Origin of the sequence: Kutzneria buriramensis (genome assembly GCF_003387475.1) — a bacterium.
Classification (GTDB): Bacteria; Actinomycetota; Actinomycetes; order Mycobacteriales; family Pseudonocardiaceae; genus Kutzneria; species Kutzneria buriramensis.
Map to the genome: position 1 here is coordinate 1 of NZ_QUNO01000009.1, position 55,756 is coordinate 55,756.

At 71.0% G+C, this 55,756-nt stretch carries 56 protein-coding genes and 1 pseudogene (1 of these 57 cut by a window edge); 22 read left to right on the plus strand and 35 right to left on the minus strand.

The annotated features are described in order from the left end of the window. Positions 1-109: 109 nt before the first annotated feature. Positions 110-793 carry a TetR/AcrR family transcriptional regulator gene (locus BCF44_RS25525; RefSeq protein WP_211353224.1) on the minus strand — a complete coding sequence of 228 codons (684 nt, stop codon included), beginning with the start codon at positions 791-793 and terminating at the stop codon, positions 110-112. A gap of 89 nt (positions 794-882) precedes the next feature. Between BCF44_RS25525 and BCF44_RS25530 the strand changes: the two genes are divergently transcribed. Continuing rightward, a complete protein-coding gene (locus BCF44_RS25530) occupies positions 883-1,443 on the plus strand; it encodes an ester cyclase (RefSeq protein ID WP_116176925.1) in 561 nt (186 codons plus the stop codon). Then, the gene (locus BCF44_RS25535; protein WP_116176926.1) at positions 1,440-2,210 is read left to right on the plus strand and encodes an MBL fold metallo-hydrolase; all 771 of its coding nucleotides are present in this window, start codon (positions 1,440-1,442) and stop codon (positions 2,208-2,210) included. Before BCF44_RS25530 ends, BCF44_RS25535 begins: the two co-directional genes overlap by 4 nt. On the opposite strand, the gene BCF44_RS25540 is transcribed toward BCF44_RS25535, so the two are convergent. Continuing rightward, on the minus strand, positions 2,200-3,381 hold the full coding sequence (locus tag BCF44_RS25540; RefSeq protein ID WP_246015548.1) for a cytochrome P450: 1,182 nt from the start codon (positions 3,379-3,381) through the stop codon (positions 2,200-2,202). The genes BCF44_RS25535 and BCF44_RS25540 overlap by 11 nt on opposite strands. 209 nt (positions 3,382-3,590) lie before the next feature. Between BCF44_RS25540 and BCF44_RS25545 the strand changes: the two genes are divergently transcribed. Further along, positions 3,591-4,217 (plus strand): DUF4360 domain-containing protein, encoded by a 627-nt coding sequence (locus tag BCF44_RS25545; protein WP_116176928.1) that lies wholly within the window; start codon positions 3,591-3,593, stop codon positions 4,215-4,217. Between the two features lie 56 nt (positions 4,218-4,273). Here BCF44_RS25545 and BCF44_RS25550 read toward each other — a convergent pair whose 3' ends face one another. Genes BCF44_RS25550 through BCF44_RS25580 form a run of 7 tightly spaced genes read right to left on the minus strand, consistent with a single transcriptional unit; the run spans position 4,274 to position 12,566 of the window. Continuing rightward, positions 4,274-4,891, minus strand: a complete 618-nt coding sequence (locus BCF44_RS25550; protein WP_116176929.1) for an FHA domain-containing protein — start codon at positions 4,889-4,891, stop codon at positions 4,274-4,276. Next, positions 4,891-6,210 (minus strand): vWA domain-containing protein, encoded by a 1,320-nt coding sequence (locus tag BCF44_RS25555; protein ID WP_116176930.1) that lies wholly within the window; start codon positions 6,208-6,210, stop codon positions 4,891-4,893. Before BCF44_RS25555 ends, BCF44_RS25550 begins: the two co-directional genes overlap by 1 nt. Continuing rightward, a complete protein-coding gene (locus BCF44_RS25560) occupies positions 6,207-7,043 on the minus strand; it encodes a PP2C family protein-serine/threonine phosphatase (protein ID WP_116176931.1) in 837 nt (278 codons plus the stop codon). Before BCF44_RS25560 ends, BCF44_RS25555 begins: the two co-directional genes overlap by 4 nt. Beyond that, a complete protein-coding gene (locus tag BCF44_RS25565; RefSeq protein ID WP_116176932.1) occupies positions 7,034-9,205 on the minus strand; it encodes a serine/threonine-protein kinase in 2,172 nt (723 codons plus the stop codon). Before BCF44_RS25565 ends, BCF44_RS25560 begins: the two co-directional genes overlap by 10 nt. Then, on the minus strand, positions 9,202-10,278 hold the full coding sequence (locus BCF44_RS25570; RefSeq protein WP_170217739.1) for a hypothetical protein: 1,077 nt from the start codon (positions 10,276-10,278) through the stop codon (positions 9,202-9,204). The genes BCF44_RS25565 and BCF44_RS25570 overlap by 4 nt, the downstream gene beginning before the upstream one ends. A 24-nt stretch (positions 10,279-10,302) precedes the next feature. Beyond that, entirely contained in the window at positions 10,303-11,271 is a 969-nt protein-coding gene (locus tag BCF44_RS25575; protein WP_116176934.1) for a glutamate ABC transporter substrate-binding protein, read from the minus strand. Beyond that, on the minus strand, positions 11,268-12,566 hold the full coding sequence (locus BCF44_RS25580) for a hypothetical protein (protein ID WP_116176935.1): 1,299 nt from the start codon (positions 12,564-12,566) through the stop codon (positions 11,268-11,270). The genes BCF44_RS25575 and BCF44_RS25580 overlap by 4 nt, the downstream gene beginning before the upstream one ends. Before the next feature lie 145 nt (positions 12,567-12,711). Between BCF44_RS25580 and BCF44_RS55640 the strand changes: the two genes are divergently transcribed. Further along, the gene (locus tag BCF44_RS55640) at positions 12,712-13,137 is read left to right on the plus strand and encodes a TIGR03667 family PPOX class F420-dependent oxidoreductase (protein ID WP_170217740.1); all 426 of its coding nucleotides are present in this window, start codon (positions 12,712-12,714) and stop codon (positions 13,135-13,137) included. 7 nt (positions 13,138-13,144) lie between these two features. On the opposite strand, the gene BCF44_RS25590 is transcribed toward BCF44_RS55640, so the two are convergent. Together BCF44_RS25590 and BCF44_RS25595 are read right to left on the minus strand one after the other, a co-directional pair. Beyond that, complete coding sequence (locus BCF44_RS25590; RefSeq protein WP_116177299.1) at positions 13,145-14,047, minus strand: NmrA family NAD(P)-binding protein; 903 nt, start codon at positions 14,045-14,047, stop codon at positions 13,145-13,147. Continuing rightward, the gene (locus BCF44_RS25595; RefSeq protein WP_116176937.1) at positions 14,047-14,814 is read right to left on the minus strand and encodes an SDR family oxidoreductase; all 768 of its coding nucleotides are present in this window, start codon (positions 14,812-14,814) and stop codon (positions 14,047-14,049) included. The genes BCF44_RS25590 and BCF44_RS25595 overlap by 1 nt, the downstream gene beginning before the upstream one ends. Positions 14,815-14,901: 87 nt before the next feature. Between BCF44_RS25595 and BCF44_RS25600 the strand changes: the two genes are divergently transcribed. The 5 genes from BCF44_RS25600 to BCF44_RS25620 all read left to right on the plus strand — a co-directional run bounded on the left by BCF44_RS25600 (position 14,902) and on the right by BCF44_RS25620 (position 18,598). Then, a complete protein-coding gene (locus BCF44_RS25600; RefSeq protein ID WP_116176938.1) occupies positions 14,902-15,714 on the plus strand; it encodes a patatin-like phospholipase family protein in 813 nt (270 codons plus the stop codon). 22 nt (positions 15,715-15,736) lie between these two features. Then, the gene (locus BCF44_RS25605) at positions 15,737-16,276 is read left to right on the plus strand and encodes a winged helix-turn-helix transcriptional regulator (protein ID WP_116176939.1); all 540 of its coding nucleotides are present in this window, start codon (positions 15,737-15,739) and stop codon (positions 16,274-16,276) included. Between the two features lie 113 nt (positions 16,277-16,389). Then, a complete protein-coding gene (locus tag BCF44_RS57760; protein ID WP_246015550.1) occupies positions 16,390-16,488 on the plus strand; it encodes a GMC oxidoreductase in 99 nt (32 codons plus the stop codon). 35 nt (positions 16,489-16,523) lie between these two features. After that, the gene (locus tag BCF44_RS25615; protein ID WP_246015553.1) at positions 16,524-17,399 is read left to right on the plus strand and encodes an oxygenase MpaB family protein; all 876 of its coding nucleotides are present in this window, start codon (positions 16,524-16,526) and stop codon (positions 17,397-17,399) included. Positions 17,400-17,455: 56 nt separating this feature from the next. Then, a complete protein-coding gene (locus tag BCF44_RS25620) occupies positions 17,456-18,598 on the plus strand; it encodes a serine/threonine-protein kinase (RefSeq protein WP_116176940.1) in 1,143 nt (380 codons plus the stop codon). Between the two features lies 1 nt (position 18,599). On the opposite strand, the gene BCF44_RS25625 is transcribed toward BCF44_RS25620, so the two are convergent. The 5 genes from BCF44_RS25625 to BCF44_RS25645 form a co-directional block, all read right to left on the minus strand. Continuing rightward, the gene (locus BCF44_RS25625) at positions 18,600-19,400 is read right to left on the minus strand and encodes an Fpg/Nei family DNA glycosylase (protein WP_116176941.1); all 801 of its coding nucleotides are present in this window, start codon (positions 19,398-19,400) and stop codon (positions 18,600-18,602) included. A gap of 13 nt (positions 19,401-19,413) precedes the next feature. Beyond that, the gene (locus tag BCF44_RS25630) at positions 19,414-19,788 is read right to left on the minus strand and encodes a hypothetical protein (protein ID WP_116176942.1); all 375 of its coding nucleotides are present in this window, start codon (positions 19,786-19,788) and stop codon (positions 19,414-19,416) included. 102 nt (positions 19,789-19,890) lie between these two features. Beyond that, a complete protein-coding gene (locus BCF44_RS25635; RefSeq protein ID WP_246015556.1) occupies positions 19,891-20,367 on the minus strand; it encodes a MarR family winged helix-turn-helix transcriptional regulator in 477 nt (158 codons plus the stop codon). 283 nt (positions 20,368-20,650) lie between these two features. Beyond that, complete coding sequence (locus BCF44_RS25640; RefSeq protein ID WP_116176943.1) at positions 20,651-21,409, minus strand: hypothetical protein; 759 nt, start codon at positions 21,407-21,409, stop codon at positions 20,651-20,653. Between the two features lie 4 nt (positions 21,410-21,413). Further along, positions 21,414-22,337: an ABC transporter ATP-binding protein gene (locus BCF44_RS25645; protein ID WP_116176944.1), complete on the minus strand. Its 924-nt coding sequence runs from the start codon at positions 22,335-22,337 to the stop codon at positions 21,414-21,416. Between the two features lie 240 nt (positions 22,338-22,577). Here BCF44_RS25645 and BCF44_RS25650 point away from each other — a divergent pair, with 240 nt between their 5' ends. The 4 genes from BCF44_RS25650 (at position 22,578) to BCF44_RS25665 (ending at position 28,141) form a co-directional block, all read left to right on the plus strand. After that, positions 22,578-23,813, plus strand: coding sequence for an ATP-grasp domain-containing protein (locus tag BCF44_RS25650; protein WP_116176945.1), 1,236 nt, complete (start codon positions 22,578-22,580; stop codon positions 23,811-23,813). 29 nt (positions 23,814-23,842) lie between these two features. Beyond that, complete coding sequence (locus BCF44_RS25655; protein WP_147328626.1) at positions 23,843-24,994, plus strand: MFS transporter; 1,152 nt, start codon at positions 23,843-23,845, stop codon at positions 24,992-24,994. A 16-nt stretch (positions 24,995-25,010) separates the two neighbouring features. Then, the gene (locus tag BCF44_RS25660; protein ID WP_116176947.1) at positions 25,011-26,261 is read left to right on the plus strand and encodes an ATP-grasp domain-containing protein; all 1,251 of its coding nucleotides are present in this window, start codon (positions 25,011-25,013) and stop codon (positions 26,259-26,261) included. Between the two features lie 746 nt (positions 26,262-27,007). Then, entirely contained in the window at positions 27,008-28,141 is a 1,134-nt protein-coding gene (locus tag BCF44_RS25665) for an HNH endonuclease signature motif containing protein (RefSeq protein WP_116176948.1), read from the plus strand. Here BCF44_RS25665 and BCF44_RS25670 read toward each other — a convergent pair. Then, positions 28,138-29,583: a peptide ligase PGM1-related protein gene (locus BCF44_RS25670; protein ID WP_147328627.1), complete on the minus strand. Its 1,446-nt coding sequence runs from the start codon at positions 29,581-29,583 to the stop codon at positions 28,138-28,140. The genes BCF44_RS25665 and BCF44_RS25670 overlap by 4 nt on opposite strands. 36 nt (positions 29,584-29,619) lie before the next feature. After that, complete coding sequence (locus BCF44_RS25675; protein ID WP_211353225.1) at positions 29,620-30,987, minus strand: FAD-binding oxidoreductase; 1,368 nt, start codon at positions 30,985-30,987, stop codon at positions 29,620-29,622. A 134-nt stretch (positions 30,988-31,121) separates the two neighbouring features. Between BCF44_RS25675 and BCF44_RS25680 the strand changes: the two genes are divergently transcribed. Genes BCF44_RS25680 through BCF44_RS25710 form a run of 7 tightly spaced genes read left to right on the plus strand, consistent with a single transcriptional unit; the run spans position 31,122 to position 37,722 of the window. After that, complete coding sequence (locus BCF44_RS25680; protein WP_116176951.1) at positions 31,122-32,138, plus strand: beta-ketoacyl-ACP synthase III; 1,017 nt, start codon at positions 31,122-31,124, stop codon at positions 32,136-32,138. 15 nt (positions 32,139-32,153) lie between these two features. Beyond that, positions 32,154-32,396 carry an acyl carrier protein gene (locus BCF44_RS25685; RefSeq protein WP_116176952.1) on the plus strand — a complete coding sequence of 81 codons (243 nt, stop codon included), beginning with the start codon at positions 32,154-32,156 and terminating at the stop codon, positions 32,394-32,396. Then, the gene (locus BCF44_RS25690) at positions 32,396-33,595 is read left to right on the plus strand and encodes a beta-ketoacyl-[acyl-carrier-protein] synthase family protein (protein WP_116176953.1); all 1,200 of its coding nucleotides are present in this window, start codon (positions 32,396-32,398) and stop codon (positions 33,593-33,595) included. Before BCF44_RS25685 ends, BCF44_RS25690 begins: the two co-directional genes overlap by 1 nt. Positions 33,596-33,621: 26 nt before the next feature. Beyond that, positions 33,622-35,376, plus strand: a complete 1,755-nt coding sequence (locus BCF44_RS25695; protein ID WP_116176954.1) for an acyl-CoA dehydrogenase family protein — start codon at positions 33,622-33,624, stop codon at positions 35,374-35,376. A 2-nt stretch (positions 35,377-35,378) separates the two neighbouring features. Next, a complete protein-coding gene (locus BCF44_RS25700; protein ID WP_211353226.1) occupies positions 35,379-35,789 on the plus strand; it encodes an acyl-CoA thioesterase in 411 nt (136 codons plus the stop codon). Positions 35,790-35,791: 2 nt separating this feature from the next. Next, entirely contained in the window at positions 35,792-36,655 is an 864-nt protein-coding gene (locus BCF44_RS25705; RefSeq protein ID WP_116176955.1) for a fumarylacetoacetate hydrolase family protein, read from the plus strand. After that, on the plus strand, positions 36,652-37,722 hold the full coding sequence (locus tag BCF44_RS25710) for a branched-chain amino acid aminotransferase (protein WP_116176956.1): 1,071 nt from the start codon (positions 36,652-36,654) through the stop codon (positions 37,720-37,722). The genes BCF44_RS25705 and BCF44_RS25710 overlap by 4 nt, the downstream gene beginning before the upstream one ends. On the opposite strand, the gene BCF44_RS25715 is transcribed toward BCF44_RS25710, so the two are convergent. From BCF44_RS25715 to ypfJ, 3 genes and pseudogenes are all read right to left on the minus strand, one after another. After that, entirely contained in the window at positions 37,706-38,320 is a 615-nt protein-coding gene (locus tag BCF44_RS25715; RefSeq protein WP_170217783.1) for a helix-turn-helix domain-containing protein, read from the minus strand. The genes BCF44_RS25710 and BCF44_RS25715 overlap by 17 nt on opposite strands. A 69-nt stretch (positions 38,321-38,389) precedes the next feature. Next, positions 38,390-38,617 (minus strand): annotated as a pseudogene (locus BCF44_RS58620) (LuxR C-terminal-related transcriptional regulator); the annotation flags it as partial. Between the two features lie 175 nt (positions 38,618-38,792). After that, entirely contained in the window at positions 38,793-39,596 is an 804-nt protein-coding gene (ypfJ, locus tag BCF44_RS25720) for a KPN_02809 family neutral zinc metallopeptidase (protein ID WP_211353228.1), read from the minus strand. 81 nt (positions 39,597-39,677) lie between these two features. Here ypfJ and BCF44_RS25725 point away from each other — a divergent pair, with 81 nt between their 5' ends. Beyond that, complete coding sequence (locus BCF44_RS25725) at positions 39,678-40,049, plus strand: glyoxalase superfamily protein (protein ID WP_116177304.1); 372 nt, start codon at positions 39,678-39,680, stop codon at positions 40,047-40,049. On the opposite strand, the gene BCF44_RS25730 is transcribed toward BCF44_RS25725, so the two are convergent. Beyond that, positions 39,952-40,362, minus strand: a complete 411-nt coding sequence (locus tag BCF44_RS25730) for a DUF4383 domain-containing protein (RefSeq protein ID WP_116176959.1) — start codon at positions 40,360-40,362, stop codon at positions 39,952-39,954. The two genes, BCF44_RS25725 and BCF44_RS25730, sit on opposite strands and share 98 nt — an antisense overlap. Before the next feature lie 162 nt (positions 40,363-40,524). Here BCF44_RS25730 and BCF44_RS25735 point away from each other — a divergent pair, with 162 nt between their 5' ends. Next, positions 40,525-40,971, plus strand: a complete 447-nt coding sequence (locus BCF44_RS25735; protein WP_147328628.1) for a hypothetical protein — start codon at positions 40,525-40,527, stop codon at positions 40,969-40,971. Here BCF44_RS25735 and BCF44_RS25740 read toward each other — a convergent pair. The 13 genes from BCF44_RS25740 to BCF44_RS25800 form a co-directional block, all read right to left on the minus strand. Then, positions 40,958-42,325 carry a carboxylesterase/lipase family protein gene (locus BCF44_RS25740; RefSeq protein ID WP_116176961.1) on the minus strand — a complete coding sequence of 456 codons (1,368 nt, stop codon included), beginning with the start codon at positions 42,323-42,325 and terminating at the stop codon, positions 40,958-40,960. The two genes, BCF44_RS25735 and BCF44_RS25740, sit on opposite strands and share 14 nt — an antisense overlap. Further along, complete coding sequence (locus BCF44_RS25745) at positions 42,322-42,885, minus strand: TetR/AcrR family transcriptional regulator (protein WP_170217741.1); 564 nt, start codon at positions 42,883-42,885, stop codon at positions 42,322-42,324. Before BCF44_RS25745 ends, BCF44_RS25740 begins: the two co-directional genes overlap by 4 nt. A gap of 41 nt (positions 42,886-42,926) precedes the next feature. After that, positions 42,927-43,670, minus strand: a complete 744-nt coding sequence (locus BCF44_RS25750; protein ID WP_116176963.1) for a DUF899 family protein — start codon at positions 43,668-43,670, stop codon at positions 42,927-42,929. A gap of 66 nt (positions 43,671-43,736) precedes the next feature. Continuing rightward, positions 43,737-44,960: a multiple monosaccharide ABC transporter permease gene (gene mmsB / locus BCF44_RS25755; protein WP_116176964.1), complete on the minus strand. Its 1,224-nt coding sequence runs from the start codon at positions 44,958-44,960 to the stop codon at positions 43,737-43,739. Beyond that, complete coding sequence (gene mmsA, locus BCF44_RS25760; RefSeq protein WP_425460084.1) at positions 44,957-46,483, minus strand: multiple monosaccharide ABC transporter ATP-binding protein; 1,527 nt, start codon at positions 46,481-46,483, stop codon at positions 44,957-44,959. Before mmsA ends, mmsB begins: the two co-directional genes overlap by 4 nt. A 17-nt stretch (positions 46,484-46,500) precedes the next feature. Continuing rightward, positions 46,501-47,631, minus strand: coding sequence for a multiple monosaccharide ABC transporter substrate-binding protein (chvE, locus tag BCF44_RS25765; RefSeq protein ID WP_116176966.1), 1,131 nt, complete (start codon positions 47,629-47,631; stop codon positions 46,501-46,503). 17 nt (positions 47,632-47,648) lie between these two features. Beyond that, positions 47,649-49,151, minus strand: coding sequence for an L-arabinose isomerase (araA, locus tag BCF44_RS25770; protein ID WP_116176967.1), 1,503 nt, complete (start codon positions 49,149-49,151; stop codon positions 47,649-47,651). Beyond that, entirely contained in the window at positions 49,148-49,858 is a 711-nt protein-coding gene (locus BCF44_RS25775) for an L-ribulose-5-phosphate 4-epimerase (protein ID WP_116176968.1), read from the minus strand. The genes araA and BCF44_RS25775 overlap by 4 nt, the downstream gene beginning before the upstream one ends. Continuing rightward, a complete protein-coding gene (gene araB / locus BCF44_RS25780; RefSeq protein WP_116176969.1) occupies positions 49,855-51,525 on the minus strand; it encodes a ribulokinase in 1,671 nt (556 codons plus the stop codon). The genes BCF44_RS25775 and araB overlap by 4 nt, the downstream gene beginning before the upstream one ends. Positions 51,526-51,563: 38 nt before the next feature. Continuing rightward, positions 51,564-52,550, minus strand: coding sequence for a galactofuranose ABC transporter, permease protein YjfF (gene yjfF, locus BCF44_RS25785; RefSeq protein ID WP_116176970.1), 987 nt, complete (start codon positions 52,548-52,550; stop codon positions 51,564-51,566). After that, positions 52,547-53,611 (minus strand): ABC transporter permease, encoded by a 1,065-nt coding sequence (locus BCF44_RS25790; RefSeq protein ID WP_246015558.1) that lies wholly within the window; start codon positions 53,609-53,611, stop codon positions 52,547-52,549. The genes yjfF and BCF44_RS25790 overlap by 4 nt, the downstream gene beginning before the upstream one ends. Beyond that, complete coding sequence (locus tag BCF44_RS25795; protein WP_246015560.1) at positions 53,608-55,113, minus strand: sugar ABC transporter ATP-binding protein; 1,506 nt, start codon at positions 55,111-55,113, stop codon at positions 53,608-53,610. The genes BCF44_RS25790 and BCF44_RS25795 overlap by 4 nt, the downstream gene beginning before the upstream one ends. 37 nt (positions 55,114-55,150) lie before the next feature. Beyond that, positions 55,151-55,756, minus strand: partial view of an ABC transporter substrate-binding protein gene (locus BCF44_RS25800; protein WP_379801590.1) — the 3' portion only. Its footprint extends 375 nt past the window's final position; only the last 606 of its 981 coding nucleotides appear in the window; the start codon falls outside the window, past its right edge; the stop codon is at positions 55,151-55,153.

Consider the following 55,756-nt stretch of genomic DNA (forward strand, 5'->3'; position numbering starts at 1 on the left):
GCCAACACCGACCTGCTGATCACCGGGGCGGAGGTGGGGGCGAGCAAGCTGGCCAAGGCGGACAAGCTCGGCGTCGAGACGGCCGACCAGGGCGTCATCTGGCAGCAGCTCATCGACGCGGGGATCGCCTGACGTCGATCCGCGCGACGAGCGCGTCGAGTGCGAGGTCCACGGCGAACTCGTACTCGGCGGCGCCGTCGAACCGGGCCAGGTACGGCGCGGCCGAGGCCACCGCTGGCAGGCCGCTGCCCGCAAGAACCGCCCGGCGCTGAGCGATGCCGGCGAGGTCGGTGGTGCCGTACGTCGGCCCGGCGTTGACCTCGCGCAGCAGCGCCCCGACGAGGGTGGCGACGAGCATCCGCAGCAGGTGCACGGACTCCTCGGCGGGGCAGCCGGCGTCGCGCAGCACGGCCAGCACCGCCTCGACGGGGGCCAGCGCCTCAAGGGAGCCGAGCTGGCGGGTCAGCACCAGCGCGGCGGCCTCGGGATGGGCCAGGGCCGGCTCACGGAACGCGTACGCGATGGCCCGCAGGTCGGCGCGCACGTCGCCGGTCCGCCCAGGTAGCACCATCCCGCCCAGCACGTGCTCGGTGACGGCGTCGAGCAGCCCGTCCTTGCCATCGACGTGGTTGTACAGGCTCTTGGCGTCCACGCCGAGCACCCGCCCGACCGCCCGCATGCTCACGGCGGCGACCCCGTCGGCGTCGATGACCCGCAGGGTCGCCCGGACGATGGCGTCGCGGGACAGCTGGGACTCCCCCTTGGGCGGCCGGCCCCGGCGTGCGGTGGTCATGGGCCCCATCGTGCCGGACACCCTTGAAGAAATCCACGGTGTGGGTATAACGTGCAGTGAAACCCACACCGTGGATTAAAGGGGTCGCCATGTCCCGCTTCGCCCTGCCGCCCGACGACGTGCTGCGCGCCCGCGAGAAGCTGGTGCTGGACCACTTCCACGACGAGGTGCGCCAGGACTGGGACGCCACGCTGGCGACGTTCCCGCACCCCCGCTACGAGCTGATCGCCCAGATGACCGTGCACGACGGCGACGGCGAGGTCCGCGGCTACTACCACGACACGCGAGTGGCCTTCCCCGACCAGAACCACGAGATCATCGCCCTGCGCCACGCGCACGACGCCGTGATCGTCGAGTTCTGGCTGACCGGCACGCACCGCGGCCCGCTCGGCAAGATCCCGCCGACCGGCTCGAAGCACCGCACCCGGATGACCGCCTACTTCGTCTTCGACGAGCACGAGAACCTGGTCGCCGAGCGCATCTACTTCGACCAGCTGACCATCCTCAAGCAGCTGGTCGCGGGCCTGGACAAGCGCAATCCGGCCGACCTGCTCACGCTCGGCCGGGTCGTCGCGGGGGCGCTGGGCATGGCCGGCGGCGAGCCCGACCGGCGGCTGACCGACACGACAGCGCCGGAGCTCGGCCGATGAAGATCCACCACCTCAACTGCGGCACCATGCGGCCCTGGGCGACGCCCGAGGGGCTGGTCTGCCACGTCATGCTGGTCGAGGCCCCGGACGGTCTCGTCCTCGTCGACAGCGGCCTCGGCCTGCGGGACGCCACCGACCCGGCCGGCCGCTTCGGTCCCGGGCGGCGCTACGTCCGGCCCGCCTTCGACCGGGACGAAGCGGCGATCGCCCAGGTCAAGGAACTCGGCTTCGACCCACGCGACGTCCGGCACATCGTGCTCACCCACTTCGACTCCGACCACACCGGCGGCCTCGCGGACTTCCCGTGGGCCCAGGTGCACCTCACCGCGGCCGAGAGCCTCGCCGTCCACAGCCCGGCGGGGTTCGTCGAGAGTCGGCGATACCTTTCTTCCCAACGGGATCACGGCCCGATCATGGTCGAGCACTCCCCCGAGGCCGGCGAGCCGTGGCGGGGCTTCGCCGGGGCCGAGGAGCTCTGGCCGGGCATCGTGCTCATCGCCCTGCCCGGGCACACGCGGGGCCACGCCGCCGTCGCGGTGGACGCCGGCGACCGCTGGGTGTTCCACGCCGGCGACGCCTTCTTCCACCGCAACCAGCTCGTCGGCGGCAAGGCGCCGCTCGCCGTCGCCGCGCTGGAACGCGGCGTCGCCCATGACTGGGCCAAGGTCCGTGCCAACCACCGGCGGCTGGCCGAGCTGCGTCAGACCCCGGACCTGCTGCTCGTCAACGCGCACGATCCGGAGTTGCTTCGCATGGCTACCAGGTGACGGGCAACGCCAGCACGCCCCGCATCAGCCGGCCGGTGCGCCACTTGACGTCGCCGGCCGGCACCGCGAGGCGCAGGCCGGGCAGCCGGCGGACGAGCGTGTCCAGCACGACGCGCAGCTCCAGCCGGGCCAGCGGCGCGCCGAGGCAGTGGTGCACCCCGAACCCGAACGACAGGTGGTGGTTGGCTTCGCGCCCGAAGTCGAGGTCCTCGGCGTCGGCGAACATGGTCCGGTCGCGGTTGGCGGAGTCCAGCTGCACGAGCACGGCCTCGCCGGCCCGGATGACCTGACCGCCGAGCTCAAGGTCCTCCTTGGCGATGCGCGGCAGGTCGGCGACGGAGGCCAGCGGGGTGAGGCGCAGTAGCTCCTCGACCGCCGACGGGATCAGCGCCGGCTCGCGCACGAGCGCTTCCCAGCGGTCTCGGGCCGACAGCAGCTGGAACACGAAGCTGCCGATCTGGTTGGCGGTGGTCTCGTGGCCGCCGGCCAGCAGTGCGATGCCGAGCATCAGCAGCTCGTTGTCCGAGAGCCTGTCGCCCTCGTCGCGGGCGGCGACCAGCGCGGTCAGCAGGTCGTCGGCCGGCTCCACCCGACGCTGGGCGATCAACGTGTTCAGCAGCCCGGCCAGCTGGTTGCGCGCCGCCGCGACGTCCTCCGGCGTGACGCCGTTGCCCACCGACACGATCGCCTCGGTGCCGCTGCGCACCAGCCGCCGCTGGTCGATCGAGACGCCGAGCAGCTCGCAGATCACCTGCACCGGCAGCTCCCACGCCACGGTCTCGGCGAGGTCGATCGGCGGCGTCAGCCCGTCCAGGAGCGTGTCCACGATCTGCTGGACGCGTGGCTGCAACAGCTCGACGCGGCGGGCCGTGAAGGCCTTCGCCACGAGGGTCCGGATCCGGCCGTGCGCCGGCGGGTCCATGGCCAGCAGGTTGCCCGGCGGTTCGAAGCCCGGCCGCGAGCGCGGCACGTCCGCGCCGGCCGCCGCGGCCCGCGAGAACCGAGGGTCGGACAGCACGAACTTCGCCTGCTCGTAACGGGTGACCAGCCAGGCGTCGCCGCCGAACGGCATCGTCACCCGCAGCGGCGGCTCGCTCTCGCGCAGCTCGGCGAACCGCGGATGCGGCTCCAGGGCCACGGCCTCGCCGAACGGGTACCGGACAGCCTCCATCTGCACCCCTCTCGCCGCGCCCAACATCCCACCCGGCCCGGCCGACGCGCATCCGCTGACCGGGCGGCAATCGGCCGCGCAAAGAAACACCTAACGTCGGATGATCCCGGAATGAATGCGTTTACGCCGTTCAGTCGGTGGCGGGAAAGCGTTGTCAAGATAAGGTGAGATCCGCTCGCCATTCTATCTCGCGTCGGGGGAAGGAATTCATGCTCACCACAATTGCCGCTGTCGGCGCGCTGTTGTCCGCGCTCACCATGGCGCCGCACGACTGGAGTTCGCCGCCGCCGCCGGACAAGATCGTCATCGATGTGGCCACGGTGAACGGATCGGGTTGTCCCGCCCATACGGCGGCGGTGGCCGTGTCGGACGACAACACCTCGTTCACGGTGACCTACAGCAACTTCATGGCCAAGGTCGGACCGGGCGCGTCGCCGACCGACTTCATCAAGAACTGCCAGCTCAACCTGCGTGTGCACGTGCCGCAGGGCTTCACCTACGCGATCGCCGAGGCCGATTACCGGGGATTCGCCCATCTGGAGCCCGGCGCCACCGGACAGGAGAAGGCGAACTACTACTTCCAGGGCATGCCGCAGACCGCGGCGGTGACCCATAAGTTGACGACGCCGCTCGATGACGATTGGCAGACGACCGACACGACCGATGTCGCGAGCCTTGTCTACGCCCCGTGCGGAGAGGAGCGCAATTTCAACATTAACACCGAACTGAGGGCCGGCCTGGGAACGTCCGATCCGACGAAGACGAGTTTTGTCGCCATGTTCTCGACCGACGGCGGCATCACCACGACATATCACTTCGCCTGGAAGACGTGCTGAATCGACGCAGGAATCCCGGACGCCCGGCGGGGGCGTCCGGGATCAGCCGCCCCGGATCAATCGCCCCGGACGGTGAGGGTCGTCCACGCGCCGACGTGCACGCGGTCGCCGTCGCGCAGCGGATGCGGCACGCCGGACTTCAGGCCGTCGCGCGAGTAGTTCAGGTACGTCCCGTTGGCCGACTCCATGTCCACCACGGACCAGCCGCTCTCGCCGGGGACCAGCAGCGCGTGCAGGCGCGACACGCCCGGGTCCTCGGGCGGCCCGATCAGGTCGATGTCGGGCTCGATCCCCCGGCTGCGGCTGCGCCGCCCGATGGACATCTGCTGTCCCCGCAGCGAGAACCGCCGCTCCGGGCAGAACGGCGGGAAGCCGACGGTGTCGGCGTCCGGACCGCCCTCGGCCCGCACGTCCTCGAAGTACCGGCGATCGGCGCTGACCACCACCGACCAGGTCGTCGTCACCGGGGCCGCCGGGGACGACGTGGGCACGGCAAGGGAATCGGCGCCGCACTCCTCGCAGAACCGCCCGTCCAGCGGCGCCCCGCAGGACGGGCAGTCACCGGCGACCGGCGCGGGAGCCGGCGCCGGCGCCGCGGCGGAGGAGAACGCCAGGCCGCAGACCTCGCAGAACTCGTCGTCGGCCGAGTCGTGGCCGTTCGCGCACACCGGCATCAGTCGGCCTCCTCGGAGGAGCCGGCAGCCCGGCCGACGCGCTTGGTCACCTGGGACCGGCTCTCCAGGGTCATCGCGTCCACGGCGCTCACCCCGCGCTTGAGCCGGATCGTGCCGTGCACCGGGTCGACCACGTCGACGACGTTGGCCAGCAGCTTCGCAGTGTCCTCGTGCCCCGACTCGTGCGCGAGCGCCACCGCCCGGCCGAGCTTGGCGGTGGCGGTCTCGACGTCGCCGCTGCGCTGCGCCTGGAGGCCCTCCTCGATGGCGGCGGCGAGTTCGGCCTGCCCGGTGTAGTGCGCCACCTCGGGGCTGATCTTGGTCGACAGCACGGTGTCGTCGGTCCAGACGGCCAGCACCTGCCCGCGCGAGCCCAGCTGATCGCCGCCGGCCGACACCAGGCTGACCCGCCCGGCCAGCATCTTGTCGCCGACCGCGGCCGGCGCGACCTGGATGCACACGTGGTAGTCCCGGCTCTCCGAACCCCACGAGCCGGTCGGGTAGTCGCCGCTGCGCGGCCCGGACTCGGTGCGCCGCGCTGTGAGGTCGAGCAGCGTCGGCTCCACCTGTTTGACGAACTTCACGGTCGCGCCCTGCGGAGTCCACAGCCGCAGCGCCACGTCCGCCAGCTTCTTGCCCATCGACGCCGCGGTCATCGCCTTGAAGTCGGCCTCCAGCCCCGCCGGCTCGGCCACGATGTCCACCGAGCCGAGCATCGTCTCGGAGATCCGCCGCAGCTCGCCGACCTCCCAGTCGGTGCCCACGCCCCGGCAGTCGCACACGAACTCGCCGGTCACCTTCTCCAGGATCCGGGCCAGCTTCTCGGGCGGCTCGTGCTCGTTGCGGCCGTCGGTCAGCAGGATCGCGTGCCGCAGCCCGCTCGCCCTGCCGGCGAACAGCCTGGACGCCAGCCGCAGCCACTCCCCCATCGCCGTGCCGCCGTCCGCGACAAGCCGTTTCAGCGCGAACTTGGCCGCCTTCCGCGACTCCGCGTCGGCGCGGGCCAGGCCGCCCTCGTACGGGAAGACGACGGACGCGGTGTGCGTGCCGGCGATGACCGCGAACAGCACGCCGTCGCGCAGCGCGTCGATGGCGGCGGCGGTCGCCTGCTTGGCCGCCGCCAGCTTGGTCGACGGCCAGTCCATCGAGCCAGAGCAGTCGACGATGATCACCTCTGCGGCGGGTTCGTCCGTCACCTGCCCGGAAGAGGTCGGCCCAGCGTCGCCGCCGGTCGCGGTGACCGTTACGATCGCGTTGACCTCGGCCGCCCCCTGGGGCAGGTACTCGTTCTGGTAGACCTCGACCTGGAACTCGTTCATGCGCGCTCCTCGAACGGATACGGCAGCACCACAACGGTGATGTTGTCGTGGCCACCGCGGCGCAGGGCGACCGCGGTCAGCTCGGCGGCGACCGTCAGCGGCGGACCGCCGGACACCTCGGCGGCCAGTTCCTCCGCGGTGGGCAGGTAGTTCCACAACCCGTCGCTGCACACCACGAGCCGGCCGGGCTCCTCGGCGGGCACCACCACGACGCTCGGCGGGCCCTGTATCGCGTCCGCGCCCACCCAGCGGGTCAGCGCGCCGGCGACGGGGTCGGCGTCGTCTTTCGTCAGCAACCGGCTGCCGGACTCGGCGACCCAGTACGCGCGGCTGTCGCCGATCCAGCCGACGGTGATGGCGTTCTTCGTAGCCACCGCGGAGACGAAGGTGCAGGACGGCGCGCTCGTCAACGGATCGCCCATGCCTCGCACGGCCGCGTACGCCTCGGCGGCAGCGCGGTGCGTCGCGGCGGCGGCGTCCGATCCGTCGTCGACACCGTCGACCAGCGCGGCGACGGCCGCATCGGCGGCCGCTTGTGCTGCGGCGTCGGCATGTTCGGTGGATCCGACGCCGTCACAGACCACCGCGACGACGGCCTCCGGCGCCTCCTGCGGGCCGACCACCGCGAACGCCATCGCGTCCTCGTTGCGGGCACGGAGCGAGCCGCGATCGCTCACACCGGCGACGAGGCCGAGTTCGTACTCGGCGCGATCCCGCCCGGCCACGGCGTCCGGCGGGGTCCGGCGCAGCCGGATGCCCGCGCCGCAGCCCTCGCAGTAGCGGTCCGCCGGCCCGATCTCGTCGCCACATGCCGGGCAGTGCGTCAGAACCATGTTCTCGGCCTAATCTGGTTGGCCCGGTCCACCCAGGCGATGCGGTCGAGCCGGGTGGACGACTGCCGGGCCAGCGCCAGGTAGCAGCCCTCCATCCCCCGCCTCAGGTCTTCCGTCACGAGCCGCCGGCCCAGCACGGTGCCGCTGCCCGTGCCGGTGCGCGACCACTCGTAGGCGGCCTCCAGCAGCTCACGTTCGGCGTTCGTCCGCCGCACGTCGTCCAGTTCCAGCCCCGACAAACGGTTTCCGGCCAGCACCAGGTCCACTTCGGACAGTTTGTCCGTCGCGATGCGCCCGCGAACGGCCGCCAGCTGCGCCACCAGGTAGTGGCTGGACGTCTCCGGCACCGACTCCAGCACGTCCACCGCCTCGGCCCGGCGGCCGTCGGCCATCAGCACCCGTGCGAGGCCGAAGGCCGCGCTGAGGAAGCTGCGATCGGTGCGCCAGGCGAGCCGGTAGTAGCGGTCCGCGGCGGCGTTGTCGCCGGCGAGTTCGGCACAGGCGCCGATGGCCAGCTTCGGCGCGATCTCGCCGGGAACCAGGCCGTAGACCGCCTCGAACGACGCGCGGGCCAACGCCGGCTGGTTGCCGGCGAGTGACGCCAGGCCCCGATGCCATTCCACGCGCCAGTCGCCGGGCTCGATCTCGATGGCGTCGAGGGCCTTCCTGGCACCGTCGATGTCGCCGAGTTCGACACGGGCCCGCGCCAGCCGCAGTCCGACCTCGACACCCTTCACCTCGGCGTCGGCCAGCTCCTCGGCCAGCGCCGCCGGGTCGGTGAGGGTGATTCCCGCCAGGAACACCGTTCCAGGATCGTCGGCGTCCACTTTGGACACCGGCAGCGCCGCGGCGATCTCGGCGGCGGACGGCGGCCCGGACACGCCGAAGCTGCGCCGTTCGGCCGTGAACTCCACGGACAACCCGGGTCGCGGCTCGCCGTCCTCGGACGCCGCCACCTCGCGGAACACGCCCTCCAGCTGCTCACGCATCTCGCCGGCGGAGGCGAACCGCAGCGCCGGATCGCGATGCGTGGCCCGCAACAGCAGGCGGTGGAACGACTCCTGCTCGGCCAGCAGCGGAACGGTGCCCGCGCTCGGCAGGGACTCCTGGTAGGCGTTGTGGAAGTCGAACGGGAAGGTCATCACGGCCAGCGAGCGGCCGACGGTGTAGAGGTCCGAGGACGGCGAGGGCAGCTCCTTGCCGACCTCCGGCGCCTGGTAGCCGACCGTGCCGTAGATCGGGCTCACCTGGTCGTCCACGTGCCGCACCGCGCCGAGGTCGATCAGCTTGAGCTGGTCGCCGCCGTGGATCGCGTTGTCCGGCTTGAAATCGCAGTACACCAGGCCGCTGTCGTGCAGGTGCCCCAATGCCGGCAGCACCTTCAGCGTGTAGGCGATGGCCTGGGTGAGCGGCAGGCACGCGGTCGGGTCGCCGGCCTCGCGCAGCTGCTTGATCACGTCCTTGATCGAGGTGCCGCCGACGTACTCCATCACGATGTAGCCGGTGCCGCTGTGCTCCACGAAGTTGAAGATCCGCACGATGGTCGGGTGCTCCACCTCGGCCAGGAACCGCGTCTCGGCGACCGCCGCGGCCATCGCGTCCGCGTCGCCGGAGTCGAGCAGGCCCTTGAGCACCACCCAGCGGTCGGCGACCGCGTGGTCCAACGCCAGGTAGATCCAGCCCAGGCCGCCGTGCGCGAGGCAGCCGAGCACCTCGTACTGGCCCTGCACCAGCTCGCCCTGCGCGAGCTTCGGCACGAACGAGAACTGGTGCCCGCATTTGGGGCAGAAGCCCTCGGTGCGGCCGGGCCGATCGTCCCTGCCCCGCCCCACCTTCTCCCCGCAGCTGCTGCAGAACCGTTTGCTCTCCGGCACGGTGGGGTCGACCAGCACGGCGTCGCGGGGATCGCGGCGAGGCACGCTCGGGATCTCCACCACGCCCTCGCCGAGGCGTTCCCGTGTGCGCGACCGGGTCGAGCTGTGCGTGGATCGCGACGACGTGGTGGCGCCCGTCGGCGTGCTCCACGAGGTCAACGTCCCTGTCGCCGTGGACCGCGTCGACACCGGCGTCGGGGCCGAGGTTGTCGCGGCCAGGCCGCACGTGTCGCAGAAGCCGTCTTCGTCGATCGTGCCGCCACAGCCGGCGCGTGCGCAGGACGTCATCGCCCCTCCCGTCGAGCCTGGAGCGCTTCCTGGTACCGCTTGACCGCCCGGGTGGCGGCCGCCAGGTCGCACGGGATCGTGTACAGCAGGACGCGGGCTTCCCGGTGCACCGCAAGGAGATCCAGGTCCTCGGCGTACCCGAGGGTCCTGGCCTTGGCGTGGTAGGCGTCGAGCCGGCCCCGCAGTTCGAGCCGCCGGTCGAGCAGCCCGGTGGCCGAGGCCAGCCGGTCCCGGGAGTCGGCCAGGGCCTCGCCGGCGTCGCCGCGGAGGTCGTCCAGGGCGGTCGCGAGTTCCCGCAGCTGCCCGGAAAGCGTTGGCAGGCCGGCGAGCCGGGACCGCAGCGCCGGCACCGGATCCGTCAGCGGGGCCAGCCCCGGCGAGGCGATCTTCTCCAGCACCGTCACGTGCGCGGCCCGGATCTTCGTGCCCACCTCGGCGATCTCGTCGATCAGGGCGCCGAGCCGTTCCAGCTGCTCCGTCAGGGAATCCCGGGCCGCGGCCAGCGCCGTCAGGTCCGTCTGCACGGCGGCGATCCGCTCCGTGAGCTCGCGTCCCGGGGCGGGGGCGGCCAGTGGATCGGCGGCGAGACGGTTGCGGACCCTGGTGAGCTCGTCGGCGATCCGGTCGAGGTCGGGCTCCTCGACGCCGAGCGACTCCGCGAACGTCCGGGCGGCACGGAGGTCGGTGTCGAGCGGGTCGAGCTCGTCGATCCCCTTGCGCCAGGCCGCCTCTACGGCGTCGAGCAGCTCCGTCACCATGGTGCAGGCCGTGTCCATCAGCGCCGACAGGCTCGAGAGCTTGCCGATCTGCGCGGTCAGCTCCGTCAGTTCGGCGTCGCCGGGCCGGGACCGGCGGGCTCGCACCGCACGGGCCTGTTCGAGCAGCGTGCGGTGCGTCGAGAAGTCGTCCCACAGCCCACCGAGCGCGAGGCCGGCCACACCCCAGCGCTGCTCGGTGACGCCGGTCAGCGCGCCGCCGGCCAGCAGCTGATGGCCGGGGCGATCCTCCATGGCCACCAGCGCCTGGGCGATCCGGTCGCTGTCCGCGCCGAGCCGTTCTAGCGCGTGATCCACGTCGTCGACGGTGAGCATGGGCCATCAGTCCCGGTACTGCGGCGTCGGCGGCGCGGGCGTGGCGCCGGGCAGCAGGCTGCCCAGCCAGCGCTGGTAGGACGCGGTCCACGTGCCGTTGGACTCGACGTTCTGCAGCACCCCGTTGACGAACCGGACGAAGTCCTGGTTCTGCAAGGGAATCGCCATGCCGTAGGGCTCGTCGGCCAGCGGCGCGCCGACGACCTTCGTGTACTGGTCCTGCGCCGCCATGCCCGCGAGGATCACGTCGTCGGTCGACACGGCGTCCACCTGACCCTGCTGGAGCATGACCAGGCAGTCGGTCCAGTCCGACACCGACACGGGCACCGGCTTGGCCGGCAGCGCCGCGACGGCCGCCAGCGAGGTGGATCCCTTGGTGGCGCACACCTTCTTGCCGCCGAGCGCGGCCGGGCCGTCGATCGTCGAGTTCTGCTTGACCAGGATCCGCTGCTTGGCGTCGTAGTAGACGGCGGAGAAGCCGACCTGCTTGAGCCGGTCGCAGGTGATGGTCATGGTCCGCACCACGATGTCCACGTCGCCGTTCTGGAGCGCCGGGATCCGCTGGTCGGACGTGAGGACCTTGAGCTGGACCGCGTTCGGGTCACCGAGCAGGGCCTGCGCGACGGCCCGCGCCATGTCGATGTCGAAGCCCTGGATCTGGCCCGTGGCCGGGTCACGGAAGCCCATGTGGAACGTGTTCTGGTCGACGCCGACGATCAGCCGGCCGCGCTGGGCGATCTTCGCCATCGTCGACCCGGCCGGCATCTGACCGGGCGCCGGCAACGGGTTGGGCGGCCGCAGGCTGGCCACCGGATCGGTGCACTGCTCGGCGGCCGCGGCGGGCGGCGCGGCCCCCACGCTCGCGTTGCCCGGCAACGGCTCCTGCGCCGGCACGGTCGGGATCACGGTGGTGGAGACCGAGGCGCAGCCGGACAACGTCAGTGCGGCGGCGAGTACCACGAGCGCGCGTTTCATCGGTAGTCCCTGAGTCGTCGCCAGATGCCGGCCCCCGCGCCGGCGGCCGTCAGCACCGACAGCACCGCCACCACCACGACGACCCCGTTGAGCGCGCCGCCGGCGTCGGCCACCTTCTGGTTGAAGGCCGCCCTGGTCTGGTCGATGGCGTCCCGCAGGTCGCCGTCGAGCTTGTCGAAGGCCGTCGCGGCACTGTCCGTGCCGGTGCCGATCGCGACCGTCACCGCGCCGCCGTAGTCGCCGGAATCGTCGGCCTTGCGCAGCTTTGCGTGCGCGGCGGTCCACGCCGCGTGGTCGCTCCTGGCCGCGTCGATCTTCGCCCGGACCTTGTCGTCGGTGGCCTGTGTGCCGGCCTTGGCGAGCAGGTCGCCGAGATGCTTGTCCACCTGCGTGTAGTCCGTCTGGTACGCCTGGCCGGCGCCGCGGGCGACCAGCGTCAGCGTCTCGTCCGACCGTGCGGCCAGCGTGGCGATCCTGGCCGCCGCCAACGTGTCCACCTGTGCCGAGCCGTCGCGCTGGCTCGCGCTGATGTCCCCCATCACCGCGATGCCGGCGACCATCACCCACAGCAGGGCCACCAACGCCGCCGCCGTCGCGCCCAGCAGGCCCACGTTGAACACGCGATTCGTCCGGCGGTACAAGGTGATCTGCGCCGCGACGAGCAGGCCCAGAACCGCCAGCCCCAGCAGAAGTTCGAGGATCGGGAAGGAGCCCGCGCCGTCCTGGTCGTCGGTGACCTGCCCGGTTTCGGTGCGGTACAGGTCCTGCGCCGCGGGTAACAGGCGCGTCCGCATCAGCGTGGACGCCTCCCGCTGATAGGCCGCGCCGAGCGGCAGCCCCTGCTGGTTGTCCGCCCGCGCCGTCTCCACGAGGCCCGCGTACACCGGCAGCTGCTCGGACAACGTCGCCAGCGTGCTGCCGGAAGCCGTGACATCGCCCGGATCCCGCGCCGCCACGGCGACCGCCAGCGTTCCGGACGCCTGCGCGATGTCCGCTTCGTACCGTCGACGGGTCGCGGTCGGTTCCAGGCCGCCGGACAGGAAGGCGCCGGTCGCCGTGGCGTCCGCGTCCGACAGCGATCGGTAGATCTGCTCCGCCGCCACGCTCAGTGGCCCCGTGCGTGCGGCGAGGTCATCCACCGCCTGCACGCGACTCTGCACGCCGAGGCCCGTCAGCGCGCCGGCCAGCAACGCCACCAGGATCAGGACCAGCGCGAACCCGCCCAGGACGCCGGGCGTCGTCCCGGCCAGCCCCGCGAGCCCGCGCCCCCGTCTGTCCGCCTCGACGAGCGTCATCGCGCCACCCCCTGCCTCCCTTCCAGACTGCCACGAGTACGGGGGCGGCTGTGTGTCGTTTGACCTTGACTTAGTGTTCGGCCGGAACTGTCAGACCCACCGGTTAGGGTCGGCAGGACCGATCGACACCACCAGGACGGACGCCGTGGAACTCACCTCGCACCTCTCGCCCGCCGACCGCGAGCGGGTCGATGCCCGGCTGCGCAGCAACCTGATCGCCTGGCTGACCACCGTCCGGCCGGACGGGCAGCCGACCAGCGTCCCGGTGTGGTTCCTGGTCCGCGAGGACGGCACCGTCCTGGTCTACAGCCGCGCCGGCAACCCGAAGCTGCGCAACATCGCGGCCAACCCCAGGGTCAGCCTCACCCTCGACGTCACCGACATCGGCCGCAACGTCGTCCGCATCGAGGGCACCGCGGCACAGGTCCACGACCAGCCCGCCCCGGACAAGGAGCCCGCCTACCTCGCGAAGTACACCGAGCGCATGGCGGCCATGTTCGAGACCCCCGAGCAGTTCGCCGCGATCTTCACCACCGCGATCGTCATCACGCCGACCAAGCTGCGGGTCTGACGGCGCCTCAGGCCGGGACGAAGTACGGGCCGCTGGCGTCGAACGCGGAGCGGTTGGCCGCGACGAACTGCTCCACCGACTGCGGGATCCGGTCGCCGACCTTCTCCACGACGTCGTTGGTGCCGGCGAACACGCCGTGCTGGTAGTCGACGGCGACGTTGCCGAGGTGCTGCACCAGGTGCGTGGGGAGGCCGCGGCGGGTCATGGCCGCGGCGAACTCCTCGACGCTGATCGGCTCGTAGTGCACCGGGATGCCCAGCGTGGCGGACATCGTCCGGGCGATGTCGTGATGATCCGATTCCACCGGGCCGTGCAGGGTGTAGGCGGCGCGGTCGTGCGGCGCGGGGTCGGTCAGCACCGAAGCGATCACGTACGCCTGGTCGACGGAGGCGATCGGCGCGTGCCGGCCGTCGCCGAACGGCAGCCGGAGGTAGCCCTCGCCGTCCCGCAGCTCCCACCAGGTCGTCAGCCACTCGGCGAAGAACGTCGGCCGCACGTGGGTGACGAGCAGGTCGGTGCGGTCGAGGAGCCGCTCGCACAGCCAGTGCTGCCGCGCGGCCTTGCTGCCGGCCTCCCGGCGGGCGGAGATCTGCGACATGTTGACCACTGACCGGACGCCGGCCTCGGTCGCCGCCTGGGCGAAGATCATCGTGGCATCGGCCAGGCCCGGCCGGATCGGGTAGCACAGGTAGGCGCCGGACACCCCGCGCATCGCGGCGCTGACGCCGTCGAGGTCGAGCAGGTCCGTGTAGACCACCTCGGCGCCGGCGGCGGTCAGCCGCTGGGACCGCTCGTCCTCCCGATGCGCCACCGCCCGTACGCGATACCCGCGCTCCAGCAGGACGTCGACCGTCGCACCGCCGGTCTTGCCGGTCGCGCCGGTCACCAGGAACAGCCTGTCGTCGCTCATCACCACTCCAGTTCCACGGGCAGGTAGGGGACGGAATCCGGGGCTTCCTTGCGGGCCTTCAACGCCCGCTCCGCCGGGGCGCCGGCCGGCACCCGCAGCGGCGGTTCGGGATGTTCGACCGTGTCCGCCACGACGGCCGCCACCTCCTCCGGCGTCACGGCCTCGCCGCGCAGCGCGCCGAGCTGCCGGTACAGCGGCAGGTAGGGATCGTCATCGGCGAAGAACGACTGGGCCTCGGCGGCACCGTCAGTGGCGACGGCCCCGGGTTGAACGATGCTCACCTTCACGCCGAAGTGTCCGGCCTCCAACGCCAGTCCCTCGGCGATCGCCTCCAGCGCCCACTTGCTCGCGCCGTACGGGGCGATGATCGGCAACACCATCCGCCCCTGGATGCTGGATACGAACACCAGCCGCCCGGAACCCCGCTGGCGCATCGCCGGCAGCAGGCCCTGGACTACACGCAGCGCGCCGAAGGTGTTGAGCCGGAACAGTTCCTCGACGGCCGCCAGCGGCACGCTCTCCAGCGGCGCGCGGACGGTGGCGCCGGCGTTGCTGACCAGCACGTCGATCTCACCGGCGGCCCGGACGGCGGCGTCGACGCCGGCCTGGTCGGTCACGTCGAGCGCCAGCCGCTGATCGACGGGCAGGTCGGCCAGCGCCTCCGGGCGGCGGGCGGTGGCCACGACGCGATGACCCCGGTCGGCCAACTCGACGGCGATGGCGCGGCCGATGCCCCGGGACGCCCCGGTGACGAGCACGGACGTCATGCCGAACCTCCTCGTCTCAGTTCAGTGATTGAACCAACCGTAGCACAAGTGGTTCAATGACCGAACTATTCGAGGTGAGGCAGGAACATGAACGCTCTGGTACTGGGCGGCGGCGGGCCCGTCGGCGCCGCGTGGACGGCGGCGCTGCTGCACGGGCTGGTGTCCGCCGGCCTCCCGCTGGCCGAATCCGACGTGGTGCTGGGCACCTCCGCCGGCTCCCTGGTGGGCGCCTGGCTGACCATGCGCCCCGGCGATCTGGCGACCGTGCCTGACCGGATGCGCCGACGCGCCGCATGGCACGCCGGCAACGCCAAGTCCGGCCACGGCGACCGAAGCCTGATGGGCCGCGCACTGGCGAAGACCGAGCCCGCGGTGAGCATCGCCAAGGCGGCGGCCCAGGCGTTCCCGCCGATCTCCGCCGAGCAAGCACAGGCGATGTGGCAGGCCGACCTGCCCGACGACCCCTGGCCGCCGAGTCTGCGGGTGGCGTCGGTGAACGGCGGCACCGGTCTCGCGCATCTCTGGTCGGCGGCCGACGGCATCCCGCTCGCCGTCGCGGTGGCGTCCTCGACGGCCGCGCCCGGCGTCGCCCCGCCGGTCGCCCTGGGCGACGAGTTCTGGGTGGACGGCGGTGTGCGTTCCGGCACCAACGCCGACCTGATCGACGTACCCGGCAACGTGCTCGTCGCGACGGCACTGGCCGGCGATGATCTCGCCCGCGAGGAGGCGGTCCTCGTCGAGCGCGGGCACAGCGTGCGGATCGTCACCCCGACGCCGTTCTTCCGGGTCGTCACCGATCTCCTCGATCCCGGCCTCATCGACGCCGCCGCGGCCGTCGGCGCGAGCCAGGCCGCGGACATCGCCGCCGACATGGGGAAATGGTGGCAGTACAGTGACTGAACTGTTCGGGTAGGCTGGGAACATGGTGCTGCCGAACACGTACGCGGAGCGCAACTGCTCGCTGACCCGGGCGTTGGAGGTGGTCGGCGAGCGCTGGACGCTGCTGATCGTCCGCGACGCGTTCCACGGCGTCCGCCGGTTCGGCGACTTCGCCACCCAGCTCGGGATTCCGCGCGCCGTGCTGACGGCCCGGCTCAAGACCCTGGTACGGGAGGGAGTGCTGGTACGGGAGGAGGACGCCGCCGGCCTCGTCGAGTACAAGCTCACCGATCGCGGCATCGCGCTGTGGCCGGTCGTGCGGGCGATGATGCACTGGGGCGACGAGTCGTACTCGCCGGCCGGCGTCAAGCGCGCCCTGCGGCACGACGCCGACAACGGCCTGATCGGCGCGGACAACAAGTGCCAGATCTGCGGCGAACTCGTTCCCGTGCCGGACATCCGCATCGAGGCCGGCCCCGGCTTCGCGCCGTCGGCCGCCGAGCTGGACCCGGTTTCCGAGGCGATGATCCAGCCGCGCCGGCTGCTCGAACCGATCGTGACCGGCCGGGCGGCGCAGGCGTAGGCGTCGGTCCACGGTGTCCGGATCGGCATGAGGATCCCTCGCCGATCGGGCACGAGCCGTCGGCACGAATTGCCGGCTCCTGTTCCGTACCGCCGGATGGCGTCGACCTCACGGTGGCCGACGCGTCCGTGATGCCGTCGGTCATCGGAGCCAACACCAACGCGACCGTGATGGCCATCGCGGAGCGGGCGGCGGAACTCGTCGCAGGGTGAGCAAATCCGGCCGGATCGGCGGACAATGACCGGTTGTGGAGGTTCTCGACAGGGAGTTGACGAAGGTCCGGCTCTGGCTCGCCGCCGGGCTGTCGGGCAAGGTCGCCGGGCCCAACGCCGCCGAGATGCACCACCGGATCATGGACACGCCCGGGCCGCGCTGGTTCGCGCCGGACCGGCCGATCCGGGTCGTGCACGGCGACGCGGCGGTGTTCATCGGCGGCCTGCGGGCGTTGCTGCTGCAATCACTTCATCCGCTGGCCATGGCCGCCGTCGCCGCGCACTCCGACTACCGCGGCGACCCGTGGGGACGGCTGCAACGGACCAGCGCCTTCATGGCCACCACCACCTACGGCACCGCCGACGACGCCGAGCGGGCGGTGGCCATCGTGAAGGCCGTGCACCGGCGCGTACGGGGCACCGCGCCCGACGGCCGCCCTTACGCCGCCGGGGATCCGCACCTGCTGGAGTGGGTGCACGTCGCCGAGGTGGACAGCTTCCTGCGCTGCCACCAGCGTTACGGCGCGGAGCCGCTGGACGAGGCCGGCGCCGACGGCTACGTCGCCGACATGGCGCGAATCGGGACGGAGCTCGGCGTGCCGGACCCGCCGCGGACCCGGGCCGAGCTGACGTCCAGGCTGGCCGGTTTCCGGCCCGAGCTGGCGGGAACCCCGCAGGCCCGCGCCGCGGCCAGGTTCCTGCTGCTCAACGCTCCCCTGCCGCTGCCGGCGCGACCGGCGTACGCGGTGCTGGCGGCGTCGTCGGTGGCGATGCTGCCCGCCTGGGCCCGCTGGCCGCTGCGCCTGCCCTACCTGCCGCTGACCGAGGCGACCGCGGTCCGCGCCGCCGGACACACGCTGGTCACCGCTTTGCGCTGGATCCTTGACACTCGGTCACGGCCGGACGTGTAGATTCTCGCGGGATTCGGGTACCCAGTGGCGTTCCCGAGCACGGGGGAGGCCGATACGTGGACGGTGACCCGTTCGACGCGACCAGCGAGCGACCACTGCTGTCCCACCGCTACCGCATCGGCGCGCTGCTCGGCTGCGGCGGCATGGCCGAGGTGTACCGGGCGTACGACCTGCGGCTGGAGCGGCCGGTGGCGATCAAGCGGTTCACCGGGACGTCCAACGCGCTCGACCGCCGGCGGTTCGACGACGAGGCCCGGCTGCTCGCCGGCCTGTCGCACCCGGGCCTGGTCGTGGTGTACGACGCGGGTCAGTTCCGGGACAGCCGGTACCTGGTGATGCGGCTGGTGGACGGCCCGACCCTGCACGCGGCGCTGGACCGCGAGCGGCTCACCGTGGACAGGATGGCGGCGCTGGCCGGCCGGCTGCTGCCGACGCTGGCGTACGTGCACGCGCGCGGCATCGTGCACCGGGACATCAAGCCGTCGAACATCCTGATCGGCCTGGACGGCGAGCCCTATCTGGCGGATTTCGGGCTGGCCCGGCTGATCGGCGGGGACAGCATCACCCGCTCCGGCGAGATCGTCGGCACCGCCGCCTACCTGGCGCCGGAGCAGGTCCGCGGCCAGCCGGCGACGCCGGCCTCCGACGTGTACTCCCTGGGCCTGGTGCTGCTCCAGTGCCTCACCGGTCGGCAGGAGTACCAGGGCAGCCAGGCCGAGGCGGCGCTGGCCCGGCTCACGCGTGATCCGGAGATCCCGGACGGGCTGCCGGGCCCCGTGGCGCTGCTGCTGGCCGACATGACCCACAAGGACCCCGCGCGGCGGCCGTCGGCGGTGGAGTGCGCGGAGCGCTTCGCCCGGCTCGACGCCGTCGAACTGGCGACGATCCCGCTGCCGCAGCCTCGTCGGCGCCCCATGGGCGCGGTGCTGATCGGGGCGGTCCTCGCGGCCGGCGGCGCGTTCGCTTTGGCGCTGTGGCCCGTGGAACCGACCGCGGAGACCACCGCCCCTCCCCCGGCTTCGACCTCCACCACGTCGCCTCCGACGACGACCACTTCCACCAGCACGACGACCACCCCCGCCACGGTCGTCGTACAGCCTCAGGATCCGACGGACCAGGTTCCGCCCAGTCAGGTTCCGCCCGGTCAGGCCAAGAACAACGACCACGGGCCGCCCCCGGGCAAGGGCAAGCACCACTGAGTCAGCGCACCTGCTCGCCGCTGCACCACCACGTCGTGCGGCCGCCGACGGTGCCGCGGGCCATCGGCGCACGGTCGCGAGGACACAGCGCGCCCGCCCGCCGGAACGGGATGACGGTGAGCGTGTGCACCCCGCCGCCGGCCAGCGCCGCCTTCACCGCGGCACGGGTGGCGCGCAGGACCTTGCCCACCTCATCGGGCTCGAGCTCGTCCACCGGCTTGGCCGGATGGACCCGGGCCCGCCACAGGATCTCGTCCGCGAGCAGGTTGCCGATGCCGGCGACGGCGTGCTGGTCGAGGAGCCGGGCCTTGACCGGCGCGGTGCCCGTGGCCAGGGCCGCCCGGAACGCGCCGGGCGTGATGGTGGCGGCGTCCGGCCCGAGGCGGTCCACCGGCGGGTCCAGGGTGATCCGCCCGAGCCGCCGGGGGTCGACCAGCATCATCCGGCCGCCGTCGTCGAACGTGAGGGAGAACCGCGACCACCGGTAGTCGCCGGCGACGCGGCGCCCCTCCCAGTAGTCACCGCCGTCGATCTCGCCGCCGTCGGCGTCGGCGATGACGATCTTCCCCGACATGCCCAGGTGGATGCCCAGCGCCGGCCCGTCCGAGGTGTCGCACCACAGGCTCTTGCCCCGGCGGTGCGCGGCCACCAGGCGACGCCCGATGACCGCGGCACGGATCTCGCCGGGGCTGTGCGGGCGCGTCACATAGCCGTCGGAGTCGTCGACCTCGACGATCAACCGCCCGAGCGCCGCCCGCTCGATGACCGACCGGGCCGACTCGACCTCGGGAAGTTCAGGCACCGCCCGAGTCTAGTCAGCGCGCGGCGGACCCCACGGCCGCGCGGTTGCGCATGGCCAGCAGCGCGATGCCGCCGATGATGCACACCGCCTCGGTGATCACGCCCCAGTACTCGGGCTGGCTGTTGAACTGGTCGTGCTGGCCGAGGAAGCCGACGGTCGCGGCCAGCGTGTACGAGCCCAGGGTCAGCACGCCGAAGCCGAGCGCGCCCAGCGCCGGCAGCCAGTGCCGCCAGGCCAGCACGGCGATCGCCAGCACCAGCCCGCCGATGGCGTTGAGCAGGAAAAGCGGGGTCACGATGCCCGGGTATCCCTGCCTGAAGAGGAAGAAGTGGATGGCGGCCGAACCCAGCAGCGCCACCGCGACGACGATCCGCAGCACCAATCCCATGACGGTCCTCCACTACGCGTGTTCCGGCCCCGCTTGACACACGAGCAGAACCCCGGGCGGGTTCACGTGGCGACTGTAGATCCGAGCCCCGGCCGCCGCAGGTCAGCGGGCGGGTGAATCGGTGCGCTGGAGGATCCGCTCGGCTTCCCGGCAGAGCAGGCGCAGGTGTTCGGCGGTGAGGTCGTCGACCACGAGCCGCCGGACGTAGGCGGCGCGACCGGGCGCGGCCGACTCCAGCTTGCGCAGGCCGGCGGGCAGCAGGATGGCGTTGGTGAAGCGGCCGGCGGCGGGGTCGGGCTCGCGCCGGGCGTGGCCCCGCGACTCCAACCGCGTGACCAGGTGGGACAGCGAGGTGCCGGTGTTCTCGGCCAGCCGGCTCGTCCGCAGCGTCCAGTGCGGCGCCTCGGCCAGCATGGCCATCGCCATGTACTCGACCATGCTGACGTCGGCGTCCCGCCGGAGCTGGGTGTCGATCGCCCACGGCAGCCGCGTGATCAGCCGGACCACGCCGGTCGTCGACTTCCACGACCAGGTCGCGCTGGTGAAGGCGCTGAGCGACCCCGACGGGGCCGTGCACACCGCGAGCCCCGCCGAAGCGACGAGCGCGGAGCTGGACGAGGCGGCGGCGGACGCGGTCGGCGCAGCCGGCGCGGTCGCCGGTTCCGACGCGCAGGCGCGGGCGCGGCTCGGCGACTACTTCGCCGAGGTCCTGCTCCTCGACCAGGCCGCCGCCACCGGGCGCAGACCGAACTGCACTGGCGCCCGAGCCGGCCGACGCTGGTCGAGGAGTTTCGGCGCGGCGGGTACCGTTCGTCCAAATAGGACCGTTCGTCGGGGCGCCGCACGCGATGCCCCGACGACGTCAGGCGTCCCGGACGTTCGCCGCCACGATCCCGGCCGCCAGCAGCGCGACCGCGACGCCGGCGAAGTACAGCATCGAGACCCACACGCCCATCTGGTAGTGGATGCCGGACGCCCCCTGCCCGCCGGCGACGAGCTGCTGATCGCCGTGCAGGAAATGGCTCGCGACGTTGAACGGCAGCCAGGCCTGGATCTTCACGCCCACTGTCGGGATCAGCCCGACCAGGCTCTCCACCAGCAGCGACCACACCAGGATCACGGCCACCGCGCCGGCGGTCTGCCGGATCAGCAGCCCGACGCCCAGCGCCAGGATGGCACCGACCACGTAGACCAGGCCCACGCCGGCGACGTTGCGCCAGTCGTCGGCGGTCTGGATGGCCAGGCTCGCGTCCGGCTTGATCAGCCGCGACAGGCCCCAACAGCCGAAGGCGATGATCTCGCCGACGACGCCGGCCAGCAGCGCGACCACCACGGTCTTGCTGACCAGCACGGCGGTGCGTTTCGGCACGGCCTGGAAGGTCGCGCGGATGGTGCCGAACCGGTACTCGGTGGTGATGGCCAGGGCGGCCATCACCATGATCACCATCAGGCCGAAGTTGTAGGCGACCTGCGTGGTGGCGACCGAGAGCACGAACACGCCCCCGGCGTTGGCCACGATCAGGCCGGTGAAGCCCAGGGTCAGCCCCAGCGCCAGCAGCATGCACCACCAGGGCGACCGGGTGGAGAACAGCTTGATGCGCTCCACGGCGAGCAGCGCCATCGGGTCACGCCCCTTCGGTGACGACGTCGTGGCCGGTCTGGTACTCCACCGCGTCCTCGGTCAGCGCCATGAAGGCCTGTTCGAGCGACGCGCGCTTGGCGGTCAGCTCGTGCACCACGGCGCCCACGGCCGCGGCGACGTCGCCGACCTCCTCGGTGCTGGCCCCGCTGACCTTCAGGCCCTCGCCGTCGGTCTCGACGGTGAACCCCTTCTCCGCCAGGGCCGGTTCCAGCTTCGACAGCTGCGGGCTGCGGACGAACACGGTGGCGGCCGAGGACCGCTCGATGAACTCGGCGGTGGTGCACTGCGTGATCAGGCGGCCCCGGCCGATCACCACGAGTTCCTCGGCGGTGACGGCCATCTCGGACAGCAGGTGGCTGGACACCAGCACCGTGCGACCCTGCGCGGCCAGGCTCTGCATGAACGTCCGGATCCAGACGATGCCCTCGGGGTCCAGGCCGTTCACCGGCTCGTCGAACAGCAGCACCTGCGGGTCGCCCAGCAGCGCCGAGGCGATGCCCAGCCGCTGCGACATGCCCAGCGAGTACGCGCCGGCCCGCCGCTTCGCGGCCGCGGTGAGGCCGACCAGGTCCAGCACCTCCTGGACACGGCGCTTGGGCAGCCCGTTGGACCGGGCCATCCAGAGCAGATGCGCGTAGGCGGACCGGTTGGGGTGCACCCACTTCGCGTCCAGCAGCGCGCCGACCGTCCGCAGTGGACGGTCCAGCTCGTGGTAGGTCTTGCCGTCGATGCGCACGACGCCGCTGGTCGGCCGGTCCAAACCGAGGATCAGTCGCATCGTGGTCGACTTGCCCGCGCCGTTCGGCCCGAGAAAGCCGGTGACCACGCCCGGTCGCACGGTGAACGACAGGTCGTCCACCGCCAGCGTCGGGCCGTAGCGTTTGGTCAGGCCCACGGCTTCGATCACAGCCACTCCCCTCCCGAAGCAGTACGTCCGTGACGCTACGACCACGCCGCCGGTTTCGCTGGCGAACCGCGCCGCCGTTGCCGATCCGACACCGGGTCGGACGGGGGCTTACGCCGTTCGGCGTCGTTCGTTCTGCACTACTGGTCGTTCGGCTTGACAAACGATTCCGGACGCGTTCACTATACGCGTCGCCGCGTTCGATCTGATGGACGCTGCCGTGCCGAGACGGGGGAACATCCGGTGGCCCAGGACAAGCCGCTGCTGCTCATGGTGGGCAGCGCCGGGGCGGACTTTCGCGCCTACATCTTCGAATCGGTGTCCCGGCGGTACCGGTTGTGGCTGCTCAACGCGACGCCGCCCACCTGGGAGACGCCGTTCATCGAGTCGCACACGCTGGTCGACTGCGCGCAGCGGGACAGGCTGGCGGCCACCGCCCACGAGGTCGCCCTCGACCACGAGGTCGCGGGCGTTTTCTGTTACGACGAGCGATTCGTGGAATCCGCGGCTTCCATCAGTGTGGAACTCGGGTTCAAGACCTGGGATCCGGACGCCGTGGCCCGCTGCCGTGACAAGAGCGCCACCCGCGCGGCGATCCGGGACGCCGGGCTGCCGCAGCCGCTGTCGACGGCCGTGTCCACGCTGCCGGAGGCACTGAGCGTGGCCGCCGCCATTGGCTATCCGGTGGTGGTCAAGCCGCGCAACCTCGCCGGCAGCGTCGGCGTGCGCAAGGCGTCGAATGCCGACGAGCTCGCCGCGGCCTATGTGCTCACCGCCGGCGCGTCGCTGCCCGGTGTGGAGCGGTTCGAGCGGCACGTGATCGTCGAGGAGTTCCTCGACGGGCCCGAGATCGCCGTGGACTGCGTGTTCTACGACGGCAGGTGCCAGCCGATCGTCGTCGCGCACAAGCTGCTGGGCGGGAAGCCGCCGTTCGAGTTCGACGAGCAGGGCCACGACGTCGACGCCGCCGACCCGCTGCTGTCCGATCCGGTGCTGCTGGACGCGCTGACGCGCAGCCACGCCGCCGTCGGATTCCGTTACGGCGTGACCCACACGGAACTGAAGCTGACGCCTCGCGGGTTCTGCGTGGTCGAGATCAACCCGCGGATGGGCGGCGACCTGATTCCCCGCCTGGGGCACCTCGCCTCCGGCTACGACGAGTCGCTGGCCGCCGCGGACGTCGCCGCCGGCGTGATGCCGGCTGAGGTCACACGTGATCGTGCCGGCGCGGCGTCGATCCGGTTCGCCGTGCCCGACCACGACATGGAGGTCACCTCTTGTCGTGTGCGGCGGGAGCTGGTGACCGGACCGGTGCACACCGCGCACCTCGCCGTACGGCCCGGCCGCGTGCTTCGGCTGCCGCCCAAGGAGATCGCCCGCTTGGGCTGCGTGATCGCCGTCGCGGACACGGTGTCGGAGGCACGGGCGGCCGTGGCGGATCCGGGGCGGTTCTTCGACGTGACGGGCGTGCCGCTGTGAGCGCCACCGTCACCGGCACGCTCCGGTCGATGACCGGCACCGCTCGGCTGCTCGTCGTCGGCGTGTTCGTGAACAACCTGACGTCCTTCCTGAACGCCTTCCTGGTGCTGTTCCTCGTGCATCGCGGGGTTTCCCCGTGGCAGGCCAGCCTTGCGCTCGCGGCGTTGATGATCGGTCGGGTGATCGGCAGCGCCATGGGCGGCACGGTCTGCGCCCGGTTCGGCCGCCGCGCGACCATCGCCGGCTCGCTCGGCGCGGCGGCGGTGCTGACGGTGGCGTTGGTCTTCCTGCCCGTTGCAGCATTGGCGATCGCCGCCGCCATCGGGTTCGCGACCCGGGTCGGACTGCCGGCCGCGACCGCGTGGCTGGTCGAGCTGACCCCGGCCAACCAGCAGGTGATGGTGTTCGCCGTGCAACGCCTGGCGTTCAACCTCGGCGTGACCCTCGGTTCGCTGCTGGCGGCGGTGATCGTGCAGTACTCGTACGACCTGCTCTTCTATGCCGACGCCGTGACGACGCTGGCGTTCTGTCTGATCGCCGTTGTGTTCCTGCCGGCGGCGGGGCCTTCTGTGGCTCCTGTGCGTGCGTCGCGTGGCGGTGGCCGGCGGGTGTGGGGCGACACCCGGTTCATGGTGGTGGCTGCCGCGTTGTTCCTGGTTGCCGTCGCCTACGTGCAGGCGTCCGCAGCCCTGCCACTCTTCGTGACCGGCATCGGGCAGCCGGCGTCGGTGTACGCGCTTCTGTTGGCCGTCAACGGTTTTGTCGTGATCACGCTGGAAGTACTGGTGTCGCGGTGGACGCAGTCGCTGCCGACCTGGTTGCCGATGGCTTTGGGTATGGCGCTGCTGGGCGTCGGCGAGATGCTGTACCTCGTGCCCGGCGGCGTGCCGATGCTGGTGGTGGCGACGTTGGCCTGGACGCTCGGCGAAACGGTTGCCGCGCCGTCGATGCTGGCCTATCCCGGCCTCGTCGCGCCGGCCGATCTCCGTACGCACTACATCTCCTTCGCCACCGCCGCCCAGCAGCTCGGCTGCGCCGTCGGGCCGGTCGTGGGCACCGTGCTGTGGCAGGTGTCAAGCTCGGCCGTGTGGCTGGTGACCGGCGGATGCGCGGTTCTTGCCGCCGTACCGGTCATCGCCGGTGGTCGGGTGCGTCGCGTTGAAGACCTCGTTTCCTTCTGATCAGAGGATTTTCGTCATGGGCAAGCCCGTCGTCGCCGTTCTTGAGCCGTACAGTTCGGCCGCTCTGCTTGGCCCCGCCCTGCGCTCGGCCGGGTTCAGTCCCGTTGCCGTCACCTATCCCCCCGGCCGGGAGCACGCCGCCGCGCGTCCCACCCTGCACCTCGACGACTACGACGCCGTCGTCAACCATCTCGGCGACTTCGACGGCACCGTCGACCGTCTCGCCGCGCTCGGCCCCATCGCGGTGATTCCCGGCGCCGAGCGATCGCTGCACATCGCCGAGCAGCTCACCGGGGCGCTGGGCCTGGATGCCGCGAATGTGCCCGAACTGCTGCCCGCCCGTCAGAACAAGTACCTGATGCACCAGGCGCTCGCTGCTGCCGGCTTGCCGGTCATCCGCCAGATCTGCACCCGTGACGCCGACGAGGTCGCCGCGTGGATTCTGCGCGAGGGGCTCACCGGTCGGGACCTGGTCATCAAGCCCCCGGCCAGCGGTGGCACCGTCGGCGTGAGCCTGGCGGCGGGCGGGGTCGGCTGGCGGGAGCAGTTCGCCGCGCTGCTGGATCGTCGGGACAAGCTCGGGGTGTTCAACGATCAGGTGCTGGTGCAGGAGTACGTCACCGGCACGGAATTCGTGGTGGACACCGTCAGCGTGAACGGTCGGCATTCCGTCACGAACATGTTGGAGTACCGCAAGGTTCGGCGCGGCGAGGGCATGGCCGTGTACGAGAGCATGGAGTGGCTGCCTTACGACACCGCTGCGTATGGATCGTTGATCGAGTACGCCTTGGCCGCGTTGGACGCCGTCGGTTTGCGGAACTGGGCCGCTCACACCGAGATCATGATGACCGAGGACGGGCCCCGGTTGGTGGAGATCAACCCTCGGCTGTCCGGGGTCGGGAGTCCGGCGATCACGTTGATGGCGACCGGGGAAAGTCAGGTCACCCGCATCGTGGACGTCTGCGCCGGACGGGGTGATCGGCTGCCCGCCGGTTTCGATCTGCGTCAACACTACCTGGCGGTGTTCCTGATCGCGCATTCGTCGGGGGTGGTGCGGAACGCCGAGATCTTCGACCGGGCTAAATCGCTGGAGAGCTACCACTCGCCGGTGCAGGTGGTTCGGAGCGGCGACCGGGTGGAGGCGAGTACGGACCTGTGGACGAGCATGACCATGGGGTACATCGTGCTGGCGCATGAGAGTGCTGAGCAGACCCGAGCCGACCGGGAGGCGATCCGGGAGCTGGAGAAGGAGCTCGTGATCGAATGACTGTCCCCGCCTCCAACATCACCCCCGGCGCACCATGCCACTCTTCACCGGCCGCCGTCCGCGTCTCCACGGGTTCGGCCATGGTGCGTGGGCTTCCCACCCATCCGCCCTAACCCCCATTGCCAACCGTCCGCGCCGCCATCCCCTACGGGCCGTAGTGCGTGGACTCCCCCGCCCGCCTCACGAATCTTCACCACCGACCGGCCGCGCCACCACCCCCTCAGGCCGCAGCGCGCGAACTCCCCACCCGCCCCACGAATCTCCACCACCGACCGCCCGCGCCACCACCCCCTCAGACCCCAGCGCGCGAGCTCCCCACCCGCCCCACGAATCTCCACCCCCGACCGCCCGCGCCACCGCCCCCTCAGGCCGCAGCGCGCGAACTCCCCACCCGCCCCACGAATCTCCACCACCGACCGCCCGCGCCACCACCCCCTCAGGCCGTAGTGCGTGGGCTTCCCGCCCACCCGCCCCATCCCTCACCACCAACCATGTTCCCCACCGCCACCCCGGACCGTGGTTGCGGGCCTGCGTGATAGTTGCCCAGTTCGCTCATTTCAGGCGGGGCGCACGCCAGGTGGTTTGCGGCCTGCTCCGTAGGTGGTTGCTTCTACAGAGGGCTTTGGACGGGTGAGGAAGTCAGGGACGCCGACAGGTTGGGGAAAGCGCTTTCCATTGCCTCACTCGAACGGGTATTCCTCGGGACGGCAAGGCAAAACTGCTGGTCAGAGCGGTAGAATAGGAGCATGGAAGCGACCTGGGATCCCACCGCCGCATGGCGGATGGACGACACGTCGCTCTGGCACGCCTGTAGTGAAGCCCAAGACCTCCGCCGCGCCGCCTACACGCGCTTGGTCGAGATGGTCGCGGAGCTGTGGAACCGCACCGGGCGCTCCAAGGAAGACCGGGTGTCGTTGGTCGCGCAGGTCCAGACTCAGTTGCGCGTCACCAAGAAAGACGCGTTACAGATCGTCGCCCACGCACAACTCTTCGGCAGGGACGCAGTCCGGGACGCTGCCCGCGCCGGCAAAATCGACGCCGACCAGCTCACCGTTCTGAACGAAACCCTAGCCCAAGCACCGATCCTGGACCGCGACAAAGTCGAAGCCGAACTGCTCCACAACACCCACCTCCCGATCCACCAGTTCCGCCTAGCCGCCAAACGAATCCTCGTCCTGCTCGACCAGGACGGACCAGAACCCAAAGACGACCTCGCACAGCCGAAACGCGAGTTCCACTACGGCAGCCGCCCTGACGGATCCGTCGCCTTCCGAGGCACCATCGACCAGGAGAGCGGCGCACTCCTCGCCGCACTGATCAGTCCGCTGGCCAAGCCCACGGCCGACGACACCCGCACCACCCCGCAGCGACAGGGCGACGCCTTCACCGAGATCATCGAGCTCGCGGCCGGTAGCGACAAGCTGCCCGACGAAGGCGGCGAACGCCCCCACCTCGCCATCACCATGAACGCGACAGAATTCCTCCAGCACATCGGCATGGCCGAGATCCAAGGCGGCGACCCCATCGACGCCGAATCAGCCCGCCGCATCGCCTGCGACAGCACCACCTACCGCATGATCATCGACAACAACTCCGCACCCATCAACATCGGACGCAGCACCCGCACCATCCCCAACACCATCCGGCGAGCACTCATCATCAGGGACAAAGGCTGCGCCTTCCCGGGATGTCATCGCAGACCTAGGCAATGCCACGCACACCACGTAACCCACTGGGCCGACGGCGGATGGACCAGCCTCGACAACCTCGTACTGCTCTGCAGCACGCACCACCGCATGATCCACCACTCGAAATGGACCGTGAAGATCATCGACCGACAACCGGTCTTCACGCCACCTGCCGAACTCAGATCGGGTTAGCAGGCGCCCTGCCGTCGGTCGGCGGTGGGCTGGGCCAGGTCGGCGGCCAGGGAACGCAGGGCGTCCTGCATGGCCTCGGCCTCCGGCACGGACTCGGCGATGCAGACGGCGCCGAACTTGCCGTAGGCGGGGAGGGTGCTGAGCAGGTGCAGGGCGACGCCGCGTTTGCGGACGGGGTCGAAGTGGAGCGGGGAACGTTCGACGGCGTCGATGAGTGTGTGGGGACGGAGGCCGATGTAGCGGTCTGAGGCGATGCTGTCGGAGGCTAGGTAGACGCGGCGGGAGGGGCCGACGCGGAAGTCGCCGGAGGGGTCGGGGGTGACGCCGAGGAGATGACTGACCATGTCGAAGCCGTGGCGGGTGCCGGTGGCGCGGAGATTGATCTCGCAGCCGAAAAGGTGCCAGCTGCCGGAACGAAGGACCGCTATGAAGTCGACGCCGTAGTCGCCGCGGTGGATGCCCTGGGCGGCCAAGGCGGTGCCTACGCGGAGGCCCAGGTCCATGACGGTGGATCGGTACGAAGCGTCCGCCGGGAAGCGAGAGCCGGTGTAGGTCTGGCCGTTGGGGGCCAGGACCTGTTCGTGGGTGGAGACGGCGACGGGACCGTCGGCGGTGAAACGGCCCTGGAAGCTGGGGCTGGCGAAGTCGTCGCCGGTCAGGAACTCCTCGGCGAGGATGCCGGCCTCGGCCACCAGGTCGGCGAAGGCGGGCCAGGCGAGAGTGGTGTCGATGACCTGGGCGCTGGGTAGGAGGGCCTCGACGTCGGCGGCCGAAGCGACGTCCGGAAGGTCGAGGAGGGCGTTGCCCATGCCGGCGGCGTAGGCGGTGGAGTCCAGCTTCAAGACGAAACGGTGGATGCCGGACTGCACCAGAGGAACGAGGGCGGCGGCCAGGTCGGGGAGGGAGCGGACGAGAGGGGTGGCCCGAGCGACGGGGACGCCCAGCGACGAGAACAATGAGCGGCTGGCGGCCTTGGTGCCCAAAGGGATGGACCAGGAAGGGGCCTGTTCCGGGATGACGCCCAGCGAGGAAGCCAGGCGTTCCAAGGGCTCGGACGGTTCGAAGTACGACAGGAGCACTTCGCGGCCGGCGGCGCGTTCGCGGGCGACGGCGTCGTGCAGGAAAGAACGGGCGGCGATGGCGTCGGGATGGGTCGCGTCCAGGAGCTTCTCGCTGAGCCAGCGGGGAGAACGGTCCGCAATGGACAACACGGTGACGCGGTCGCCGACAGACGGGTGGCCGGCGAGACGGCCGAAGTACGCGATCTGGGCGGCCATGTCCTCCATGGCGGGCGCGGAAACGCAGATCACGGAACCGCCGGGGCGGTGCAGGGCGGCGAGGATCGCGGCGCCGATGGGACGCTCCGGATACAACGTCGAACCGGCCAGGCGCTCCAGCACCGCGGGGCTGCATTCCCGGCTCTGCACCGATATCCACATCATGGCCATGATCCTTCCTGCGGACGCCCGGCATCACCATCACCGGTTCGGGCGAAAGACCTTGCCGGGGTTGAAGATGCCGGCCGGGTCGAGGGCGTCCTTGACCCGGCGGTGCATGTCCAGCACGGCCGGGCTGACCTCGTCGGCCAGGCCGCGCATCTTCAACAGGCCGACGCCGTGCTCGCCGGTGACGGTGCCGCCGAGAGCGAGAGCGGCATCGACGATACGCTCCATGGCGGCGTGACCGCGGCGGGCGGTGTCGGTGTCGCCCGGCGGGAGGACAATCATGGGGTGAAGGTTGCCGTCACCGGCGTGGGCGAGACTGGCGATGCGAACACCACATGACTCAGCAATACCCTCGATGGCCTCGAACATGCGCGGCACGAGGGTGCGCGGCACGCAGACGTCCTCAGTGAGCACTGGGCCGAGCCGCTCCAGGGCCGGATACACCAGCCGCCGGGCGGCGAACAGGGCGTCGGCCTCGGCCTCGTCGGTGGAGCGGGCTTGCCAGGTGGCGCCGGCGGAGGCGAAGCACTCGAGCAGGGTGTCGGCCTCGCCGGGAACGTCGGAACGGGCGAGCAGCAGCACGTTGCCGGTGTCCGAAAGACCCATGTTCTTCCACTCGTCGACGGCGCGCAGGCAGAAGCGGTCGACGAGCTCCAGCGCACTGGGCACGACGCCGGACGCGGTGACGGCGGCAACGGCCCGGCCGGCGATGGGCAGGTCATCGAAGTACCCGACGATGGTGCTCTCCGGCGGTCGAGCGCCGCGGAGGCGAAGCGTGATCTCGGTGACCAGGCCCAGGGTGCCCTCCGAGCCGACCATCAGGCCGGACAGGTCGTAGCCGGCGACGCCCTTGGCGGTACGGCGACCGAGGCGCACAACCTCGCCGCGACCGGAGACGACCTCCATGCCGAGCACGTAATCGCGCGTGACGCCGTACTTCACGCAGCACACGCCGCCGGCGTTGGTGGCGACGTTGCCGCCGATGGTGGACCACGGGGCGCTGGCCGGATCGGGCGGATACCACAGGCCCTGCACCGCACAGGCCGCGCGCAGATCGGCGTTGACGACACCGGGCTGCACGACGGCGAGGCGTTCCAAGGGATCGATGTCGACGATCTGGTTCATCGACTCGAACGACACGACCAAGCAACCGGAAACGGCGTTGGCCCCGCCGGACAGGCCAGTTCCCGCGCCGCGAGCGACGATCGGGATGCCCCGGACGGCGCAGAACTCTACCAGCGCGGCAACTTCGGCGGTGCAGCGCGGCCGAACGACGGCGGCCGGCGTGGCATACGGGGCAGCGGCGGCCTCGTCGCGCGCATAGCGGACGATCACGTCCGGGTCGGTGACCACGCGGCCGGCGGGGAGGATTCGGTCGAGCTCCGGAAACGTCACGCCCATGCGTCCGACCCTATTTCGCCGCGGCGTGAGCATCAATCATGGCCGTTGGCCGTTGCCCTTAGGGCCAATTGAACCGGCCGGGCCGGCGCTGGTGTGATCGAACCCAAGCAGCGAGGACGTGGAGAGGACCGACAATGCTGGGGGTGCTCACCGGTATCGGCGGCTATCTGCCGCCGACGGTCGTCACCAACGACGACCTGTGCTCCACATTGGACACTTCGGACGAGTGGATCGTGGCTCGCACGGGCATCCGCGAGCGGCGCAAGGTGGCCGATGGAGCGTCCACAAGGGACCTCGCGGTGGAGGCCGGCAAGCGGGCGCTGCGGTCGGCCGAAAGGACGACGGTCGACGCGGTGGTGCTGGCGACGACGTCGTTCGACCGGCTCTGTCCGGCGGTCGCGCCGGAGGTGGCGCACCTGCTGGGCCTGGACACCGTGGCGGCCTTCGACCTGACGTCCGCGTGCAGCGGCTTCCTGTACGGTCTGGCCACCTGCAACGGCCTGATCGCCACCGGCGTCGCCGACAGCGTGTTGTTCATCGGCGCGGAGGCGTTCACCACCCTCGTCGACCCGGACGACCGCAACACCGCGCCGATCTTCGGCGACGGGGCGGGGGCGGTGGTGCTCCGAAGGGGCGAGCCGGAGGAACCCGGTGCGCTGGGCGGATTCGACCTCGGCAGCGACGGCGCCCGCGCCGACCTGCTGGCGATTCCGGCCGGCGGGTCGCGGCAGCGGTCGGCGGTCGGGCTGGGCTTCGCCGAGGTGCCGACCAACGAGTGGTACCTCCAGATGGCGGGTCGACCGTTGTACACGCAAGCCGTCGAGCGGATGAGCGCCTCGTCGCGGCGGGCGCTCAAGGACGCCGACTGGGCGGTGGCGGACGTCGATCTGTTCGTCGGCCACCAGGCCAACGTGCGGATCGTGCAAGCCGTCGCCGAGGAGCTGGGGCTGCCGCAGGAGAAGGTCGCGGTCAACATCGACCGGGTCGGCAACACGCTGGCGGCCTCGATCCCCCTGCTGCTCAACGACTGCGTCGACCGGGGTCAGCTGCGGGCCGGCGATCGCGTGCTGCTGTCGGCGTTCGGCGCCGGCCTGTCCTGGGGGTCGACGACGCTGGTCTGGCCGGACGTCCCGGTCGAGACCGTGCACTGAGGAGGAGACAACGCTGTGGGTACCACCTTCGAATCCGTCGTCGCGGTGCTGGCCAAGCGGTTCGACATCGATCCGGCCGAGGTCAGCCGGGAGTCGTCCTTCGACGACATCAACCTCGACTCGCTGTCCCAGATCGAGTTCGGCACCGCGCTGAACAAGGCGTTCGCCGTGGACATCTCCGACGACGAGATGGCGGAGCTGTCGGTGATCGGCGAGGTCGTGGACAAGCTCGACGAGAAGCTGGCGGAGAAGGTCTGATGACGGGTTTCGCGGCGGCGATCACCGGGATCGGGCTCGTCACCTCCGCCGGCGTCGGCGTGCCGGCGAACTGGGACCGGGTGGTGGCGGGACAGGGCACCGCGGCGGTCGACCCCGAGCTCGACGGTCTGCCGGTGCGGATCTCGTGTCGGGTGCCGGATTTCGCCGCCGACAACGCCTGGAAGTTCGACCGCTACACGCGTTTCGCCCTCGCGGCGGCGCAGGAGGCATTGCGGCAGGCCGGCCTCGACCCGTCGGGCTGGGAAGGCTCCCGGGTGGCGGTGGTGATCGGCTCGGGGGCGGGCGGCACGGCCTCTCTCGAGCAGCAGCACCGCGAGCTGTTGGAGGGCGGACCGTCGACGGTGTCGCCGCTGACGCTGCCGATGGGGCTGCTCAACATGGCCGCCGGCCAGGTGGCGATCGAGTTCGGCGCCACGGGCCCCTGCCTGGCGCCGTGCACCGCGTGCGCGTCCGGCGCGACGGCGATCGGCATCGGGCGGGACATGTTGCGCCTGGGCACCGCCGACATCGTGATCGCCGGCGGCGCCGAGGCCCCGGTGACGCCGTTCTACTCGGCCGCCTTCGCCCGGATGCGGGCGCTGTCGCGGAACGCCGATCCGGAGACGGCATCGCGCCCGTTCGACGTGGCGCGGGACGGCTTCGTGCTGGGCGAAGGCGCCGGCGTGGTGGTGCTGGAGTCCGAGGAACACGCCCGGGCACGCGGTGCGGACACGCTGGCGCGGGTGATCGGCTACGGCGCGTCGGCCGACGCCCACCACGCGACCGCGCCGCATCCGGAGGGGCGTGGGGCCCGGCTGGCGGTCCAGGCGGCGCTGGCCGATGCCGGGCTGACCGGCCGCGACGTCGGCTACGTCAATGCGCACGGCACCTCTACCCCGATGAACGACCGGGTGGAATCGGCGGTGATCCGCGACCTGATCGGCGCCGACGTGCCGGTGAGCTCGACCAAGGGCGTCACGGGGCACCCACTCGGCGCCGCCGGCGCCATCGAGGCCGCATTCGCGGCGCTGGCCGTGCGGCACGGGGTCGTGCCGCCGACGGCGAACCTCACCGACCCCGACCCGGTGGCCGACATCGACCTCGTGTTCAAGGCGGCCCGAACCGGCCGGATCGACGTGGCGCTGAGCAATTCCTTCGGTTTCGGCGGCCAGAACACCGCCCTGCTGCTCGCCGCGTGAACCACCCCATCGACCAAGGAGAACCGATGACCCCGGCCGCCGAGCTCCTCCGGCTGGTCCACGACGGCACGTACGACGAGGCGCACCAGGACGTCCGCGCTGCGCTGCTGGACGAGATCTTCGACCCGCGCGAGGGCCTGAGCCTGCCCGAGGCCGGCCGGCTGGCCTACGAGCGCTGCCGGCACCTGCACGGCAAGCTGGCCCGGCCGCTGGACATCCTGCGCGACCCGCGCCGGCTGTTCGCGCTCGCGGAGTGGCCGTCGCTGCTGGACGTGTCGACGTTCTCGCTGCTGATGGTGCACTACAACCTGTGTCTGGGCACGGTGTTCGACCACGGCCTGGACCGCCCGGACCTCCAGGACATGATCGCCGAGCTGGACGGTCTCTCCTCCTTCGGGCCGTACATGGCGACCGAGCTCGGCTACGGCAACAACGTGGCGGCGCTGCGCACCGAGGCGGTGTACGACCGCGAGACGGAGACGTTCGTGCTGAACACCCCGGACGCGGCGGCGCAGAAGTACATGTCCTACAGCGGTTTCCGGGACATCCCGAAGATCGCCGTGGTGATGGCGCGGCTGCGGGCCGACGGCGAGGAGCAGGGCGTCTTCCCGTTCCTGGTCCGGATCAGCGACCACAATGGACTGTGTGAGGGCATCCGGGCGGTGCCGTGCCCGGAGAAGCCGGTGCAGGGCCTGGACAACGGCCTCACCTGGTTCGACCACGTCCGGATCCCTCGCAAGAACCTGCTGCTCGGCGATATGGCGACATTCGACGAGGACGGCACCTTCCGCGCGACCGGCGGCAATCGGCGCAAGCGCTTCCTGAGGGCGATGAGCCGCATCCTGCCGGGCCGGCTGTGCGTGTCCAGCGCCGCGGTCGGCGCGGGCAAGGCCAGCGTGTACATCGCCCTGCGCTACGCGGCGAATCGCCTCACCAACGCGCCCGGCCGCGACGACGTTCCCATCCTCGCCTACCGCAGCCACCAGCTCGCGCTGTTCACGGCGCTGGCCAAGGTGTACGCGATGACGTTCCTGCTCAACCACGCCAAGCGGGAGTTCCTCGCCGGCGAGAACCCCGAGCTGAACGACCTGATCTCCATCACCAAGGCGCTGTCCACCTGGGAGATGACGGACGTCGTCGCGGTGTGCCGCGAACGCTGTGGGGCGCAGGGGATATTCAGCGTCAACCGGATCGCGGACTACGGCTCGCTGTTGCAGGGCCTGGTCACCGCCGAGGGCGACAGCCAGGTGCTGCTGGCCACCACGGCCGGCCAGATGCTCGCCCGCAGGGACGACGCCCCGGAGCCGGCAGTGCCCTGGCCGCACGACCGGGACATCGCGGATCCCGTCCGGCACGTGGAACTCCTGCGCTACCGCGAACACACCCTGCGCGCCGCCGCACGGACGGCGATGGCCGCCGAGACCGGCTACTTCGCCGGCTGGAACAACGCCATCAACCCGGCGCTGGCGATGGCCCGAGTCCGCGGCGTCCGGATCGCGTTGGAGCAGCTCCTCAAGACGGGATCGGAGATCCTGCGTCCGCTGGCGGCGTTGTACGGGCTCACCGAGATCCAGCGCGACGCCGGGCTGTACCTGGCCCGTGGCGCGATGACCGCCGAACAGGTCGAGCGCCTGCCGGCCGTGATCGACGCGCAGTGCGCTCAGATCCTGCCGCACGTGAACACCCTGATCGACGGCTTCGGGCTGACGCCGGAACTGCTGCGGGCGCCGATCGCCGCCGACGACTACCTCGCGGCGTTCCAGCAGACGGTCGGGACCTGATCGTGGCGCGACACGTGTACCGGTGCCCGCTGCGGTGGGCCGACATGGACGTCTACGGCATCGTCAACAACGTCGTCTTCCTCCGCTACCTGGAGGAAGCGCGGGTGGACTTCATCTACCTGATGGCCCCGGCCGACGGCGACGCCTTCTTCCGCGACGGGTCGGTGGTGGTGCGGCACGAGATCGACTACAAGTGGCGGCTGGTGCACCGGCTGGCGCCGGTGGACATCGAGATGTGGGTGACCCGGCTGGAGACGGCGACCGTCTCCATCGGTTACACCGTCCGCGACGACGACCACGTCTACGCCACCGCCAGGACCGTGATGGCGCCGTTCGACTACGTGAAGAACCGCCCCCGGCGGCTGACGGACGCCGAGACGGCGTTCTTCGAGAAGTATCTCGAGGAAGGCTGAGCATGCGACTGCTGCGGATGGGCCGTCCCGGCGAGGAACGGCCCTGTGTCGAGGATCGGGACGGCGTGGTGCGGGACGTGTCGGCGTGGGTGCCGGACTGGACCGGCGCCGCGCTGGACCCGGACTTCCTGCGCGAGCTCGGGCCGACCGACGGCCTGCCCGTGGTGGATCCCCGCACCACCCGGGTCGGGCCACCGGTGCGGCCGGGCGGGCACCTGGTGTCCATCGGCCTGAACTACCGGTCGCACGCCGCGGATGCCGGCATGGCGCTGCCGGACGAGCCTATCGTGGCCAGCAAGGCACCGTCCACAATGGTCGGTCCGTACGACGATCTGGTGATCCCGCCCGGCGGCGACAAGACCGACTGGGAGGTCGAGCTGGCGGTGGTGATCGGCCGGAAGGCCAAGTACCTCCCCGACAGCACCCGAGCCGCCGAGCACATCGCGGGGTTCTGCACCGCAAACGACGTCTCCGAGCGCGGCTGGCTGCTGGAGCGCGGCGGGCAGTGGTTGAAGGGCAAGTCCTTCGAGTCGTTCACCCCGCTCGGGCCGTACCTGGTGACGCCGGACGAGGCCGGCGATTCCGGTTCGCTGGCGCTGACGTGCCGGGTGAACGGCCGGCTGATGCAGCAGGCCAGCACCGCGGACATGGTCTTCGACGTGCACCACCTGATCTGGTACCTCAGCCAGTTCATGGTGCTCAATCCCGGCGACGTGGTGCTGACGGGCTCCCCTGGCGGCGTCGCACTGGGCCGCCCGGACGAGCCGTACCTGCGGCCCGGCGATCTGGTCGAGGCCGAGGTCGGTGGGCTGGGCGCGCAGGCCCAGCGATGCCGGGCGGCGCGGGTCGTGGAGGCGATCGGATGATCACTTTCAGCACGATCCCGGCCGAGCGACGGCCGGCGCGGGAACGTGAGCGCCTGTTGGCGGATCCGGTGTTCGGGCAGGTGTTCACCGACCACATGGTGACCGTCAAATGGTCGAGCGGTTGGCACGACGCCCGGCTGGAACCCTACGGCCCCTTGGCCTTGGAGCCGTCGGCGCAGGTCTTCCACTACGGCCAGGAGATCTTCGAGGGCATGAAGGCGTTCCGGCGGGCCGACGGCTCGATCGTGACGTTCCGCCCGCGGGCCAACGCCGAGCGCCTCAACCGGTCGGCGGCGCGGATGGCCATGCCGGAACTGCCGGTGGACGTCTTCATGCAGGCGGTGGACCTGCTGGTCGGCGCCGATCGGGACTGGGTCCCGCACGGCGAGGGCCGCAGCCTCTACCTGCGGCCGTTCATGATCGCCACCCAGCCGTCGCTGGGCCTGCACGGGCCGTCGAACGCCTACCTGTTCGTGCTGATCGCCTCGCCGGTCGGCAGCTACTTCGGCGGCAAGCCGGTGTCGGTGTGGGTGTCGACGGAGCACTGCCGGGCCGCGCCCGGCGGCACGGGCGCGGCCAAGTGCGGCGGCAACTACGCCGGCACGATCCTCGTGCAGCAGCAGGCCCGCGAGCACGGCTGCGACCAGGTCGTGTGGCTGGACCCGGTGGAGCGCCGCTGGATCGAGGAAATGGGCACCAGCAACATGTTCTTCGTCTACGGCTCGAAGCTGGTCACGCCGAGGCTGACCGGCACGCTGCTCGCCGGCGTCACCCGCGACTCGCTGCTCACGCTCGCCGCCGACCTCGGACACCCAGCCGCCGAAGAGGGCGTGAGCGTCGAACAATGGCGCAAGGACGCGGAATCCGGCGCGCTCACCGAGACGTTCTCCTGCGGCACGTCATCGATGATCACGCCGGTCGACCGCGCCGTCGGCGTCGACGGCGAATTCCGCATCCCCGCGCCGGGACCGGTGACGGTGAGGCTGCGCGAGGAGCTTCAAGGAATCCAGGCCGGCACGCGGCCCGATCGGCACGGCTGGATGCACGAGATCACGTGTGCTCGGTGACCAGGACGGCCCAGGTCTTCGGCTCCAGCGCGCGGAACACGTGCGGGCGGTCGCCCGGGTACGAGATGCAGTCCCCCGGCCCCAGCTCCACCGGGTCCTCGCTGAGCCCCACCAGCGCGCGACCGGCGCTGATCACGACGTGCTCCACCACGCCCGGCATGTGCGGGTCGGAGGCGCGCGGCGCGCCGGGCTCGGCGGCGATGCGGTAGATGTCGCGGCGGGCGTTCGGCGGGCACGTCGCGAGCAGCGTCGCCTGGTAGTCGGCCTCGCCGGACGACACGCGGGGCCCCTCACCGGCGCGGATCACCTGCACCACCGGCCGCGGCGGCTCCAGCAGCCGGGAGAACGGCACGTTCAGCGCGACGCACAGCGCCCACAGGGTCTCCAGGCTCGGGTTGCCCGTGCCCGACTCCAGCTGGGACAGCGTGGACTTGGCGATGCCGGCCCGGCGGGCGACCTCGGCCAGCGACAGGCCCGCGCGGGTGCGCTCCCGGCGCAGCGCGACCGACACCAGGTCAAGCGGCGCCTTCGCCGCGTGGTCCTCGGGCTCGGCCACGTTCGCTCCACTGGTCGACTGTTCGCTTCGATGAACAGTCATCATAGGCAGCCGGGGCGCGGGCACGTCCAGCGTCGTGGCCAGGGACAGCGCGATCAGGCCCGCCTGCAGCCGCGACTCCAGCCCCAGTTTCAGCAGGATCCGGGCCACGTGGGCCTTGGCCGTCCGCTCGGTGACGCCCAGGCGCTGCGCCAGCGTCCGGTTCGACAACCCCTCGGCCAGCAGGTCGAACACCTCCAGTTCACGGTCGGACAGGGTGTCGACCCGGGTCAGCGCGGCGCGCCACCCGTCACCCTGCTCCGCGAAGTCCGCACTTCGAGTCACTGCGGCAGCCCGCACGCTCAACGATCCCCCAACCGGTTCGGCGTCGCGTCGGGTTGAATCCTGGGCGCACCCCCACCCCTCACAACATCGGGGAAATCCCGTTCACCGGGTAGACCGGCGGCCGGCGACCTCCCCTCTGGGCCACCGGCCGCGGCTCACACAGCTAGTTGCCGACTTCGCGGCGGCCGCGTTACACGCCCTTGGCGAAGGTGTCGCAGGAGCCGGGCTGGCCGGACTGGTAGCCGGCGGTCAGCCACTGCTGGCGCTGCGCCGACGAGCCGTGCGTCCACTCCTCTGGTCGCACGGATCCGGTGGCGGCCTTCTGCTGGAAGTCGTCGCCGATGGCGGCCGCGGTCTTGAGGGCCTCCTCGATGTCGCCGGGTTCGAGCAGCCCCCGGCGGTACGTGGAGTGCGCCCACACGCCGGCATAGCAGTCGGCCTGGAGCTCGGTCATCACCGACAGGGTGTTGGCGGCGGACGGCTGGGCCCGCTCGGCCTTGGCGACGGCGGCGTTCACGCCGGTGACGTTCTGGATGTGGTGGCCCACCTCGTGGGCGACCACATAGGCCATCGCGAAGTCGCCCGAAACGCCGAACCGCTTGCTCATCTCGTCGAAGAACGTGACGTCCAGGTACACGGTGTCGTCGGCCGGGCAGTAGAACGGCCCGACCGCGGAGGTCTGCGGCCCGCAGCCGCTCCGCACGGCCGAGGTGAACAGCACCATCCTGGCCGGCCGGTAGCCGACGCCCGCCGCCGCGAACACCTTGGTCCACTGGGCCTGCGCGTCGGTGAACACGCCGCCGACGAACTGCTGGACCTGGTCGACGGTCTGCGGCGGCGTCACCGGGGGCGTGGCCGGGGCGTCGGGGAAGCCGGGCAGCCGGTCGCTCGGGCCGTTGGAAACCGACGGTGTCTCGGATGTCTGCGGCACACCGCCGCAGGCTGCCAGCATCAGCGCGGCCAGCAGCCAGGCGGCACTCCGCACGCGAATCACGAGGCTCGATCGTAAACAGGCCGATATCGCCGCGCACATCGAGGACCGAATCTGTCCGCAATGACGCCTAGCATGGTCGCCATGGACATCAAGCTCGAACTGGTCATCATCCCGGTCACCGACGTCGACCGGGCGCGCGACTTCTACGTGGACAAGATCGGCTTCAACCTCGACCACGACCACACCGTCAGCGAGGAGATCCGCTTCGTCCAGCTGACCCCGCCCGGCTCGGCCTGCTCGATCGCCTTCGGCAAGGGCCTCACGACCGCCGAGCCCGGCACGGTCAAGGGCCTCCAGGCCGTCGTCGCCGACGCCGACGAGGTGCACGCCGAGCTGGTGAAACGCGGCGCGCCGGTCAGCGAGGTCGAGGACCAGGCCTGGGGTCGCTTCGTGTTCTTCGACGATCCGGACGGGAACCACTGGGCGCTCCAGCAGATCGTCCGCCCGTCCTGACCGCCGCCACCTCGATGGCGACGCCGGAGGCGATCATCCGGACCGGCAGCCAGGCGCCGAACGACGTGGCGGTCTCCAGGTCCCACGCCAGCATTGCGCCGTAGCCGACCACGAGCAGCATCCCGAACAGCCGGGCCCGGTCCGGACTGCGGGCCATCAGCAGACCGGCGGCGCCGGTCGCCAGCTGGGCCCAGTGCTGGACCGGGCTGAGCGGCAGCACGTGCAGCGCGGCCGCGGCGAGATTGAGCACGCCGACCACCAGCGTGACCTTCTGCGAGGCCGCGAGTTGGAAGCCGCCGTGGTCCGTGCTCATGCCCGAGCATTCCCGGATCGCCGGCGGCCAAACGGTTCCATTGCACCCTGTCCGCCGATCGGTGATCTCCCTTGCGCCGCGCGTTCGTTGGTCGTGACGGCGGTTGTCCGTGCTGGCGTCGCCGCGCCATCCTGACCGCCGGCCGACCTGAGGAGGATCACGGTGCGACTGGTGGCAGGCATGGTTCTCGCGGCGCTCGCACTGGTGGCCGCGCCGGCCAACGCCCTGGCGGCGGGGCCGGTTCCGCCGACGTGCACGCAAATCGTCCGGATCACCGGGTTGGCGTTCACGCCGCCGACGGTCGCGCCGGGCGGCGCGTCCGCGGCGAACCTCTCCCTCCAGAACTGCACGCCCGGCCCCGAAGTGGTGACGGCAACGTGGACGGGCCGGTTCGTTGGGGCGGACGGCGGCATCCCGGTCGGCTGCCCGGTCCTCGATCCGCTGCTCCAGAAGGCGACCCTCGGCCCGTATGGCGACTTCCACTCCGCCGTCACCTACACGGTGCCGGGCAGTTGCGCCGCGACGCAGCTCCAGGTCACCGTGCGGATCCAGCAGGACACCAGGATCCTGGACCAGCGGACGGCGGCGCTGAGGATCACTCAGCCCTGAACCGGATCCGGCGGGAGGCGGCGAGCGGGTCGGGCACGTCGCGCACCGGGACGTCCCAGATCCGGGTCCGGCGGTCGGCGACGTCGTAGGCCGGCCAGCCGGGATCGCCGGAGGCGGCGAATCCCGTCCAGGCGCGGCGGATCCGCGCCGACAGGTCGTCGAAGCCGGGTGGCGTCGGCGTGCCGAGGACCCGTGCGGCGAAACGGGTCCCGGGGTCGCCGAAGACGAGCGGGACGTCGACGCCGTGACCGGCCGGTCCGGGCCAGGCGAGGTCGTACAGCCAGGTCCGTCCGCCGGCGGCGGCGTGCGCCTCGGCGACCTCGAGGGTCGGGACGCGGACGAGGGCGTCGGAAAGCATGGTGGTGACGAGGTCGGCGTCGGGATAGGCGCGCCGGTAGTCGTCGGCGGCTTGCGGTGTCAGGCCGATGGCTTGGGCGACTACGGCCAGGTCGACGTCCGGCGGTAGTGGCGGGCCCTGGTTGAGGTACTCGTCGTGGGTGTAGCCGCAGACGAGGTCGACGTCGGGGTTGGCGGTGATCGTCGGCCCCGTGACCAGGTCGCCGTCGATGACGGGTGCGAAGGCGGTGAGCCCGGCGTCGCGGCCGCGCAGCGGCATGTCCTGCACTTGGAGGATCGCTTCCGGCGGCAGGGCGGCGAGTGCGTCGCGGGTGGGCTGGACGCCGGCGGCGGCGGCGATCGTCGTCGTGACGGCGGCGGCCTCGGCCTGGGTACGGATGCCGGCGGGGATGCTCTGGGCGATCGCACGATGGAACAGGCCCGTGGCGGTCAGCAGCGCGACGGAGGCGGCGCCGGCGGACTGGCCGAAGGCCGTCACGTTGGCGGGATCGCCGCCGAAGGACGCGATGTTCGCCCGCACCCAGTCCAGGGCGGCGATCTGGTCGCGGAGGCCGCGGTTGTCGGGTGTGTCGGGCAGGTGGCCGAAGCCCTCGAAGCCGACGCGGTAGTTGACGGTGACGACCACGACGCCGGATCGGGCGAGCGTCGTCGCCTCGTACTGCGGCATACGGGTCCCGCCGAGTTTCCACAGCCCGCCGTGGATCCAGACCATGACCGGCGATCTGCCGGCGAGGTCGGGGGTCCAGACGTTGAGCGTGAGGCAGTCCAGGCCGTCGGCGGGCTGCCAGATCGGCGGCACGCCCGGGGCCGCCGGGAGTTGCGGTGCGGCGGAGGCGAATTCCGTGCAGTCCCGGATGCCGTCCCAGGGGCTCGGCGGCACCGGCAGCTGGAAGCGCAGTTCGCCTTGGGGCGGTTGGGCGTACGGAATGCCCTTGAAGACGGCGATTCCGTTGTCCTGGCGGCCTCGGACACGGCCGGAGGTGGTCGTCGTGATCATCGGAGGGCCGCCTCGACCAGTCGGAAGAACAGGGCTCGGCGGTCACGCCAGGTCCGCGCGTCCGGGATGGCCCGTTTCAGGCCTTCGGCGGCGGCGACGAGCACCTGGGCCAGCTCGATGCCGGGCACGTCCAGCTGGATTTCGCCGGCGGCCGCGGCGGTGTCCAGGGCGGTGGCCAGCCTGTCGAGCAGGGCGTGGTTGGACTCGGCGACGATGTCGGCGGTGACGGACAGGCCGGCGTCGAGGAGTTCGCCGCTGTGCGGGCTGGCGGCAGTGGGGGCCGTCAGCTCTGTGATGTAGGCGGACATCGCCCGATCGACGCGGGTGATCACGTGTCGCGGGGTGGCGAGGGCGGCGTCCGCCGCGGCCAGAGCCTGGGCGTGGGCGCGGCGGGAGCCGGCGCGGAAGAGCTCCTCCTTGGTGGAGAAGTGCAGGTAGAGGGCGGCCCGGGAGATGCCGGCGGCCCGGGCGACGTCGCTCATCGTCGTCTTGGCGTAGCCGTACTGGCAGAAGACGGCGAGAGCGGCGTCGAGCACCGGCCCGCTGCGGTCGTGGGTCACGGCGAGCAGGCTGACACCTTGGACAAATTTCGTCAAGATGTCTAACGGCCCAGGGACTCCTCGGGAGTAGCCCCGGGCCGGGTCCACTGCGGCACCGGACGGCTGGTCGGGCCCCACGTGGCGGTCCCGTCCGCGGCCGAGCGCCAGAACCAGCCCGGGGCCTGCCCCTCGGGCCAGCCCTCAGGGGTGTCCTGCCACGCCTCGCCGCGGCCGTAGGGCGTCATGTCGAGCAGCCCGAGGGACGAGTAGACGCCCTCGACGCCGCGTCCCGTCGTGGAGTACGTGAGGAACACTCGGTCACCGTCGCGCAGGTAGACCGTCAGCGCGCCCATGGCGCCGCCGGCAGGGCCGTCCAGGCCGCGCACCGAGTACCAGGGCTCGGTATAGCCCATGAACTCCACGAACGCCGCCACCTCGGCCCAGCGGCCCGTGGTCAGCACGGCGTAGGACACGCCGCGGGCGCGGAGGTAGGCGGCGTCCGGCAGGTGCCAGGCGATGGCGGTGCAGCCCTCGCACTGGCCCTGGTGCGGCGCGCCGTCCCACCACATGTGCTTGTAGACGACGAGCTCGTCCCGGCCCTGGAACAGGTCCAGGAACGGGACCGGCCCGTCCGGCCCGACCACCTCGACCTTGCCGTCGAACTCCACCATCGGCAGCCGGCGGCGGGCTGCGGCGATGGCGTCGCCCTCACGGGTGTGGGCCTTCTCGCGGAGCAGCAGCTCGTCGCGGGCGGCCTGCCAGGTGGCCAGGTCGACGACGGGCGGGCGGCCGGTCACGTTCGTCACGGTTCCTCCAGAGGTCGGGCTTACCTTCACCTCCTGGTCGAAGCCGCCCGCGCCGTTTCGACACGCTCAGCGCGTCGCGCGGCGTTTGGTCCAGATGTCGTAGGCGACGGCCGCGAGCAGCACCAGGCCCTTCACCAGCATCACCTGCTCGCTGGGCGCGCCGATCAGCGACATGCCGTTGTTGATCACGGCCATGATCAGGCCGCCGGTGATCGCGCCGACCACCTTGCCCACGCCGCCCTGCACGGCCGCGCCGCCGATGAAGGCGGCCGCGATGGCGTCCAGCTCGAACGAGGTGCCCGCGGTCGGCCCGGCCTGGTTGAGCCGGCCGGCGAAGATCACCCCGGCCAGCGCCGACAGCACGCCCATGTTCACGAAGATCCAGAACACCACCGACTTCACCTTGACGCCGGACAGCGTCGCGGCCTGGAGGTTGCCGCCGATGGCGTAGATGCGACGGCCGAACACCGCCCGCGTGGTCAGCAGCGAGTAGAACAGCACCAGCGCCGCCAGCAGCACCAGCACCCACGGGATGTTCTTGAACCGCGCCAGCTGCACCACCACGGCCAGCACGACCACGCCCGAGCCGCCGATCTTGAGCAGGAACACCGGCAGCGGGTCCACCTCCTGGAGGTAGTGCTGCCGACCCCGGCGGGTGCGCCACTGCGAGAGGGCGATGCCGGCGACGACCAGCACACCCACCAGCAGGCTCACGATGTCCGCGCCGCCCAGCGGGCCGAGGCCGACGTTGCCGAGGTAGCCGTCGGTGAAGCCGTTGGACAGCGTGCGGATCGGGTCCGGGAACGGGCCGATGCCCTGGTTGCCCAGCACGGTCAGGGTGAGCGCGCGGAACACCAGCATGCCGGCCAGCGTCACGATGAACGCCGGGATGCCGAAGTAGGCGATCCAGTACCCCTGCCACGCCCCGATCAGCGCGCCGACCACCAGCGTGACCAGCAGCGCCAGCAGCCACGGCATGTTCAGGTTGACCATCAGCACCGCCGACACGGCGCCGGTCACCGCGACCACGGAGCCGGCGGACAGGTCGATGTGGCCGGCGATGATGATCAGGATCATGCCGATCGCCAGGATCAGCACGTACGAGTTCTGCACGATGATGTTGGAGATGTTCTCCGGCTGGAGCATCGTGCCGCCGGTCAGCACCGTGAACAGCGCGACGATCAGCACGAACGCCACGTAGATGCCGCTCTGCCTGGGGTTGAAGGAGAACCGGCGCGGCGGCTGGTCGATCCGGCCGCTGACCCGCCGGGTCTCGACGGTGCTGCTCATGGGATGTGCTCCTGGTTCCTGGTCATGTGCTGCATCAGGCGCTCCTGGGTCGCCTCGGCCCGGCTCAGCTCGCCGGTGATCCGGCCGGCGGCCAGCGTGTAGATCCGGTCGCACAGGCCGAGCAGCTCCGGCAGCTCCGAGGAGACGACCAGCACCGCCTTGCCCTCGTCGGCCAGCCCGTTGATGATCGAGTAGATCTCGTACTTGGCGCCCACGTCGATGCCGCGGGTCGGCTCGTCGAGGATCAGCACGTCCGGATCCGTGAAGATCCACTTGGACAGCACGACCTTCTGCTGGTTGCCGCCGGACAGCGTGCCGGTGACCGTGTCCACGGTCGGCACCTTGATGTTCATGCTGCGCCGGAACTTCCCCGCGACCTGGTGCTCCTCGTTCTCGTTGACCCAGCCGCGGCGGGCCAGCTTGCCCAGGCCCGCCGCGGAGATGTTGCGCTTGACGTCCTCGATCAGGTTGAGGCCGTAGCGCTTGCGGTCCTCGGTGACGTAGGCGATGCCGTGGCCGATCGCCTCGCGCACCGTCCGCGCGTGGATCTCCTTGCCGTCCTTGACAAGTCGGCCCGAGATGTCGCGACCGTAGGACCGGCCGAACACGCTCATCGCGAGCTCCGTCCGGCCGGCGCCCATCAGGCCCGCCAGTCCGACGATCTCCCCGCGCCGGAGCACGAGGCTGGCCGCGTCGACCACCTTGTGCTCCGGCCGGGTCGGGCTGTGCACCGTCCAGTCCTCGATGCGCAGCGCCTCCGCGCCGATCTTCGGCTCGTGCGGCGGGAAGCGGTGCTCCAGGTCCCGGCCGACCATCCCGGCGATGATCCGGTCCTCGCTGACGTCGTCGGCGCGCACGTCCAGCGTCTCGATCGTGCGGCCGTCGCGGAGAATGGTGATCGAGTCGGCGATCGCCATGATCTCGTTGAGCTTGTGCGAGACGATCACGCACGTGACGCCGTCCTCGCGCAGACCCCGCAGCAGGTCCAGCAGGTGCCGGGAGTCCTCCTCGCCCAGCGCCGCGGTCGGCTCGTCCAGGATCAGCAGCCTGACCTTCTTGGACAGCGCCTTGGCGATCTCCACCAGCTGCTGCTTGCCCACGCCGAGCTCGCTGATCGGCGTGACCGCCGGCTCCCGCAGCCCCACCCGGTCCAGCAGCTCGGCCGCCCGGTGGTTGGTGCGGTTCCAGTCGATCAGCCCGCGGGCGGTCTGCTCGTTGCCGAGGAAGATGTTCTCCGCGATCGACAGCTGCGGGCAGAGCGCGAGCTCCTGGTGGATGATCACGATGCCGCGGTGCTCGCTGTCCCGGATGCCGCCGAACTCGCAGGCCTGGCCGTCGAAGGTGAACTCGCCGTCGTACGAGCCGTGCGGGTACACCCCCGACAGCACCTTCATCAGCGTGGACTTGCCGGCGCCGTTCTCGCCGCAGATGGCGTGGATCTCGCCGCGGCGCACGGTCAGGCTCACGTCGGCCAGCGCCCGCACGCCCGGGAACGACTTGCCGATGCCGGTCATCGTCAGGATGGAGTCGACCATGGCGACTACTTCAGCTGGCCGGCGGTGTAGTAGCCGGAGTCGACCAGCGCCGCCTGGTAGTTGTCCTTGGTGACGACCACCGGCTGGAGCAGGTAGGACGGCACGACCTTCTTGCCGTTGTCGTAGTCCTTGGTGTTGTTGACCTGCGGCTTGCCGCCGGTGAGCAGCGCCTGCGCCATGTCCACCGCGGTCTTGGCCAGCTGGCGGGTGTCCTTGAACACCGTGGAGTACTGCTCCCCCGCGATGATCGACTTGACCGACGCGACCTCGGCGTCCTGCCCGGTGACCACCGGGTAGGGCTGGCCGGCGGTGCCGTAGCCGTTGCTCTTGAGCGCGGACAGGATGCCGATGGACAGCCCGTCGTACGGCGAGAGCACGCCGGCGACCTTGGTGGTGGCGTTGTAGGTCTTGGTGAGCAGGTCCTCCATGCGCTTCTGCGCGGTGGCCGGGTCCCAGCGGAGGATGGCGCAGGTGGCGAAGTCGGTCTGGCCGCTCTTGACCACCAGCGTGCCCTTGTCCAGGTACGGCTTGAGCACGGACATCGCGCCGTTGAAGAAGAAGGTGGCGTTGTTGTCGTCCGGCGAGCCGGCGAACAGCTCGATGTTGAACGGCCCGGTGACGCTGGCGTCGTCGCTGCCGTCGGCCTTCTTCAGCTTCAGCCCGGTGAGCAGGGAGTTGGCCTGCTCCACGCCGACCTTGAAGTTGTCGAAGGTGGCGTAGTAGTCCACATTGGACGTGTTGCGGATCAGGCGGTCGTAGGAGATCACCGGGATGTGCCGGTCGGCGGCGTCCTGGAGCTGGGTGGTCAGGGCGGTGCCGTCGATGGAGGCCACGATCAGCGCCTTGGCGCCCTTGGTGATCTGGTTCTCGATCTGGTTGGCCTGGGTGGGGATGTCGTTCTCGGCGTACTGGAGGTCGACCTTGTAGCCGAGCTTCTCCAGCGCGCCCTTGATGTTGTCGCCGTCGTGGATCCAGCGCTCCGACGACTTGGTCGGCATGGTCACGCCGACCAGCGCGCCGGCGTTGGAGCCGGGGGTGAGCGCCTGGTCCACGGTCTTCACCGCGGAACCGCAGGCGGTCAGGGCCGCGCCGAGCGTGAGGGCGACGCCGGCCGCCGCCCAACGGGGAAATCGCATGTGCACTCCTGAATTGGTCAGAACCCCTGGGCCAGGCGGTAGTACGCCTGGTTCCAGCGGATTCGGTCGCCGAAGTCGGCGGTGGTGCTGTTCCTGTCGATCACGAGCAACTCGGTGTTGAGCATGTTGCTGAAGTCCCGCAGCGTCTCCGCGCCGACGGCCTGCGTGAGCACCGTGTGGTGCGGGCCGCCGGCCATCAGCCACGCCTCGGCGGACTCCGCCAGCGACGGCGCCGGCCGCCAGACCGCGCGGGCCACCGGCAGCCTCGGCAGCGGCTCGTCCGGCGCGGTCACCTCGACCTCGTTGGCCACGAACCGGAATCGGTCGCCCATGTCGACGAGGCCGATGACCGTCGCGGGGCCGGCCGCCGCGTCGAACACGAGCCGCACGGGGTCCTCGCGGCCGCCGATGCCCAGCGGGTGGACCTCGCAGGACGGCCTGTCGGCGGCGATGCTCGGGCAGACCTCGAGCATGTGCGCGCCGAGGATCTTCGGCTCGCCCGGGCCGAAGTGGTAGGTGTAGTCCTCCATGAACGACGAGCCGAGCCCGGTGCCCCGGCCCATCGCCTTGATCGCCGCGAGCAGCGTCGAGGTCTTCCAGTCGCCCTCGCCGCCGAAGCCGTAACCGTCGGCCATCAGCCGCTGCACGGCGATACCCGGCAGCTGGCGCAGCCCGCCCAGGTCCTCGAAGTTCGTGGTGAACGCGCCGAAGCCGCCCTCGGTGAGGAACTGCCGCAGCCCCACCTCGATCCGCGCGGCGTAGCGCAGGGAGTCGTGACGATCGCCGCCGGGGGCGAGTTCCGGCGCTACCGCGTAGGAGGCGACGTACTCGGCGACCACTTCGTCGACATCGTTGTCGGATGCCGAGTCGACCACGGACACCAGGTCGTTGACGCCGTACGTGTTGACCGAGACGCCGAACCGCAGCTCGGCCTCGACCTTGTCGCCCTCGGTCACGGCGACGTCGCGCATGTTGTCGCCGAACCGGGCCAGCCGGAGGTTTCGCAGATGCGACAGGCCGATCGCCGCGCGCGTCCAGTCCTCGACCCGGCCCAGCAGCCGCTCGTCGGTGGCATGTCCGGCCACCGTCTTGCGCGCGACGCCGATCCTGGTCTGCACGAACCCGAACTCGCGGTCGCCGTGCGCGGCCTGGTTGAGGTTCATGAAGTCCATGTCGATGGTCGCCCACGGCAGCGTCCGGTGCAGCTGGGTGTGCAGGTGCAGCAACGGCTTGCGCAGCGCGTCCAGGCCGCTGATCCACATCTTGGCCGGCGAGAACGTGTGCATCCACGCGATCACGCCGACGCAGTCCGGGTCGCCGTTGGCCTCCAGCATCAGCCGGCGGATCGCGGCCGCGTCGGTCAGCACCGGCTTGCCGATGATTTCCGCCGGGATCCGGCCGGACGCGGTGAGCAGCTGTTGCACCTGCTCGGACTGGGCGGCGACCTGGCGCAGCGTGTCCTCGCCGTAGAGGTGCTGGCTGCCGGTGAGGAACCACAGTTTCGGCTTGCTCGCGGTCATGTGCGGTTCTCCTGGGACTGTCCAATGACGTTCTGGCCGTAGACGTTCTGGTAGCGGTGGTGCAGGCGGTCGATGTCCTCGCCGCGCAGCGGGGGAAGCTCGCCGAGCTGGTGTGCGATGTGGACGGTCCGGGCCACGTCCTCGACCATCACGGCCGCCTTCACCGCGGCGCGGGCGTCCTTGCCGACCGTGAACGGGCCGTGGTTGCGCATCAGCACCGCCGGCGAGCGGCTCGTCCGCAGCGTTTCGACGATGCCCCGGCCGATCGAGTCGTCGCCGATCAGCGCGAACGGCCCGACCGGGATCTCGCCGCCGAACTCGTCCGCGATCATCGTCAGCACGCAGGGAATCGGCTCGCCGCGGGCCGCCCACGCCGTGGCGTATGTGGAATGGGTGTGCACCACGCCGCCGACCTCGGGCATGTGCCGGTAGACGTAGGCGTGCGCGGCGGTGTCCGAGGACGGCGCCAGTTCCCCCTCGACGAGCTCGCCCTTCAGGTCGGTGACGACCATCGTGTGCTCGCTGAGCTCGTCGTAGGACACACCCGACGGCTTGATCACCATCAGGTCTCGGTCGGGGACACGCGCGGACACGTTGCCGGCGGTCCAGATCACCAGGCCGTTACGGGTGAGTTCGCCGTGCAGGTCGGCGACGGTCCGGCGCAGCCTGGTGATGGTGTCGCGCACATCGGCGCCGACGGACGTCACTGGTCCCGTCCCTTCCTGGCATTCCTGCGGCGCTCCTTGAGCCGCCGCATGACCTCGTTCACCCCGCGCCCGAAGTAGTCGTGCAGGGTCAGGTACTCGGTGAACAGCTCCTCGTAGCCGGCGACATTGGCCGGGATCGGCAGGTACACGTCACGCTCCACCGATCCCATGGCCGCCGCGGCCGCGCGGATGTCCGGGTACGCGCCCGCGGCGACGGCGGCGTGGATCGCCGAGCCGAGCGCGGGGCCGTTGCTGGAGCCGATCACCGACAGCGGCATGTCCAGCACGTCGGCGTAGATCTGCATCAGCAGCGGGTTGCGGATCAGGCCGCCGGCGACGACGAACTCCGTCACCGGCACCTGGGCGTCGATGAACGTGTCGACGATGACCCTGGTGCCGAACGCGGTCGCCTCCAGCAGCGCGCGGTACGTGTCCTCGGCGCGGGTGGCGAGCGTCTGGCCGACGACCAGCCCGGACAGCTCGTGGTCGACGAGCACCGAGCGGTTGCCGCTGTGCCAGTCGAGGGCGATCAGCCCGTGCTCGCCGACCTCCTGCTGCGCCGCCAGTCCCGTGAGGAGCTCGTGCACGGAGACGCCGAGTTCCCGGGCCCGGTCGTGGTATTCCGGCGGGACGCCGTGATCGACGAACCAGCCGAAGATGTCGCCGACGCCGCTCTGGCCGGCCTCGTAACCCCACAGGCCCGGCACGATGCCGCCCTCGACGACGCCGCACATGCCCGGCACCTCGCGCAGCTCGGCGCCGTTCATCACGTGGCAGGTGGAGGTGCCCATGATCGCGACCAGCTGCCCCGGCTCGACCGCCTGCGCGGCCGGGGCCGTCACGTGCGCGTCGACATTGCCGACGGAGACCGCGATGCCGGCCGGCAGGCCGGTCCACGCAGCGGCCTCTGCGGTGAGCCGGCCGGCGGCGTCGCCCAGCTGCCCCAGCGGATGCGCCAGCTTGTCGGTGACGAAGCGTTCGAAGCGGGGGTTGAGCTCACGGAGGTAGTCCGCGCTCGGGTAGGCGCCGTCCTGGTGGATGCCCTTGTAGCCGGCGGTGCAGGCGTTGCGGACGTAGTTCCCGGTGAGCTGCCAGACGATCCAGTCCGCCGCCTCGACGAACCGCCACATCGCGGCGTACACCTCGGGCGCTTCCTCGAGGATCTGCAAGCCCTTGGCGAACTCCCACTCCGAGGAGATCAGGCCCCCGTAGCGGGCGAGCCACTTCTCGCCCCGAATGCGGGCCAGGTCGGTGATGCGGTCGGCCTGCCCCTGCGCCGCGTGGTGCTTCCACAGCTTCACGTACGCGTGCGGCTCGGCGTGGAATTCCGTGAGCTCGCATAAGGGAGTTCCGTCCGCGGTGACCGGAATCATCGTGCAGGCGGTGAAGTCCGTGCCGATGCCGATCACGTTCTCGCCCGAGACGCCCGCGGCCTCGAGGGCGTTCGGCACGGCGTTGCGGAGCACGTCGACGTAGTCCGACGGCACCTGCAATGCCCAGTCCGGCGGCAGTTGCCGGCCGTGCAGCGCGTCTTCCACGACGGCGTGCGGGTACTCGAAGACCGCGCTGCCCAGTTCGGCGCCGTCCCGCACGCGCACGACGACGGCCCGGCCGGACAGCGTGCCGAAGTCCACGCCGACCACGAGCGGTTCCGTTAGCGCTAACATATCCGCCAAGGCGTTCTTTCCTCCCTCAGATCCGCAGGTCAGCGGGCGCGGCGGGCGATCAGCCGCTGGAGCGCGATGAACACGAACAGCAGGACGCCGATCACGATCCGGGTCCACCAGGAGCTCAGCGTGCCGTCGAAGGTGATCAGGGTCTGGATGATGCCGAGCACGAGCACCCCCAGCACGGTGCCGAGCACGTAGCCGGAGCCGCCGGTGAGGATGGTGCCGCCGATGACCACCGCCGCGATCGCGTCCAGCTCCATGCCCACGGCGCCGAGCGGGTCGGCCGACAGCGTGTAGAACGCCATCAGCACCCCGCCCAGCGCCGAGCACAGGCCGCTGATCGTGTAGACGGAAACCTTGGTGCGGGCCACCTTGAGCCCCATCAGCAGCGCCGACCGCTCGCCGCCGCCGACCGCGTACACCGTGCGGCCGAAGCGGGTGAAGTGCAGGACGTACCAGGCGATCGCCACCACGACCAGCGCGATCACCACGCTCGGCGACACGTGCAGGCCGGCCCCGAGCGTGATCGGCGTCTGGGCCATGGCGGTGTAGGTGGGGTTGTCGATGGAGATGGACTCGGTGCTGATCGTGTAGCACAGGCCGCGGGCCAGGAACATGCCCGCCAGCGTCACGATGAACGGCTGGATCTCGAAGTAGTGGATCACCAGGCCCATCAGGAAGCCGAGCAGCGCGCCGAGCGCCAGCACGACCGGGATCACCGCGTAGGCCGGCCAGCCCTTGTGCTGCAACAGGTCGGCGGAGGCCATTGTGGACAGTGCCGCGACCGAGCCGACCGACAGGTCGATGCCGCCGGTCAGGATCACGAACGTCGCCCCGACGGCCACCACCAGCAGGAAGGCGTGGTCGATGAAGATGTCCAGCACGACCTGGCCGGAGCCGAAGGCGGGGTACCGCACGGCGCCGAAGCCGTACGCGCCGACCAGCAGCGCGAGGGCGGCGAGCACCGGCAGGTAGCGGCGCTGCGGCCGGTAGGTCCGCAGGCGCACGGTCAACGCGGTCATGAGGCCACCTCCACCTTCTCCGGCTGGGCGGCGACCGCCGGCGACTCGGGCCGTCGTCGGCGCTTGACCAGCTTGGCGCGGAAGGCCGGCGACTGCACGAGGCACACCACCGTCACCACGACCGCCTTGAACAGCAGCGTTTCCTGCGACGGGATGCCCAGCGCGTACACGGTCGTCGTCAACGTCTGGATGAGCAGCGCGCCGATCACCGTGCCGCCCAACGAGAATCGCCCGCCGGTCAGCTGCGTGCCGCCGATGACCACGGCCAGGATGGCGTCCAGCTCGATCCACAGGCCGGCGTTGTTGCCGTCGGCCCCGGTCACGTTGGAGCTGATGATCAGGCCGGCGACGCCCGCGCACAGCGCGCTGAACACGTAGCAGAGCCAGATCAGCCGGCCGGAGCGCAGCCCCGACAGGCGGCTCGCCTCCGGGTTGCCGCCGACCGACTCCAGCAGCAGGCCCAGCGCGGATCGCCGGACCACCAACGAGGTCAACGCGTAGACGGCCATCGCGATCAGGAACGACAGCGGCAGCGTCAGCAGGTAGCCGCCGGCGATCGCCAGGAACGGCCCGTTCTGGACGGTGACGATCTGGCCGCCGGTGATCAGCTGCGCCAGCCCGCGCCCGGCGACCATGAGGATCAGCGTCGCCACGATCGGCTGGATCTTCAGGCCCGCGACCAGCCAGCCGTTCCACGCGCCGAGCACCAGGCACAGGCCGAGCGCCGCGCCGATGGCGAGCAGGATGCTGGTGCTGCCCAGCTCCACGCACGCCACCGCGCCGCTGACCGCCACCACCGCGCCGACCGACAGGTCGATGCCGCGGGTGGCGATCACCAGCGTCATGCCCACCGCGATCAGGATCAGCGGCGAGCCGTTGCGCAGGATGTCGATCAGGTTGCCGTAGAGGTGGCCGTCGCGGATCTCCACGGCGAAGAACCGCGGCGAGACGATGAGATTGCCCAGCAGCAGGGCGATCAGAGCGGCGGCCGGCCAGAACAGGCGGTGTTTGGTGAGGGCGGCCGGCCCGCGGCCGCGATCGGTGGCAAGGTTCCTGATCACGAGCGGCCTCCGTCCGCGATGGTCGCCATGATGTCCTCGGGCGTGAGCCCCTCGTTGGCCAGCTGGGCCACGACCTTCCGGTCCCGCAGCACCGCCACGTGATGGCTCAACCGCAGCACCTCCTCCAGCTCGGCCGACACGAACAGCACCGCCATGCCGTCCGCCGACAACGTCGCCACCAGCCGCTGGATCTCGGCCTTGGCGCCGACGTCGATACCCCGGGTGGGTTCGTCCAGGATCAGCAGCCGCGGCTGGGTGGCCAGCCATCGGGCCAGCAGCACCTTCTGCTGGTTGCCGCCGGACAGCGTGCCGACGACGGCCTCGGGGTCGGCCGGCCGGATGTCGAGGGCCTCGATGTACTGCGCGGCCAGCTCCAGCTGGCGTCGCCGGGACAGCGGCCGCAGCCAGCCGCGGCCGGCCTGCACGGCCAGCGCGATGTTCTCGCGGATGGTCAGCTCGGCGATCAGGCCCTCGGTCTTGCGGTTCTCCGAACAGAAGGCCACGCCCTGGTTCATCGCGACCCGCGGCGACCGCAGCTGCACCCGCCGGCCGTCGATGTCGACGGTGCCGTGATCGGCGTGGTCGGCGCCGAACAGCAGGCGCGCCAGCTCGGTGCGGCCGGAGCCGAGCAGCCCGGCGAGGCCGACGACCTCGCCGCGCCGGATCGTCAGCGAGAACGGCTCGATGCCGCCGGCGCGGGCGAGACCGTCGGTGGCGACGAGCTCGGGACCGGTCGCGGCGGAGCGCTCCGACACCTCGTCCAGCGCGGCGAGCTCCTTGCCGATCATCTTCGTCACCAGCTCGACCTGGGTGATCTCCGACGTCCGGTACTCGCCGACCAGCTTTCCGTTGCGCAGCACGGTCATCCGGTCGGCGATGGCGAACACCTGGTCGATGAAGTGCGACACGAACAGGATGGCCATGCCGTCCGCGCGCAGCGCCCGCAGCACGGCCATCAGCTGCTCGACCTCACGCGCGTCCAGGCTGGAGGTCGGCTCGTCGAGCACCAGCACGCGGGCCTCGACGTCCAGCGCCCGGGCGATCGCCACCATCTGCTGCACGGCGATCGACAGCGTGCCCAGCTCGGCCGACACGTCGATGCGCAGGTCGAGCCGGGCCAGCAGCTCCTCGGCCCGCTTGCGCATGCGGGACCACTGGATCCGGCCGAACCGGCGGGGTTCACGGCCCAGCAGGATGTTCTCCGCGACCGACAGGTTCGGGCACAGGTTCACCTCCTGGTACACCGTGCTGACGCCGGCGAGCTGGGCCTGGTCGGGGCCGGCGAAGGCGACGGCGGCCCCGGCCAGTTCGATCGAGCCCGCGTCCACGCCCTCGACCCCGGTGAGCACCTTGATCAGGGTCGACTTGCCGGCGCCGTTCTCCCCCATCAGGGCGTGCACCTCGCCGGGGAAGAGCCGGAAGTCGACGCCGTCCAGGGCGGTGACGCCGGGGAACCGCTTGCGGATGCCGGTCATCCGGAGGATCTCTGCGGTGTCGTTCATCGCATCGCCGTTCTCAGGGGTGAACGCGGGCTGACGATCAGTACTGCCGGCTGGGCAGCGCGGCCTTGGCGGCGTCCTGGTCGAACGCGGTCTCCTTGGTGAGGATCCGGTTCGGCACGCTCTGGCCGGCGGCGACCTTCTTGACCAGGTCCATCAGCTGCGGACCGAGCAGCGGGTTGCACTCGACGACGTAGTTGAACTTGCCGTCGGCCAGCGCCTGCATGCCGTCGTGGGTGGCGTCGACCGTGACGATCTTGATGTCCTTGCCCGGGGTGAGGCCGGCGGCCTGGATGGCGTCGAGCGCGCCGAGGCCCATGTCGTCGTTCTGCGCGAACAGCACGTCGATCTTGCTCTGCGACTTGAGGAAGGACTCCATCACCTGCTTGCCCTGGGCGCGGGTGAAGTCGCCGTCCTGCGAGGCCACGACCTTGAACTTCGAGTCGGCCTTGATGACGTCGTTGAAGCCCTTGGAGCGGTCGTTGGCCGGCGCGGAACCGGTGGTGCCCTCCAGCACGGCGATGTTCACCGGGCCGGTGGCCGACGCGTACTGCTTGGCCACCCAGTCGCCGGCTTCCTTGCCCTCGTTGACGAAGTCGGAGCCGAGGAAGCTCTTGTACAGCGTGGTGTCCTTCGAGTCGACCGC

Coding starts and splice junctions, on each gene's coding strand:
- BCF44_RS25525 (WP_211353224.1), bottom strand. CDS start 793: ATGACCACCGCACGCCGGGGCCGGCCGCCCAAGGGGGAGTCCCAGCTG.
- BCF44_RS25530 (WP_116176925.1), top strand. CDS start 883: ATGTCCCGCTTCGCCCTGCCGCCCGACGACGTGCTGCGCGCCCGCGAG.
- BCF44_RS25535 (WP_116176926.1), top strand. CDS start 1,440: ATGAAGATCCACCACCTCAACTGCGGCACCATGCGGCCCTGGGCGACG.
- BCF44_RS25540 (WP_246015548.1), bottom strand. CDS start 3,381: ATGGAGGCTGTCCGGTACCCGTTCGGCGAGGCCGTGGCCCTGGAGCCG.
- BCF44_RS25545 (WP_116176928.1), top strand. CDS start 3,591: ATGCTCACCACAATTGCCGCTGTCGGCGCGCTGTTGTCCGCGCTCACC.
- BCF44_RS25550 (WP_116176929.1), bottom strand. CDS start 4,891: ATGCCGGTGTGCGCGAACGGCCACGACTCGGCCGACGACGAGTTCTGC.
- BCF44_RS25555 (WP_116176930.1), bottom strand. CDS start 6,210: ATGAACGAGTTCCAGGTCGAGGTCTACCAGAACGAGTACCTGCCCCAG.
- BCF44_RS25560 (WP_116176931.1), bottom strand. CDS start 7,043: ATGGTTCTGACGCACTGCCCGGCATGTGGCGACGAGATCGGGCCGGCG.
- BCF44_RS25565 (WP_116176932.1), bottom strand. CDS start 9,205: ATGACGTCCTGCGCACGCGCCGGCTGTGGCGGCACGATCGACGAAGAC.
- BCF44_RS25575 (WP_116176934.1), bottom strand. CDS start 11,271: ATGAAACGCGCGCTCGTGGTACTCGCCGCCGCACTGACGTTGTCCGGC.
- BCF44_RS25580 (WP_116176935.1), bottom strand. CDS start 12,566: ATGACGCTCGTCGAGGCGGACAGACGGGGGCGCGGGCTCGCGGGGCTG.
- BCF44_RS25590 (WP_116177299.1), bottom strand. CDS start 14,047: ATGAGCGACGACAGGCTGTTCCTGGTGACCGGCGCGACCGGCAAGACC.
- BCF44_RS25595 (WP_116176937.1), bottom strand. CDS start 14,814: ATGACGTCCGTGCTCGTCACCGGGGCGTCCCGGGGCATCGGCCGCGCC.
- BCF44_RS25600 (WP_116176938.1), top strand. CDS start 14,902: ATGAACGCTCTGGTACTGGGCGGCGGCGGGCCCGTCGGCGCCGCGTGG.
- BCF44_RS25605 (WP_116176939.1), top strand. CDS start 15,737: ATGGTGCTGCCGAACACGTACGCGGAGCGCAACTGCTCGCTGACCCGG.
- BCF44_RS25630 (WP_116176942.1), bottom strand. CDS start 19,788: ATGGGATTGGTGCTGCGGATCGTCGTCGCGGTGGCGCTGCTGGGTTCG.
- BCF44_RS25640 (WP_116176943.1), bottom strand. CDS start 21,409: ATGGCGCTGCTCGCCGTGGAGCGCATCAAGCTGTTCTCCACCCGGTCG.
- BCF44_RS25655 (WP_147328626.1), top strand. CDS start 23,843: ATGACCGGCACCGCTCGGCTGCTCGTCGTCGGCGTGTTCGTGAACAAC.
- BCF44_RS25660 (WP_116176947.1), top strand. CDS start 25,011: ATGGGCAAGCCCGTCGTCGCCGTTCTTGAGCCGTACAGTTCGGCCGCT.
- BCF44_RS25665 (WP_116176948.1), top strand. CDS start 27,008: ATGGAAGCGACCTGGGATCCCACCGCCGCATGGCGGATGGACGACACG.
- BCF44_RS25670 (WP_147328627.1), bottom strand. CDS start 29,583: ATGATGTGGATATCGGTGCAGAGCCGGGAATGCAGCCCCGCGGTGCTG.
- BCF44_RS25675 (WP_211353225.1), bottom strand. CDS start 30,987: ATGGGCGTGACGTTTCCGGAGCTCGACCGAATCCTCCCCGCCGGCCGC.
- BCF44_RS25680 (WP_116176951.1), top strand. CDS start 31,122: ATGCTGGGGGTGCTCACCGGTATCGGCGGCTATCTGCCGCCGACGGTC.
- BCF44_RS25690 (WP_116176953.1), top strand. CDS start 32,396: ATGACGGGTTTCGCGGCGGCGATCACCGGGATCGGGCTCGTCACCTCC.
- BCF44_RS25695 (WP_116176954.1), top strand. CDS start 33,622: ATGACCCCGGCCGCCGAGCTCCTCCGGCTGGTCCACGACGGCACGTAC.
- BCF44_RS25705 (WP_116176955.1), top strand. CDS start 35,792: ATGCGACTGCTGCGGATGGGCCGTCCCGGCGAGGAACGGCCCTGTGTC.
- BCF44_RS25710 (WP_116176956.1), top strand. CDS start 36,652: ATGATCACTTTCAGCACGATCCCGGCCGAGCGACGGCCGGCGCGGGAA.
- BCF44_RS25715 (WP_170217783.1), bottom strand. CDS start 38,320: ATGACTGTTCATCGAAGCGAACAGTCGACCAGTGGAGCGAACGTGGCC.
- BCF44_RS25725 (WP_116177304.1), top strand. CDS start 39,678: ATGGACATCAAGCTCGAACTGGTCATCATCCCGGTCACCGACGTCGAC.
- BCF44_RS25730 (WP_116176959.1), bottom strand. CDS start 40,362: ATGAGCACGGACCACGGCGGCTTCCAACTCGCGGCCTCGCAGAAGGTC.
- BCF44_RS25740 (WP_116176961.1), bottom strand. CDS start 42,325: ATGATCACGACGACCACCTCCGGCCGTGTCCGAGGCCGCCAGGACAAC.
- mmsB (WP_116176964.1), bottom strand. CDS start 44,960: ATGAGCAGCACCGTCGAGACCCGGCGGGTCAGCGGCCGGATCGACCAG.
- chvE (WP_116176966.1), bottom strand. CDS start 47,631: ATGCGATTTCCCCGTTGGGCGGCGGCCGGCGTCGCCCTCACGCTCGGC.
- araA (WP_116176967.1), bottom strand. CDS start 49,151: ATGACCGCGAGCAAGCCGAAACTGTGGTTCCTCACCGGCAGCCAGCAC.
- araB (WP_116176969.1), bottom strand. CDS start 51,525: ATGTTAGCGCTAACGGAACCGCTCGTGGTCGGCGTGGACTTCGGCACG.
- yjfF (WP_116176970.1), bottom strand. CDS start 52,550: ATGACCGCGTTGACCGTGCGCCTGCGGACCTACCGGCCGCAGCGCCGC.
- BCF44_RS25795 (WP_246015560.1), bottom strand. CDS start 55,113: ATGAACGACACCGCAGAGATCCTCCGGATGACCGGCATCCGCAAGCGG.